The sequence below is a fragment of the Streptomyces sp. N35 genome (assembly GCF_016464295.1).
In the GTDB taxonomy this organism is placed as follows: domain Bacteria; phylum Actinomycetota; class Actinomycetes; order Streptomycetales; family Streptomycetaceae; genus Streptomyces.
This window is the reverse complement of the sequence record NZ_JAEIMH010000041.1, coordinates 1-41,548: the sequence shown is the minus strand read 5'-3', so window position 1 is coordinate 41,548 and position 41,548 is coordinate 1. Positions and strand designations below refer to the sequence as shown.

General features: G+C 65.4%; 29 protein-coding genes and 1 pseudogene. 4 read left to right on the top strand and 26 right to left on the bottom strand.

Annotation, left to right across the window (positions count from 1 at the left end; translation table 11 throughout):
* Window positions 1-110: 110 nt before the first annotated feature.
* The 3 genes from JAO81_RS22545 to JAO81_RS22535 form a co-directional block, all read right to left on the bottom strand.
* Window positions 111-860 (bottom strand): C40 family peptidase, encoded by a 750-nt coding sequence (locus JAO81_RS22545; protein WP_307813564.1) that lies wholly within the window; start codon window positions 858-860, stop codon window positions 111-113.
* 437 nt (window positions 861-1,297) lie between these two features.
* The gene (locus tag JAO81_RS22540; RefSeq protein WP_199549727.1) at window positions 1,298-2,281 is read right to left on the bottom strand and encodes a magnesium and cobalt transport protein CorA; all 984 of its coding nucleotides are present in this window, start codon (window positions 2,279-2,281) and stop codon (window positions 1,298-1,300) included.
* Between the two features lie 222 nt (window positions 2,282-2,503).
* Complete coding sequence (locus tag JAO81_RS22535) at window positions 2,504-3,247, bottom strand: hypothetical protein (RefSeq protein WP_199549726.1); 744 nt, start codon at window positions 3,245-3,247, stop codon at window positions 2,504-2,506.
* Window positions 3,248-3,607: 360 nt separating this feature from the next.
* Here JAO81_RS22535 and JAO81_RS22530 point away from each other — a divergent pair, with 360 nt between their 5' ends.
* Window positions 3,608-4,042 (top strand): GreA/GreB family elongation factor, encoded by a 435-nt coding sequence (locus JAO81_RS22530; protein ID WP_307813563.1) that lies wholly within the window; start codon window positions 3,608-3,610, stop codon window positions 4,040-4,042.
* A gap of 1,321 nt (window positions 4,043-5,363) precedes the next feature.
* Here the strand turns inward: JAO81_RS22530 and JAO81_RS22525 are convergent.
* Window positions 5,364-6,128 (bottom strand): RNA polymerase sigma factor, encoded by a 765-nt coding sequence (locus tag JAO81_RS22525; RefSeq protein ID WP_199549724.1) that lies wholly within the window; start codon window positions 6,126-6,128, stop codon window positions 5,364-5,366.
* Between the two features lie 1,000 nt (window positions 6,129-7,128).
* Between JAO81_RS22525 and JAO81_RS42665 the strand changes: the two genes are divergently transcribed.
* Window positions 7,129-7,674: a M23 family metallopeptidase gene (locus tag JAO81_RS42665; RefSeq protein WP_374194332.1), complete on the top strand. Its 546-nt coding sequence runs from the start codon at window positions 7,129-7,131 to the stop codon at window positions 7,672-7,674.
* Here the strand turns inward: JAO81_RS42665 and JAO81_RS22515 are convergent.
* The 6 genes from JAO81_RS22515 to JAO81_RS22490 form a co-directional block, all read right to left on the bottom strand.
* The gene (locus tag JAO81_RS22515; RefSeq protein ID WP_199549722.1) at window positions 7,671-8,582 is read right to left on the bottom strand and encodes a hypothetical protein; all 912 of its coding nucleotides are present in this window, start codon (window positions 8,580-8,582) and stop codon (window positions 7,671-7,673) included. The genes JAO81_RS42665 and JAO81_RS22515 overlap by 4 nt on opposite strands.
* Window positions 8,583-8,631: 49 nt before the next feature.
* Complete coding sequence (locus JAO81_RS22510) at window positions 8,632-9,336, bottom strand: TrkA family potassium uptake protein (protein WP_199549721.1); 705 nt, start codon at window positions 9,334-9,336, stop codon at window positions 8,632-8,634.
* Window positions 9,337-9,343: 7 nt separating this feature from the next.
* On the bottom strand, window positions 9,344-10,744 hold the full coding sequence (locus JAO81_RS22505) for a potassium transporter TrkG (RefSeq protein ID WP_307813562.1): 1,401 nt from the start codon (window positions 10,742-10,744) through the stop codon (window positions 9,344-9,346).
* Window positions 10,745-12,045: 1,301 nt separating this feature from the next.
* Window positions 12,046-12,957, bottom strand: coding sequence for a cation diffusion facilitator family transporter (locus tag JAO81_RS22500; protein ID WP_199549720.1), 912 nt, complete (start codon window positions 12,955-12,957; stop codon window positions 12,046-12,048).
* A 533-nt stretch (window positions 12,958-13,490) separates the two neighbouring features.
* Window positions 13,491-15,605 (bottom strand): glycosyltransferase family A protein, encoded by a 2,115-nt coding sequence (locus JAO81_RS22495; RefSeq protein WP_199549719.1) that lies wholly within the window; start codon window positions 15,603-15,605, stop codon window positions 13,491-13,493.
* Window positions 15,595-17,676, bottom strand: coding sequence for a hypothetical protein (locus JAO81_RS22490; RefSeq protein WP_199549718.1), 2,082 nt, complete (start codon window positions 17,674-17,676; stop codon window positions 15,595-15,597). Before JAO81_RS22490 ends, JAO81_RS22495 begins: the two co-directional genes overlap by 11 nt.
* A 482-nt stretch (window positions 17,677-18,158) precedes the next feature.
* Between JAO81_RS22490 and JAO81_RS22485 the strand changes: the two genes are divergently transcribed.
* The gene (locus JAO81_RS22485; protein ID WP_199549717.1) at window positions 18,159-20,576 is read left to right on the top strand and encodes a glycosyltransferase; all 2,418 of its coding nucleotides are present in this window, start codon (window positions 18,159-18,161) and stop codon (window positions 20,574-20,576) included.
* A gap of 214 nt (window positions 20,577-20,790) precedes the next feature.
* Here JAO81_RS22485 and JAO81_RS22480 read toward each other — a convergent pair whose 3' ends face one another.
* From JAO81_RS22480 to JAO81_RS22410, 16 genes and pseudogenes are all read right to left on the bottom strand, one after another.
* Window positions 20,791-22,020, bottom strand: a complete 1,230-nt coding sequence (locus tag JAO81_RS22480; RefSeq protein WP_233415761.1) for a hypothetical protein — start codon at window positions 22,018-22,020, stop codon at window positions 20,791-20,793.
* 3 nt (window positions 22,021-22,023) lie between these two features.
* Window positions 22,024-22,194 (bottom strand): annotated as a pseudogene (locus JAO81_RS44035) (Ig-like domain-containing protein); the annotation flags it as partial.
* A gap of 485 nt (window positions 22,195-22,679) precedes the next feature.
* Window positions 22,680-23,504: a rhamnogalacturonan acetylesterase gene (locus JAO81_RS22475; RefSeq protein WP_199549715.1), complete on the bottom strand. Its 825-nt coding sequence runs from the start codon at window positions 23,502-23,504 to the stop codon at window positions 22,680-22,682.
* Between the two features lie 331 nt (window positions 23,505-23,835).
* Window positions 23,836-25,575: an Ig-like domain-containing protein gene (locus tag JAO81_RS22470; protein WP_199549714.1), complete on the bottom strand. Its 1,740-nt coding sequence runs from the start codon at window positions 25,573-25,575 to the stop codon at window positions 23,836-23,838.
* 1,294 nt (window positions 25,576-26,869) lie between these two features.
* Complete coding sequence (locus tag JAO81_RS22465) at window positions 26,870-27,796, bottom strand: LCP family protein (protein ID WP_307813561.1); 927 nt, start codon at window positions 27,794-27,796, stop codon at window positions 26,870-26,872.
* Between the two features lie 163 nt (window positions 27,797-27,959).
* Window positions 27,960-28,886, bottom strand: a complete 927-nt coding sequence (gene galU, locus JAO81_RS22460; protein WP_374194331.1) for a UTP--glucose-1-phosphate uridylyltransferase GalU — start codon at window positions 28,884-28,886, stop codon at window positions 27,960-27,962.
* 56 nt (window positions 28,887-28,942) lie between these two features.
* Window positions 28,943-30,442, bottom strand: a complete 1,500-nt coding sequence (locus JAO81_RS22455) for a bifunctional cytidylyltransferase/SDR family oxidoreductase (RefSeq protein WP_199549712.1) — start codon at window positions 30,440-30,442, stop codon at window positions 28,943-28,945.
* The gene (locus tag JAO81_RS22450; RefSeq protein WP_233415760.1) at window positions 30,435-32,447 is read right to left on the bottom strand and encodes a CDP-glycerol glycerophosphotransferase family protein; all 2,013 of its coding nucleotides are present in this window, start codon (window positions 32,445-32,447) and stop codon (window positions 30,435-30,437) included. The genes JAO81_RS22455 and JAO81_RS22450 overlap by 8 nt, the downstream gene beginning before the upstream one ends.
* 473 nt (window positions 32,448-32,920) lie before the next feature.
* Entirely contained in the window at window positions 32,921-34,144 is a 1,224-nt protein-coding gene (locus JAO81_RS22445) for a sensor histidine kinase (RefSeq protein ID WP_199549710.1), read from the bottom strand.
* Between the two features lie 258 nt (window positions 34,145-34,402).
* Window positions 34,403-35,917, bottom strand: coding sequence for a flotillin family protein (locus tag JAO81_RS22440; RefSeq protein WP_233415759.1), 1,515 nt, complete (start codon window positions 35,915-35,917; stop codon window positions 34,403-34,405).
* 75 nt (window positions 35,918-35,992) lie between these two features.
* Window positions 35,993-36,517 (bottom strand): hypothetical protein, encoded by a 525-nt coding sequence (locus JAO81_RS22435; protein WP_199549708.1) that lies wholly within the window; start codon window positions 36,515-36,517, stop codon window positions 35,993-35,995.
* 136 nt (window positions 36,518-36,653) lie between these two features.
* Window positions 36,654-37,715, bottom strand: coding sequence for a CdaR family transcriptional regulator (locus JAO81_RS22430; RefSeq protein ID WP_233415765.1), 1,062 nt, complete (start codon window positions 37,713-37,715; stop codon window positions 36,654-36,656).
* A 323-nt stretch (window positions 37,716-38,038) separates the two neighbouring features.
* A complete protein-coding gene (locus tag JAO81_RS22425) occupies window positions 38,039-38,524 on the bottom strand; it encodes a winged helix-turn-helix domain-containing protein (RefSeq protein WP_307813559.1) in 486 nt (161 codons plus the stop codon).
* A gap of 43 nt (window positions 38,525-38,567) precedes the next feature.
* Entirely contained in the window at window positions 38,568-39,056 is a 489-nt protein-coding gene (locus tag JAO81_RS22420; RefSeq protein WP_199549705.1) for a hypothetical protein, read from the bottom strand.
* A 387-nt stretch (window positions 39,057-39,443) separates the two neighbouring features.
* A complete protein-coding gene (locus JAO81_RS22415) occupies window positions 39,444-39,929 on the bottom strand; it encodes a hypothetical protein (RefSeq protein WP_199549704.1) in 486 nt (161 codons plus the stop codon).
* A gap of 644 nt (window positions 39,930-40,573) precedes the next feature.
* On the bottom strand, window positions 40,574-41,140 hold the full coding sequence (locus JAO81_RS22410) for a hypothetical protein (protein ID WP_199549703.1): 567 nt from the start codon (window positions 41,138-41,140) through the stop codon (window positions 40,574-40,576).
* Window positions 41,141-41,363: 223 nt separating this feature from the next.
* Between JAO81_RS22410 and JAO81_RS42660 the strand changes: the two genes are divergently transcribed.
* Window positions 41,364-41,548 (top strand): hypothetical protein (locus JAO81_RS42660; protein WP_233415758.1); only part of this gene is annotated, 185 nt, incomplete at its 3' end.

Here is a 41,548-nt window from a genome sequence, read left to right as displayed (position 1 = left end):
CCAGCCCTTGGGGGGCTGGGCATTCGCCGTTCAGACCGAGCACAGTGCGCCGACGCCATTCGGGCCGCTACGTCGCCACCGTCAGCGGCTCCTGCGTGGCAACCCGAAGGTCACAGCACGCGGACCGCGCCGCTGGCCGGGTACCCGGCCAGTGAGTGGATGGCTACGCCCGTGCGGGGGTTGGCCGCGTCCAGGTACTGGCCGTTCCCGATGTAGACGCCGACGTGATAGGCGGAACCCGTGCTGCCCCAGTACAAGATGTCCCCTACCTGCAGGTTGGACAACGAGACCTGGGTGCCGGTCGCCGACTGCGCCTGAGACACGCGTGGCAGGTTCACGCCGACGGTTTTGAAGGCAGCCTGGACCAGACTGGAGCAGTCGTACGCCGTTGGGCCGCTGGCCCCCAGTACGTACGGCTTGCCAACCTGGGCCCTGAGGAAGGCGACCACTGTGGACACACTCCCGGAGGTGGGAGCAGTGCCCTTGGGGGAGTATCCAGTCCCCGCTCCGCGAGCAGCCGTGTTCGCGACTGGCTGTGACACACGTTCCTTCGCGGCCTGCTCGGCTGCCTGTTTGGCCCGGGCTTCTGCCACCCGTCGCGCCTCTGCTGCCTTGCGGTCTTGCTCCGCGCGCTCCGCCGTCGCCCGCGCCTTTGTGGCGTCCTTGGCCGCCTGGGCCACGGCATTCGCCTCTGCAGCCTGCAGCGAGAAGGCATCGGCGGCTTGTTGCGTCGCCGTGGCGGCTTCCGTCAGAGATTCGCTGGACTCGAGAACCAGGGTCTGCGTGTGAATCGTGTCGCTCGACGGCGGCTCTTCGGCTTGTGCGGGTCCGGCGACACCGGCCACTACGAGGGTGCCCAAGATGCTGCCGGAAACTCCGGTGCCTATGGCGAAACTGGCGGAGCTCCGGTGTGGCTTTCGATGCCGGGGAATGTATGCAGTGCGGGACATGAGAGTAAGTGCTATCAGGTTTGGGCGAGTTGATTCAAGAATTGTGCACTGCGTCACTTTGGTGATCAATTCCCGGGATCTGATGCCGATTTGCCGCTTCTTCAACGTTCGGCCTGACGAAAGTTGATTGCGTGGATGGGACAATTTCAGGAGTGCTCGGGACTGTCTTCAACTTTCGGCTGGCTACGGCATGTTGGAAGTTGAGGCAAGTCGTTCACGGGAGCCTGTTGGGCAACGTGGGGAAGGTCATGAAAAGTCCCGTTGAAATCATGGTCAAGGGCACGAGCTGGTGCGCTGCGGCAACGAGCGGAACGTGCTGCTATCGGCGACAGACGCCACACGCCGCGCTAGAGCCAGCCGCGCCGCTTGAATGCGCGATACAGGCCAACGACGGCAGTGGCCAGCACGACCAGTGTCAGGGGATAGCCCCAGACCCAGCTGAGTCCGGGCATGTGGTCGAAGTTCATCCCGAAGATCCCGGCGATGAGAGTGGGCATCGCGGCCATCGCGGCGTACGCGGAGATGCGCCGCATGTCATCGTTCTGCCGCACCCCGACCTGGGCGAGATGGGCAGCCAGGATGTCCGACACCAGTCGATCCAGGGAATCAACGGATTCGTTGACCCGGGTCAGATGGTCCCCCACATCACGGAAGAAGGGCTGGGCCCCGGAGCTGACAAAGGGTATGTGCGCGCGAGAAAGGCGGTCGACAGGCTCGGCTAGCGGGCCCGTTGCCCGGCGGAACTCGACGACCTGCCGCTTGAAGGCGTAGATCTTGGCAGCCGCCCCATCGGTCATCCCGGCTTTGTCGGAGAACACCTCGACCTCCAACGCCTCCAGGTCCTGCTGGAGTTCAGCTGCCACGGCCACGTACTCGTCGACCACTTGGTCACTCACGGCGTAGAGCACGGCGGTCGGTCCGTGCCGAAGCACTTCGGGCTGGTGCTCGAGCCTGTGGCGCACCTCGCGCAGACTGCTGCCCGTCCCGTGGCGGACGGTGACAACGAACGAATCCCCTGCGAAGAGCATGATTTCGCTGCTGAGGACCCGCTTGCCGTCGGCCTCGTACGTGATCGGCTTCAGACCGAGATGTACGGCCTGAGCACAGCCGTCGAGCTTCGGTCGCTGATGGTCCGTCAGGGCGTCCTCGATCGCGAGCGGTCCTAGTTTCAGTGCTTCGGCGACATGCGCGAATTCCGCGTCGCTCGGCTCATACAGACCCATCCACAGGAACGAATCACCGCGTTGCCTGGCCTCCCTCAAGGCGGTGGCGAAGTCGTCGGGACTGCTGTCGCGCAGACCGTCGCGGTACACGGCGCAATCTACGATCACCTCACACCACCCCGACCGCGGACAGGGGAAGAGCCCTGGCCCGCGCAGGCAGCTCGGCTTTGGCAGACGGGGTGGGGCGGCCTGCGCTGCCGCTGGCCAAATGACGGCCGACTTCTTCGAGGGCCTTCATGAGCACTGTTTCTCTACTTCCTGCGGGCTTGGTGGAACCACTGTTGCTCGGAGGCTGCGGCGCCCCCTGAGGGGCCGCGTTTCCGGGCGCTTCTAGCGGCCGGCGGCCAGCTCGTAGAGTTCGGCGGGTTTGGCGTGCGAGAGAATGACCGCGTGCGCCGTGCCGCCCGGCTCCCGGACTACCCCGGTGTGTGGGTGCGCGTGCAGCAGCAGTGGGTCGATGTCGGCCCGGTCGAGCAGGAGGCGCTGCGGCTGCGGCAGGACGACGGTGCTGGCACGCTCGCGCAGCGCGCTCACCGGCACTGCCGAGGGCGCCAACTGGCTGATGTCGGCGACCAGATGATGCCCGGTGCCTCCGCCGTGGTGCAGGACGTCGTGCAGCAGACGCAGGACGCCGGCCAGATGGGTGTCCTCCCGGGCCATCCGACTGAGCCGGTGCAGGCCGTCGATCACCATCACCTGAGGAGCGGCGGCGTACGTCCCCGCATCACGGTGGGCGACGACGTCGGTGTGGAAGTCCACGATGGCTGCAGCCATGGCGTCGACGTTGGTCACGACCTTGATCGCGCGTACACGGTTGAAGTACTCGAAGTTGGCGCCGTAGTCGGCGTCGAGCAGGGTCACCTCGCATCCGACCCGTGCCGCATGGGCGCTGATGAGCGCCATCGTCGAAGTCATGCCGGAGCCGGTGCCGCCGAACGCAAGGATGTGGGGATGGCGGCCAAGGTCGATCTTGACGGCGGCCCGCGTGTGCGGGTCGGTGCCCACCTCGATTGTCAGCCCGCGCCGAGACGGCTCAGCGTCGTGCTGCTGCGCACCGGACGCAGAACGGCTCATGACCACTCCTCAAACCTGATGAAAGATAAACGTCCCCGCCCGGATCCGGGATGGGTTCTCCCCGAAGGGAGGCAACCGGCGGCGGCACATGACGTGATCGGGGTGCCGTGAGATGCGAGTGCGCCGACTTCTGGTCTCGCCTCGGAGACAACAGGCCGTAGTGGCCGGGGAGGGATGCCGGCGCGAAGCGGCCCAGAGGGAGGGCGCGTCGAAAGGCGCACTCATGTCAACTTTCGCCCGGGATTTTGCGGAGATTCGGCGGCTAGCGTGGGCAATTCACCCGCACCGGAGCCAGCACCCGGTGCGGGTGTTTCTGCGAATCCGTCGCAGATGCACCGGACGAGACTTGGGGAAGACGTTGTGAACACCGACGCGACCGCTACGACTTGGCTCACGCGGGATGCCTACGAGCGACTTCAGGCGGAACTGGCACAGTTGAGCGGGCCTGCCGCCGAGCATGAGGACGAGCACGATGCCGCTGTGCGCGGGCTGCGCGCACAGCGGCTCTCCGACGTGCTGCGCGACGCCCGCGTCGGGGACGTTCCTCCGGACGATGGCATTGTCGAACCGGGAATGGTCGTGACCGTCGCTTTCCCGGATCGGCCACAGGAAACGCTGACCTTCCTGATGGCTACCCGAGAACTTGAGGCCCATGGCATGGATACCTACTCGCCCGGGTCGCCGTTGGGTCAGGCCGTCGCCGGACACAAGCCTGGCGACACCGTCGACTATCAGCTGCCGAACGGTACCGGCGGGGTCGCCACCATCCTGGCCGCCCGGCCGTACTCGGACTGACTCCCACGGGACCGGGGCCCGTCCTGTCGGCGGCGGGTGGGGATTCTTCGGCGAGTGTGGGCGACCCGGGGCGGCCCACCACCAAGGGGGGGAGGCCGGCGGCACCGGCGCCCCAGCCGTGACTGGCTGAGGCCCCGAGGCTTGAGGACGCAGCCAGCAAGGTCAGGCCGGACCAGGCCCGCTGCAGGGTGATCAGAGCAGTTTGGGCGTTGCGGGCCGCGGCGCCGGCCGGACCGCCCAGCTGGGAGAGTCCGCGTAGACCCGAGCACTGCCTGTCCAGGGAGGCGAGGGGCGCGCGGAAGCTGTCGGGCAGGGCGCGGCGTTGGAGGGCGCGTTTGCCTGGCTTGGTGGTGGAGATCCCGAGCATCGACTCCAGCAGAAAGAGCGTGGGAGGTACCAGTAGGCCGCCAGGGACCTGGGCGAGTATGCCGATCAGCCGACGCTGCTGGGCGGTGGCGATCGGCGCGGACGAGAGCCTGAGCTGCGCCCTCCGCACCTGTGCGAGGAGAGAGTTCTGGACGACCGTGAGGCGCTGTATCGCAGAGACCGACGTCTCTGATGCGGGTGCGTGCGTCGAGAGGGTCTGCGCGAGGTGAAACAACCAGACGCTGTTGGCCTCCAGCCGCACCGCGCTGAGCATCAGGAGGTCCAGTCGATTGAGTTCCTCATCCGGCTCCGAGAATCGAATGACAGGCACCAACGCTGCCTTACGGGCGGCTTGTTCGGCCTCGGCGCTGGTCCGGGGCTTGCGCTCCGGTGCCCAGTTGAGCAGGGCGAGGTTGGCAAGCCCGGTGAAGCGAGGCTGTGCCAGACGACTCGAGATCGTGGTCCACAGATCCAGGAAGTCCGGCGGTACGGTGGCACGCGCGGCAGGCGAGATCGGATCCATAGCGGGCCAGCCGCAGGCGGCGACGATGACCCCGATGCGCATGGACACCGCCGCCGCGTTGCGTGGTGCCAGGCGGCTGGCCCGTTGCCTCAACCCCCAGAAAATACCCTCTTGTTCGGCCTGGCCTACGGCATCGTGCACCTCGTGCTGACTACTGGTGCGGGCGCCGAGTTGCGCCAGGAGATCGAGTTGTGCCCACTGTCCGGTGAGTGCAGCCATGGGTGGACGTACGGGCAGAAAGCCACGTGCGTTCGGGTCGTAGAGCTCATGAACGGAGATCGGCATTATCTTGCATCCTGATCGGTCGCTTTCGCTCGCCAACTCGAAGCAGGCGACCGGCGTTGGGGAATCCGAGGCGGGCCGGGCACAACAGGCGGTGGAGCATAGTCGGGGTGGCTTGAGCCGGGAGACCGTCCCGCGGGGCAATCGGGTCTATGCGGCGCGCTTGGCCGGCAGCGCAGAGTTGATCTGTTCGAGATGCCGTCGCTTTTGGCGGCAAGGCGCGCATGTCTGCAGGTGCGAGGCGATGGCCAGCCGATAGCGGTTGACCGCCCTGCCACGCAGCGAGTCAGCGATACGGTCGAGGATGCGCGAGCACTCCTTGTCCTGTGCGCTCACATGGCTGCGCAGGAACTGTGTGCGCAGCGCCTCCTTCGCTCGATACACGAGCGACGAGGCAGACGCAGGGGCGATACCCAGCTGCTGGGCTATCTGGGACGCCGACTTCTCCTCTATCGCGGCACTGCGCAGCGCCGACTTCCATTGGTCGGACAAGCCGTTGTACGCCTTTAGCGCAGTGGTGGAGTCGAATTCGGCGAGCAGAACGTCCTGTTCTTCCAGCGGAGAGTCCAGGATGTCGGCGACCGGCTGTTCACGCTCGCGTCGCTGATTGCGACGGGCTGCCGCGCGACGGGCGGATACCCGAAGATAGCCCGCCACATTCCCCACTGGCCCACGCCCGCCCCGAAGGGCCTGCAGCATGGCCAGCATGGCCTCAGACACCGCGTCGGCGGCATCTGAGTCGCAGCCTCGGCAGAACTGCGCCGCGTAGGCCCGCACGGCACTCACATGACGCTCCCACAGGAGGCTGAACGCCCGCTCGTCGGCGTCGCGTACCAGCTGGCACAGCTCTTCGTCGCTGAGGCTGGAAAGGCTGCCATCGACGGGCCGGAACCGGGCCTGACTGACTGTCGTCATCGTCGCTTCGCCTCACGTTTCTGGACTCGATGTCTTCGATGCGGCGAGTCCAGACTCAGCGGCACGGGCGGGGTGTTGCCTCCTCGAAGGTCTAAGGGACTGGCCATAGGTTGATATCTGGCTGGCTATAGGAGTACTAACGGGCAAATTGCCTCGCCCCTCGGTGTGTACCGCGATCAATGTTCACGCGGGACGGCGGGATTGCGCTGTTGGTGAGGGAGTTGAGACAGCGCAGGGCACAGACATGGTGTCGAACCTTCACTCCCTGCTGCAGGGAAGAGCAAGGCGGCCGGACGGGGCGCCGAGTCGACCTATCGCCGAAGCCGAGTCCGGAGCCGCTCCGCATCGCAGGAACCTGTCAGGCGACCATGGGCGACTCCGCGTGGACCAACTCGCCGGTCGCTTTGGAGTCATTGGGAGATTGCGTTGACGCCGGTGCTCAGACGCCGGCTTACACATGGCAGTGACTGACTGCCGATGCCACGCTTCCACGATGCGTCAGCCGGACGCCTTGCTGGGAAGTCGGCCGCTTCCTGGCTATTCGGGAAGACGGCACGTGCACTGCAGGCGGGGGTTAGATCCAGGCCAGTTTGCCAACTGCGGCGGGGCCTCCGGAAGGAAGCTTCATTGCGGCCGGGGCGCGACCCGGCATATCGCACGGCTCAGCCCATGCGCCTTTCCGGCGGGGTTGCTCGAGTGCCCACGGCGGGTGCAGCTGCTGTGAATCCCTGCACGGGATGGTTGCCCTAGGGATCCATATCGATCCTCGGGACCAAAGTCCCGGCGGCGGCAATGGTGACGGTCCCCCTTCGGCCGCTCGGTTGTCGACTTTGGGGGGCATTGCGCAGAGGCGCGCGGCCTGAACCTGGATATGTCGGTAGTGAGCCGCTTGAGCCTTCAATCGCTCATTCACGATCTGGCGACTCCTTGGATTCCTGGGTGCGGTAGTCGATTGCTGCACTCGTTCGTCCTGGCGCCCCCTCTACGTAAGGAAATGCGCATGCCCTTCGCACCCACCCCCTCCGCTCGTTGTGCTCGCATCATCGCCGCCCTCTCTGTCGCCGTGATGGCCGCCTCGGCCTCCACGGCTGTGGCTGCGGAGCCGGTGCGTGGGCAAGTCGTGGCGGCAGTTTCGGCGGATGGCGCTCGAGGTTCCGCCCCTGTCGACAGCGCTCCGGGCACCAGCTACCGCACGCCGGGTGGGTGGGCCGCCGGCTACCACACTGGTGTCGACTTTCCGGTTCCGAGCGGCACCCCCATCAAGGCCGTGAATGCAGGTCACGTCGTTGCGGCCGGTTGGCAGGGCTCATACGGCAACACGGTGATCATTCAGCACGATGATGGCATCTATACGCTTTCCGCTCACATGACGTCACTCTCTGTTGCCGCGGGGCAGCGTGTGGAGACGGGGCAGCAGGTCGGACTGTCGGGCTCCACGGGCAACTCGACCGGTCCCCACCTTCACTTTGAGGCACGCACTGGCAACAGCTACGAAGCGCACATCGACCCCGTTGCCTACCTCAATCGCATAGGCGTTGCCCTTTAGTGCTGCGGTGCCTCGGAGCGGGACTGATCCGCGAGGGAGGGCGAGCCTGTCAGAGACGCCAGCATGCGCCTGGTGTTGTGGAGCTGCTCGCTGATGCTGTCACGCTGGTCGGCCAGGACTGCCAGGCATCGCTCAGATTCCCCTGAGATCCGGCTGGCGTCGGCGAGGGCCTTGGCGAGTATCCGCGCGGCTTCCGCTTCGGCAGTCTCCAGTTGATGCTGTGCGCTGCGCTCCGCGGCAGCGAAGTCGGCCTCGGCGCCTTGCCGGCTTTCCTCGCCCTTACGCTCCGTGCGCGCTCGCAATTCCTCGGCGAGCTCGAGGCGTGCCGCGAGCTCCTCATCGGCCTGATCACGGCGCTGTGCCAGGCGAACAGCTACCTCGACAGTGACTGATTCTGCCTCTTGACGCACGGTGTCTGCATAGGCATCAGCCTTCGTACGCCGGGCTTGGGTGTCCGCGGACGTGGCGTCTCGCATCTCGATCGCGGTCTGTTCCGCTTTGCGCAACAGATGTTCGGCCGCTTCCTCGGCAGCCATGCGTACAGCGCCCGAGGCCTCGGCTGCAGCCTGCGAGCTGCGGCGGGCCTGGGCATCGGCCAGGTGCATCTGCGTTGCGGCGTCCTCCGAACCGCGGGTGCGTACCGACGCCGCCTCCTGTGCCGCGAGCCGATGGATCCGTCCGGCCGAGACGCTCAATGACTCGTACGAGACCGCCGCTGCGGCTTCTTCCTGTGCCGCGGCGACCGTGTACGCCTGTCGCTCGGCATCGGCGAGCTGCTTGTTGAGCGCGGTTATCCGACGGAGCGCGGCTTGCTGGTCGGAGAGGATGCGGGCCGTGAGGCCATCGACGCTGCCGCGCGCGTAGCCGCGACGGGCGACGTCGAATCCGTACGGAGAGGTTTCACTCATCGGGTGCACCAGTTCGTGTGGGGGAGAGCGGAGCCTGCGGCCGATGGCGTCAGGGCAGGTTGGAGAAGCTGTCCACGGCATCGGTGCGGCCAGTGACGATCAAGATGTCGCCCGGGTCGACCACTGTGTCGGCGGAGGCGTGGGCGAACTCGCCGCCGGACTTCTTGACCGCGACGACGGTGACGCCGAGAAGGGTGCGCAGCTTGCTCTCGCCGAGCGGGACGCCCCGTGTGATGGCGGGTGCGCTCGTCTTGACGAGCGCGAAGTCCTGGTCGAGGCGGAAGAAGTCCAGCATGCGTCCGGTGACGAGATGGGCCACGCGCTCACCCATTTCGTGCTCGGGCAGTACGACATGGTGAGCACCGACGCGCTCGAGGATCTGGCCGTGTCGTCGGCTTGTGCCCTTGGCCCAGATCGTGCGGCAGCCGAGGTCGGCAAGGTTGGATGTGACCAGCACACTGGCCTCGATGGAATTTCCGATGGCAACGACGACTCGGGTGTACTCGTGCAGAGCGAGTTGTTCCACCGCTTCAGGCTCGGAGCAGTCTGCGACGACGGCGTGGGTGAGCTCCTCGCTCATGCGCTGGACCCGCAACACATCGGTGTCGATGCCCAGTACATCCCAGCCGTGGCGGACGAGTTCGGTCGCCAGAGAGGAACCGAAGCGGCCGAGACCGATGACGGCAACCCGCTGATCCGTCGGCGCGATGCCGTGTCGGGCCCTTGGGGTACGGCGGGACAGCAGTCGGTTCAAGGTAGTGCTAGCCGATGACAAGGCGCTCCTCGGGAAGACGGTAGTGATGGCGGCGATCGCGCAGGGCAAGAGCCGATGCCAGGGTGGCCGGGCCGATCCGGCCGATGAACATCAGGAGAATCAGGACGATTTGGCCGCTGGCGGGGAGCCCACCAGTGATGCCGGTGGATGATCCGGTCGTGCTGAATGCCGATACGGCCTCGAAGAGCACGGCCTCGGTAGGCAACCCGGTCAGTTCCACCAACAGGAGGGTGGCGATGGTGACCAGGCCGACGCCGAGCAATGCGATGGTGATGGCCTGGCGTAGCAGAGTCTCCGCCAGGCGGCGTCCCATGATCTCCACGTCGCGATCGCCGCGGACCTCGGCCCGGATGGTGGCGGCTAGGACGGCAAACGTCGTGACCTTGATGCCGCCCGCGGTTCCGGAGCTGCCGCCGCCGATGAACATCAGCACGCAGGTCGCCAGGATCGTCACGGTGTGCAGGGCGCCGGTATCGAAGGAAGCGAACCCCGCGGTCCTGCTGATCGCTGTATGAAAGAGCCCGTTGAGGAGCTTGTCGCTCCAGTTCATCGAGCCGAGTGTATGAGCGTTCGACCATTCCAGGAGACAGGTCAGGAGGGTGCCGCTGAACAACAGGGCGCCGGTGACAACCACCGTGAGCCGGGTCTGGGCCCGAAGCCGGTGGGGGACCGCGCCCCGTGCTCTGCGCCGCGTACCGCGCAGCAGCTCGAACAGAACGGGGAAGCCGATCCCGCCGAGGACCACCGCGCCTGTGATCGGCAGCAGGACCCAGGGGTCGCCGGAGTAGCTGACGACGTTGTCGCTGCGCAGCCCGAAGCCGGCGTTGTTGAAGGCCGACACGGCGTGGAAGCCGCCGCTGAACATGGCGTGTCCGACGGACTCGCCGTACGCGAAGTGGAACCGGCAGGCCAGCATTAGCCCTGCGGCCGCCTCGATCACAACAGTGGTCTTGGCGATATTGAGCAGCACGCGGCGTACGTCTCCCTGCCCGCCGCTCTTGGTCTCCGCCTGAGCGTTGAGTTCCATCCGTAGCTTGAGCCGGCCAGAGACGAGTAGGCCGAGAAGGGAGGCGAACGCCATGATGCCGAAGCCGCCGAGCTGGATCAGGACGATGATGACCACCTGTCCCGCATCGCTCCACTGGGCTGCGTCGACCACGTTGAGGCCGGTGACGCAGACAGCTGACGTGGCGGTGAAAAGTGCGGACAGAAAGGTCGGACCGTCAGCTCCGCTCGAGGACTGCGGCAGCCACAGCAGGATTGCGCCCACAAGGATCACTGCCGCGAACCCCGCCGACCCCACACTGGCGGGGCGGGCGGCCAGGCGCCACAGCCGATGGCCGCCGGGCAGTGCGTGTCGGGGGGTGGGGCCTTCGAGGGCGGGCACCGGACGCTTCCTTCCTGTCTGACGTGAACTCGCCGGGCCCGCGAGCGGGTGGCCCGGTCACGCCCTGCACTGTTCAGGCGCGCGATGCCGGTAGCGGGCAGTCGCACGCAGGGATGGAGTGCGCCGGTGCTGGTCCATGACGGCATTGATCGGCCAAGTGGGAGGTTGCGCACCAGAGTTGATCAACCTTTGGCAGCAAGCATCAACTATCGGTGCCTGCACTGGCGTACGCCGATCTGCGAGATTGCAGGTGTCGGCAACGTTGGGGATATCCACTGGCGAATCCCCACCACTACCCCCCCAGTGGTTCGTGCCGATCAAGCGGTCCGGTGCGGCATCTACCCCCCTTGCCATACCGGGCCGCTTTCGCTGCAGCCTGAACCCATCCAGAACCCCTGCCACCGTTGGCCGCAGGTGATCGGTATAGGCGGAAGTGGACGCCAAGCGGCGGGACTTGACGACCTCCAGGCGATCCGCGAGCTGCACGACACGGGCAGCGTCTGGTCGGCCTGCCGACGCAACCGCTGCCCACAATCCGAGCGGCGGTGATCCTGGCTGTTCGGCCAGCTGCTCGATGGCCGTCACGCCCAGCCTGAGGGGATCGCTCATCGTCCGCTCGGCGTGCCGTTGAACGATTGGGAAGCGGCAACCCTATGCGGCATCGCGACAAATCATTACGGTGTACGGCGAGTTCGCGCTCTTCGGCTGCGGGAATCCTGGCCTGTCGGGTTCCGGGCGACGCTGCTGATCCTGGACGGAGCGTAGGTAGAGCAAGTGCCTCTAGAGGGTGGGGTGTTGTGCACTACGCCCCTATAACCCGGCGACCGATTTCCTGCCCACGCTACGGCCCCCTATGGGTGAGGCGTCACGGCGGATGCGGATGTTGTCTCGCGGACAGTTCTCTCGCCGCATGCGTAGTCGCCGCCCGGGGCCGGGTGCCGTCGCCGCTTCGCCGATCCAGTCCACAGCGATGGTGGCGAGCGAGCTTGATCTGCGCGGCGGTCAGCGAAGCCGGAGGTCTCCACCCAACCCCCGTTCGCACTGCCGTCACACTGGGTCCAGGCCCGGTCGTGGGCGAACACGTACTGTTCGATGTCGCCGGCCTGCGGGATCCAGAAGGATCTGTATCCCGGCGCAACGTGCGGCTGCGGCAGGCTGGCGAGTGCCGATCGCCGCTCGGACGGAGCACCGCGGTCATTTCGGCCGGCGGTGGAGCCGGATCAGGGAATTATGAGTCCAGGCCGCCTTGCCAGCGGGAATGGCGGGTAGCTGCCAACGTCCACTGCAGCAGGACGAGGACCTTAGCCGCGGGCGATGTCCGGTTCCAGGTACATGACGCAGTTCATGGCAAGCGCCGCCCGAACACGTGCCTCGGCCTCGTCAATGGCGCGTGCCACCTCCGTCACCGTGTTGTCGTGGTCGACGCTGATGCGGGCCGCGATCAGCAGGTCTTCGGGGCCCACGTACATGGTTTGGAGTCCCAGTACGCCTGTGACGGTCTTGCCGTCGATCAGGGCGGCGCGGATGGTTGCGGTGTCCTCGTCGCTGGTGCCTTCGCCGAGCAGCAGGCTCTTCGTCTCAACGGCCAGGACCAGGGCGATGAGGACGAGCAAGATGCCGATGCACAGGGTGCCGATGCCGTCCCAGACGCCGTTTCCGGTCAGGATCGCGATGCCCACGCCGATCAACGCAAGGATCAGCCCGCAGATCGCGCCCATGTCCTCCAGGAGGATGACGGGCAGTTCGGGTGCCTTGGCGCGGCGGATGAACTGCCACCAGCTCTGCTTGCCGCGCACTGCGTTGGACTCCTTGACCGCTGTGCGTAGTGCGAACGCCTCGGCCACGATGGCGAAGATCAGCACGCCGACGGGCCAGTACCAGTGGTCGATCGCGTGCGGGTCGGAGATCTTGTGCCAGCCTTCGTACAGGGCGAACAGGCCACCGAGCGTGAACAGCACGATGGCGACGATGAAGCTGTAGACGTAGCGTTCCCGGCCGTAGCCGAACGGATGCTGCGCCGTCGCCGCACGCTGGGCACGCTTGCCGCCGATGAGCAGCAGAGCCTGATTGCTGGAGTCGGCAATCGAGTGAACACCCTCCGCCAGCATCGAGGACGAGCCGCTGAAGACCCAGGCCACGAGCTTCGCCGCCGCGATGGCGAGATTGGCGCACAATGCCGTAACGACCGCCTTCGTACCGCCGCCTGCCGCCATCTTCTCGCCACTCCTCGGATACGGGCGGCGCATGGAGGCGACGCCCCGTTGCCACGATCGTCACCGCTGCCCCAGTGGCTTGCACCTTGGCGCACCAAACTCAGACGCGGAGGCGAGCTCCGTCATGGTGAAGTTCCCGCTGCCTGGTGCAGGGTGTGCGGCTTGTGGCGCGCGGTGCCGCGCCAGGCCGTGTGCGGTGCGGAACCGAACTGCATAGCGTAGTTGGCGAGGGCAATCGCCTGATGTGGCCGCACACTCGACGGGAGATCACCCCCAGCTCGGCGTACCGGTACAGATCGAGGGTGCGCCTGGCGTTCCACAGAGTTCGCGGTCTTGTAGCGAGGACGGGACTGCTTGGACTGGGTCCGCGAGGAAACCGGGATCATCCATCCAGATTGCGCAACGCAAGGACGGAGGATTCCGGCACACCTGGGCCGCGGCGGACGCGCCATTGGTGATGGCGCCCTATGAATAGCTGGCGAGCGGCCAGGAGAGCGCAATCTACCTGGCTACTCCACCGCGCAGCACACCCACTAGCCGCGGCGGATCCGACCGAACAGCCTTGCAGGCCACGATCGATCCAGGTGCCCAAAGTCGCCACTCCGGATGCTCAGATTGTGCGCCTTGGTCAGGTACGGAAAGAGGAGGGATTTGCGCGCAGACCTGCGCGACGGATGCACGTCCTCCTGTTCCAGGAACGTCGCCGCTGAGACCCGCACGTCTGTCGTCTCCTGGCCGCGCCGGAATCGAAGATAGGCATCCCAGACGCCCGGGCGCAGTTGATGCGGGAGCGCGATGGTGGCCACATGCCCGATTGCGTGCGGCGGGACCGCAGGAGCCGGGAGAGTCTCCTCGATGGGCCGGGGAGATCCGCCGGCCGGGCTCTGTCCCCGGCGCGCTGCGGGCATGTCCAACACGTCAGGGAAGGCGATGGATTCCCCAGGAAGGACGAGCTCCTCGTGCTCGGCGCGGTGGCGCAACACCAGCTCGACCTGCGTGGGCATGCTGCTGTCCTTGGCCAGCCAACCGCCACAGGTCAACTGCAGCGCACCCTTGGACCACGCTGCGTCGGCCACGTATGCGTGGGAGCCGGGTGAGCGGCTATGCCCTACGTCGAGGCTGAGGCTGCGGTTCCGCCGTGTGACGTACATTTCTCCGTCGAAGTAGGATCCGCCCGGCACCACATGCTCCCAGCGAGGTGGAAGACCCTTGCCTTGCGTGAGGTGTCCGGCGCTGAGCCGGGACGAGACGGCGACATCGGAGCTGAGCGACGCTTCGACGTGAAGGTCCCAGATACCACGGGACAGGGGCACTCCCGCGTCGGCGGTGAGGAGACCGAATTCGCCACGCCACCCGATGATGTCGGCTCGCGGGGAAGTGAGAGGCGTCACCGAGTACTCAATACGACGTTCATCGTGCCTTGAGGTCAGGACGAGGCGCATCGCGGCGTTGTCCACGGCGATTCCGGGCGCGGAGAACCAACCGGTCAGCATGGCCGATTCACCAGAGCGCATCACGGATACTGTGGTGGCCGTGGCCGACAAACGGTCGGTGACGTCGTAGGTCCACTCCGGGACTGCGACGGACGGGTCCCGAAAGTAGGGGAGCACCGCGTAAATGCGGTCCCCGTACTGCATTTTCGTAACATCATCACTGGTCGGAAGGCCCTGCGTGAATACCTCGCGGACGAGGTCGCGCCGGTTCATCAGCAGCAACTGGATGGCGAGTCGCTGCTCCGGGTCAAGGATATGCAGAGCCCCCACGGAAGCGAAGTGGGCGACTGCCTGGCGCATGGTGTCGAAATCCTCGTCCCGGGCTTCCGTCCCTTCCGCACCCCATCGCTTGAGGAAACCGACGACGTCCGAGAGGTGGCGCACAAGCAGGGTGTCACGGGCCGGCCCCTCGGGGACGGACCGAACCAGGTTGATCATCGCCAGGATCGGTGATTGAACACGCGATCTCGAGTTGAACTTACGGGACAGGTTCTCGCCGGGGACCAGGGACCAGTAGTAGCAGTCATAGTCGGCGACAATTGAGATTTTGGACGTGTTGAGGAGAGCCAGAGACGTGAACACAATGTCCTCTCCGTACTCGACCTCTTCGTTGAAGCTGAGGCCCAGCTGATCGAGGAACCCCCTGCGGAACAGCTTGAAGACCACAAGATTTCGATAGACGTTGGAAGAGAACACATCCGTAACGGCCATGTTTTCTCGGAACATTGAAGTGGCGGGCTTGCGTCCACCCACGCCCACCAATTTTCCAAGCACGATGTCTGTACCGTTTGATTCGGCCATGTGGAGCATGCGTTCCAGAGCTTCCGGCCCCAGCCAGTCGTCCGCGTCCGCGAAGAAGACATAGCGACCTCTGGCATGGCGAAGGCCGATGTTACGTGGGCCCGCGGGCCGGCCCATGCGGGGGATGGTCAGCATGCGGAGGGAACTGAACTGGCGTGCGAGACGCTCGAGTTCCTTCGCCGTACCGTCGTCCGATGCGTCGTCCACGACGATGATCTCGATGCGGTGCTCGCCGAGTGACTGTTGCGCGATGGAGGTGACGCATCGTTCGATCGTCAGCACCCCGTTGTGGACGGGAACGATGACAGTGATGTCGGGGACGTTGTACGGAGTCGACTCCGGGCTAGAGAACATGGGTAGGTGAGCCGTCTTCTGTCAGTGCCACAGCGCCGTCCGACGCGTCGCTGGTGAAGGGGGAAGCTGTGATGGGTTCGGCGAGCGTTCCCACGGGGAAGTCCGCGAAGCCGCGCGCGAGCAGCCGATCCGTGGCGTCCGTGAATGACATCGTAGAGTTCTGGTATTCCTCACCCAGGAGGAAAGACCTCAGTGTGTCTCGGCGACTGCCCATGTAATCGGCGTCCACGTTTCGGACGGCCTCCAGGATGTTGGGCAGCGCGCTCAGATCGGGGGTGAGAAGGTATGCGGCCCCAGCCACCGAGTTCTGTGCCAGATATTCATCAGTCGGAGTGCTGCGCGGGTTGGTCAGTGCGTAGGGTTTCCCGCTCGCGACGAAGTCAGACACGACGCTTGAAATATCGCTGATCATCACGTCCGCGTGGTTGAAACATTCGAAGACGCTGGGGAGCCGGCCAGTGGAGACGTAGTGTGCGTTCCCGCTGTAGGCCTGGCGGAAGAGCTGGTGCCACTTCTCGTAGGCTGCTCGCAGCCGCACCACGCGCTCCTCTTCGGTGAGCCGGTAGGCAGGGGAGTCGCGCCCGCGGTCCAGCAGGATGTCGATGCGCCCCTGGAGCCGTCCCATCTGGTGGAGGAGCTCCGGGTCAGGTTTGAGGTCAGGCGAATCCGCATGGCGGAGTGCGTTGTCCTGGTCGAGCAGGTTCAGGATGGCCCGGTGTGCAGCAGCGGCGTCCGGTGATCTGAAGCCCAGCAGGGGATGCGGCCGATAGATGATGCGGCCCTGGGGATTGGCTTCAAGCAGCGTGCGGACGAGACGCTCACCCATCACTACAGCCGAGCTGTAGTCGGCGTCGCTGGTCCAGCCCTCCCAGGTGGGTGCGTAGAGAACAGTGGGGTGGGCGATGCCCTCGCCGAGCCACGACTGGACGGGGGCGAGCTGAGGTCGCCCCACTTCAACAATGTCCTTGTCGCGGATCGCGGTGCGCACACGCGCGTAGCGGGCGCGTCCCGCGGCGCCGGCGACCCACACTTCATCGTAGATCTTGCTCGCTCGGTTGCTGCTGGCCAGCTTGTCGCTGTCGCCGTGGCCGATGAACACATGCTTCACCTCGGCGCGCTGGAGCATGTGCACGTTCTTTCCGGCATTGCCGGGGTACAGGGCAACCCGAAGGTGCGGGAACTTGATCTCCGCTAGATCGTCCGCCTTGGGTACGCAAACCACAGGTATCGAGGTCGGGGCCAAGAGGTCCATTGACGCCCGCTCGCGAAGAATGATCACTGCCGATTGCGGAAGAACCTCCATCGTTTCCAGCCACATGTTCACCTGGTACATGAAGTCTTTGCTCACAGCTGCGAAACTGAAATAGATGGCAACTTGTGGACGATGCAAGTCGACCGCGCGGTTGACGGCGAAGAGAATGTCTTCCCTGGAGGGAATTGAGTGCGCGCGCAGTATTTGGGGCAGGATGGCGAGTAGAGCACCGATCGCGGCACCGGCGGTAAGTACTGCTCCGAGAGTCGCGTATATCGTCGACGAAGTGGGCACGCTCACCAGCAGGCCGAGGACGGCTGGGATGTCCATATACAGGAGCTTGCGCACATATTTGCGATAGAGGATGTTCGGCGGGAGCGGAGGAGGAATGAACTCCGAGAGGTCAAGGGCTCTCACCGTCACCGGGAGTGCGCGGTGCTGGCCTGCGATGTATCGCATCCCCATGGCGTACAGCAGTTGTGCCGCGAAAAGGATAAGCAGGGCGGCGATGGTAAATCCTGCGACTTCGCGCAGTTCACTACTCACCCCGTACGCGAGGAATCCGAGCAGCATCATTTCGCGTAGGGTGAATCGAATGGTCAGCCCGAAACGCGACTGGCGGAGTCGTGCAAGAATGGAATCTTGAGCGTGCGGCAGTAGGAAATCGACGGAATAGCTTACAAGTACAGCCAGCGTGAAAACCCAGTAGGACGGGAGTAGCGCTCCAGCCGCCATTGCCAGGTAGCTGCCGATGAGTAGCGTCAGGAACAGATGGTCGCCTGATACCCGCCTGCTCACAGGGTGCTGAGTACTGGTCATCGTTCCTTGCCTAATCATTAGCGCTAGGGTCGCTTGGGCATGTAAGGGATGCGCGATACCGCGACGGCAGCCGTCTGCTGCAACCTAACAACCGTAGCGCCCCACGGCTTCTTGCCAATGAGTCAAAAGTTGACTTCTGTAAACCATGGATGATGACTTTATTCGATCCGTGAAAATTGCAAATTGTGAACGTTTGGCGATATGAGACTTCGCGCTATTAGTATTGACAGAAAGGGGATTGTGGCGTCCCTCTCCGGTTCCCCTGCGCAATTGAGTGGGTGAGGTCGAGGACCATCGCGGAGTGCAGGGGGTTCGTCCATTCGACAGGTCCGCGCTGCGCAGCAGCAGTGTGCTGCGTCCCGTGTGGCAACAACCGACTTTGGCGGCAAGAGTGTCAACCTTCGATGCTGTTGCGGCGCTCCCGCTATCCATATCCTTGAAGCCTGCCCGAGTTCGCCATGCCTGCCCGAAGGACTCCGTTCATGCTGTCTGCTACCCGAAACGCCAATCCCGGCACCGGCCCTATGGTCTCTGTCATTGTCGCGGTATATAACGCGATGCCGTACATTGTCGAATGCATTGATTCTCTGCAACGTCAAACTATAGGCATCGAAAATATCGAGATAATCGCCGTGAACGATGGTTCGACGGACGGCAGCGGAGCAGAGCTGGATCGAATCGCGGAACGTGTGCCGCAACTGCGGGTCCTGCATCAGGAAAACTCCGGCGGTCCGAGCCAGCCGCGCAATAAGGGGTTTGACGTCGCTCGCGGGCGCTACGTCTACATACTCGATGCCGACGACTATATCGGCCCTGAGGCTCTAGAACGGCTCGTGGCCATGGCCGAGGAGCAGCAAAGCGATGTGGTGCTCGGAAAGATGGTCGGACTCGGCCGTGGCGTGTCTGAACTGGCCTTCAAGCATGCCAAGCGAGCAGATCTCTACAAGTCTGAGATATATCGCTCTCTCGGTCCGCAGAAATTGGTTCGGCGTAGCCTGATCGAGGCCAACAAGATTCGATTCGCCGAGGACCTTTGGCTGGGCGAGGACCAGATCTTCTGCACAGAGATTTTCCTTGCGGCCACGGCGATTTCCGTGGTGGGTGATTATGACTGTTATTACGCCCGTCGCAGGGAGGACGGCCAGCAGCTGACCCGCCGTGAGAAGACGCCGTACGAGCGCGTCGCACACATCGAGCGGGTCATGGCGCTCATTTCGGAGCGCGTCACGGATCCGGACAAGCGCCGCATACTACTCGCGCGCCACTTCCGCGCGATCATCGACAAGACCGTACTGATCGTCGTCAAGTCGAATACTGTCGACGAGGCATTCCGCCAGGAGACCTACCGTCTTGCCAAGGCGCTGTGCGACACATACTGGGAAGATGCCATGGCCGCGCATCTGCCGGCGCTGAGCTGGCTGAGGCTGTACTGCTTCTTGAACGGCAAGCTCCCCGAGCTGGAGATCCTCGCACGCTACAAGCAGCCAGACGATCTGAAGGACCTCGTCGAGGTCGGCCGGGTGTTGCGGCCCTACCCGTTCTTCCGGGACCCGGAAGCTCGTATACCGGATGCCATCTTCGATGTGACGGATCGGCTGAAGATGCGCCATGAGGTCACCGACGTCCGGTGGGCCCCCGACGGCACGCTGGCCGTATCCGGCTTCGGATACATCGACAGAGTCGACACCCGCGGCGTCTCGACCGTACTTGTCCTGCGTGAGCGTCACGGAAATGGTTCCTGGACGGTGCCACTGCTGCACACGGCGAGCCCGCAGCTCACAGAAGAGCGCGGGCGCGGTGTGTACGAGTTCGGAAACGCAGGCTGGCAAGCGGCCCTTGACTTCGACTCCATCGCAGATGGCGAACCACTCCGCGCCGGAATCTGGGACCTGTGGCTCAGCGTGCAGACCCAAGGCGTCATCAAGGAGACTCGTTTGGTTCCGCCGCGCCGCGCGGGCTGGGAGATGCCGGCCAGTAGGGCGCAGGGTGTCACTGGTGCCACCGTGTCTCCGTACCGTACGAAGGGCAACAAGTTCGCGGTCGATGTAGGCGGTACGTTTCGCGGCCCCACCGCGCGCGGTCTTCTCACCGAGCAGCGTTGGGCAGGTGATGCGCTGCACTTTCAGGGCGCGGGCTGGATTGAGAACTTTCACGGCCGCGATGTCCAGCCACAGGTCGTCCTGCGTTGCCGGCAGTCCGGGGACGAGGTGTTGGTGCCTACTCGTGAGGAGCCTGTACCGATGCCGGCTCTCAGCGAGGTTGCGGCGCCTGGTGTCGCAGCGAAGGTCGGCTTCGCGGCGTCACTCGATCCGATGACTGCGTTCAAGGGACATCCCCTTCCCTACGGGGTGTGGGACGCATTCGTACGCCTGACCGCGCCCGGCGTCCAGCTTGATGCGCGACTGCGGGGTGCGAAGGCTCTGTCCTTGCAAGAGCTGTGGCGGGTACGGGCGATGACCGGGGGGCGTGAGGACTTCCACCTCGTCACGCCGTATCTCACCAAGCACGGGTACGCGGCCATCGATGCCGAAGGCAATTTCTTCACGCCGCACAACCAGCTGTTGATCTCTGATGTGAGGCGACACCCTCGTAACCGGGAGGACATCGTCGTCCGCGGACGTGTGGGCGTCGTCGGCGTTGGATCGGACGACGTGGTCCTGCGCGTGACGGATGGCAACGGTGACGACCACACGTCCCACGTGCGGCTGACACTGCCTTGGTCCGACGATCCGGTCCCCGAGGCCGCCGGGCCGGAGAAGAATGTGGCCGGTTGGCCGGCGTTCACGGCCGTGGTCAGGGTCGGTGATGTCAGTCGTTTTCGGCGACCGCAGATCGCGGCACGGCTCGAGCTGTCCACTTCCGGCCGCGTCTTCGAATCCGATACCTACACAGGAAGATGACTGACGCAAACTCGTCACACAGCAGGGCCCGACCGGCGACTGACCGGCCGGGCCCTGTGCTTTCCGCACGTGCGACCCGACAGGTACATGCGAGGCCAGGGGTTCTGGTTGAACAGTGCGGGTGAGGCGCCGGAATCGTTTGGGATCGGCTGTCGCATACGACGAAGGCTGCAACCGTTCATCGGCTGCAGCCTTCGTGCGCGGACTGTTGTCGTCAGTGGTGGGCGACCTGGAACTCCACCCGGAAGGGCTCGGACGAACCGCCGGGCCCGATGACGGTCAGGGTCACTTCGTGCCGGCCCGGCGGCCAGTTCTCCTGCGCCTCGCAGTTCCATGAGCCGTCCGGCGCGATGGCGACCTCGTCATACGGCACACCATTGCGGAGGATCCGGATGCGGTTGGACGCATCGGGTCCCCGACCGTGCAGACGCGGCCACGATCCGACGACGGACCCTGATGCCGGACTCTCCAGGCTTGCCGTTCCAGGGGTGGCGCGCACCGTGAAATCAATGGGGACGGATTCGGCGGTACCGCCGTCGCCGTACTGCGCGACCGCGGTGACACGGTGCGTTCCCGGCTGCCAGTCGGCGAGTTCGCGCTTGAGACGCAGCCACCAGCTGCCGCTCTTCCCGACACGGACTTGCGCGTAGTCGGTGCCGTTGACCAGCAGCCGCACTGATGCGGCTCCCGGAGCAGTGCCGTAGACGACGGGACGCGGTCCTACGATCGCGCCGGGGGCCGGCACGCGTATCCGGGGCGCGGTGTCGGTGTCCGCGACATTGAACGCCACTTCGGAGAGTGGTGTCTTGATGGATCCGGTAACGGTCGTGGCCGTCAGCAGGTGACGGCCTGCCGTCATCGGCGGCATGTCGTCGGGTCGACGCAGCCACCAGCGGCCGTTGGAGCCGACCTTGACCTGGGCATACGGTTCTCCGTCCAGGTGCAGAACGACCTGCGTGCTGCCGACCGGGGCGGTGCCGGAGATACGTACGTCCCCGTTGACCGTCTCTCCGGGCGCCGGGACCGCAACACCCGGCAGGACCTCGAACTCGACGCTGGCAGGGTGTGATTTCCCGGCCATGCTCCGCGCCTCCACCGTGATCCGATGGGTGCCCGGCGACCATTCTTCGGAGGCGGTGTACTTCCAGTGGCCCTCGCTGTCGGTCCACGCCTCCTTGAGGCGGCGCCCGTTCTCCTCGATGAGGACGCGTTCGACGCCTGGCTCGCAGCGACCGATAAACCTGACCTTGGCGCCGGTGCGGCTCCGATCGGTCGGGGTGTCGATCACAGGCGGTGCATGGACGACGGGGACGTCCGGCCACGGCAGGTCACCGGTGACGTTGGCCGCCCGCCAAGCCGAGGGCGTTGTGGTGCCGGTGCCGTCGGCGGTGGGCGGAGTGAGCAGTCCCGGTGTGGTGGTGAGATCACCAACGTACACGGTCACCGGAGCCGTTGATTCCTGCCCGAACCGGTCCCGGAGCGAGTAGGAGAAGAGGTCGTAGCCGGTGAACCCATGCGCCGGCGTGTATTCGACCGATCCGTCGACGTGAGGTCTGACAGTGCCGAAGCGAGCTGCTGAGATCGCTGTGAGCTGCGCCCCGCCCGACGCACCGTCCATAAGGCCGACGAATGCAGAGTGGTCCGGCCGACACAGCACCCGCCGTCCCGGAGCTCGGAATCCGTGGACTCGAATACCCGTGTCCGCCAGGAACGACGACCGTGTCTCCTTGCCGGATGCATCCACAGCGGCGGCCGCTACACGGGGGAGCAGTACGGGAGCAGCGCCCTGGCCGCGGACCTGGAGTCGGACCGAAGGTGTGGATCCATGAAGTACGGGAGGGCGCACGCGCAACAGACGCCCGCCATCGACGTACTCCGCACCATCCGTCGAGATGACGGCGGCCACAGCATCGAAACTGCTGACCGAAAGGTAGCCGTACGCCTCGCGCGCCTCGTCGCCCGTGGTTGCGAGGATCCGCAGTGTGACGGTGTCACCGGGGAGCAGTGGGGCGTGCGGCGGGTGATCGGTGGACAGGCGGACTTCGGCCCCACCGGGATGCTTGGGGGAGGGGCGTACGGCGGCTCGGGATAGCAGGTGCATGATCAGGCGGTACTTTGCTGGTAGGAGGACGGGAAGGCATAGCCGAGAGGGCGCGCGGCCGCCTTGGAGACGCGGCTCCTGACCCGGGTGTCGAAGGCTTCTTCGGGGAGCCAGGCCAGCTCCCGTACGTCAAAGTCATCGCGCTCGAGATCACCGAAGCGGTGGGCGGGCACAACGCCCTGCTCGAGCAGCGAGCGCGCCACATAGCGGGCGCACTCGATGGCGCCGGGCGCACGCACATGGGTGTTGTCGGTCTGCGGGACACTGCCGAGCGGATCTTCGCCGGCCTGCAGGTGGACGAAGAGCTCCTCGGTTCCCCGGGGGCCGAGTTCTTCCCACCAGAGCGTGGACTGCCGGTGCAGATCGATCAACGGTGTGAAGCTCTCCTGAGCCACTTCGCGCATGGCCATCGGGTACGGGACCAGAGTGCGGCGGAGATTGCCCTGGGCGTCCACGGTCCGGTTCTCGTACGAGGTCACCAGGACGGGATGGGCCTGCTTCGACCGTGTCGCGTCGATGTACGTCCGGAGGTAGTCCTGGTACAGCGAGAAGGCGGGCGCCGCGAGGCCGGGATGCTTCGACGGATCACGCCGGTCGATGTGACCGAAGCAGATCAGGAAGTAGTCACCGGGCATCAGCGAGTCGACGATCCACTGCAGCCTTCCGCGGTCGAGAAAGCTCTTGGAACTGGCCTTGGAACGCCCGCAGTTCACGATCTCTACGTCAGGCGAGAAGAACAGGGGCAGAGCCTGTCCCCAGCCCGCCATCGGGAGATAGCTGACCGACCACGACACGGTGGTGGAGTCACCGGCGATGAAGATCCGCATAGAGACGCTCCTCCAGGGGGCAGTGGCCGGTGGCAGGAGTGCACCGGGAGGGGAGAGCGAGACTCGGTGATTAGCCGGTCTCAGTCGTGGTGGCTGACAGGGTCCGAGCTACCAGCATCAGCGGACGGGCGGCCGTGTCTCCACTGCCGATGGAGGACAGTCCGGCGCGATGGTTGACTTGTGGATGGCCAACCATTGTTCGATGCCCACGAACTGATCTCCGTTGGCCAGCCGCCGACTTCATGCCTGCATCCCCCACACGAATGGGCATAGCCCGACTGGCTGGTTGCCAGTCAGGCTATGCCTGGTTGAGGCAGATGCCTCGGGGGTGTTAGTTGACCTCGAAGTTGAGCTTGGTCTTTTCGGTGACCTGCTTGCCGTCTGCGTTCACGCCGACTGCGGTGACGGAGTGGTTGCCGGAGGTCCAGCCGGTGTTGGAGCCGGCGACGAGCCACCAGTTGCCGGTGGTGGCGTTGGTGCGGACGTTGGCGTAGGGCTCCGTCTCGTTGTCGCGGTAGAGCTCGATGTTGGTGACGCCATCAGCGCGCTTCGAGGTGCCCTCGATGCGGAACGACGAACCGACCTGGCCATTCTCGGACGGGGAGGTGATCACCGGGCCGGCGGCCGCGACGGTGAAGTTGCGCTTGGTCTTGCCGGTGATTTCATCGCCGTCCGAGTTGACGCCTACGGCGGTGACGGAGTGTGCACCGGAGGTCCAGCCGGTGTTGGAGCCGGCGACGAGCCACCAGTTGCCGGTGGTGGCGTTGGTGCGGACGGTGGCGTAGGGCTCCGTCTCGTTGTCACGGTAGAGGTTGATCTTGGCGACGCCGTCGCCGCGTTCCGAGGTGCCCTCAACACGGAACGACATACCCACCGTGGCACCGTTGCCGGGCGTGGTGATCACAGGGCTGGCCGCAACACTGAACGTACGAGTGGTCTCCTGGGAGATGGCCTTGCCGTCTGCGTCAAGACCCACGGCGCGCACCGAGTGGTTACCCGAAGTCCAGCCCGTGTTGGAGCCAGCCACCAGCCACCACGCACCAGTCGTGGCGTTGGTACGCACCGTGGCGTACGGCTCGTCCTCATCATCACGGTACAACGCCACGTGAGTCACGCCGTCAGCACGCTTCGAGGTGCCCTCAATCCGGAACGACGAACCGACCTTGGCGCCATCCTTAGCCGGCGACGTAATCGCCGGACCATCCACCAAGCCAGCCTCGACGGTGACGGTAACGATGGCGGACGACGCCTGGCCAGCGGCGTTGGTGATGGTGTACCTGAAGGTGTCGGTGCCAGTGAAACCGTCCTTCGGGGTGTAGGTGACCTTCCCGCCCGAGCGGGTGATGGTTCCGTTACCGGGGTTGGTGGTGGTGATGTCCACACCGGTCGCGGACCCGGAATCATCGTTGTTCAGAATATCCAGCGTGACCGCCTTGCCGGCGGTGGTGGTAGCAGTGTCGGCTACCGCCTTGGGGGCCGTCGCTCCAGTAGCCCACAGCTGATTGGGCGTGCCAGCGGCGAATTCAACCGTGGCGGCCTTGCCTTCACCGTTGGAGGTCAGGCTGCGGCCGTTATCCGCGGTGGCCTTGGAGTACAGGAGGCCAGACCTGTCGAGAACCCACAGCTGATTGGGTGCGCTATTGGCGATTGCAACCGTGGCGTCCTTGCCTTCACCGTTGGAGGTCAGGCTGCGGCCGCTATCTGCGGTGGCCTTGGAGTACAGGAGGCCAGACTTTTCGAGAACCCACAGCTGATTGGGCGCGCCATTGGAGATTGCAACCGTGACGCCCTTGCCTTCACCGTTGGAGGTCAGGCTGCGGCCACTATCCGCAGTGGCCTTGGAGTAGACGATGCCCAAGTCCACCCGCACGGCGGGAGTGGTGGGCTTCCCGGCACGCGTTTGCGTAGCCTTCGTCTCCTTTTCTGCTACCTGAGCGCCGGTGGTACCAGACTTGGCCTGAGCCTCGCCGGCGGTTGCGATCGGCGCAAGAGTAGCCGCACCGCCGGCTGTCAGGGCAACGAGAATGGCACTGGTGACCAATCGACGCCGAACAATTTGAGTGACTGCCATGTGAATCTCCTAATGACGCCAGGCCGCATTCATCGAGCCTGAAGTGTGGGGCGGGCGGCGAGGCAGAGGGCCGCGCGCAGCGGATTTATCCTGGATCTGAATTGCTGAGAGGGTGACCTGGGTGGCGGTCCGTGAGGGCACCTCCGCATCAGATTGCTTTGCAACAGTCTCACGTGGCGGTGGCCTGCTACCCGTGAGATGTATGACTTGCAGAAACGAAGGTCGATTCGCTGCCAGTGATGGTTGATTGGGGCCGCAGCGCCCTCATCGAGCCAGCGAATGCTCAGGGCCGATGCCGTCAGATCCATCGTGAGTAGGGCTCGGTTGAACGCCTTCAATATGCCTGCCAGATCAATGCCGAGAGGATTGAGATGCCTTCTGTTGGATCTGAACGCACGCTGACTCCATGCCACTCGACGCACTTTGGTTGAGGAGATCATTGGACCAAAGTTGACAGTTCCAACAACCTTCTGTGAAGGCTCTTATAGACTTCCGTCAAGAGTGTATGAATGTGAGAGAAGTCGTCGCTCACGGTGTTTAGAGAGCACCCTCCTCGGCGGGCTCGCCGGCCGCGCACCCCGTATCTGTCTCAGCTGGTGCAGGATGCGCCGACGGGCCAATTACTTCGAGGGGAAGGGGCAGTAGGTCCGGTTCCCGATTGGCGCATTGGGCGACGGAGTCCAAGGCCGAGTGGATCGGAACGGGTTTGCTTCGTAGAGGACCTTCAGAGAGGTCATGAAGTCGGAGCCACGGTCCAAGGCCTGGCTGACTACACGGCTTGCTCGTTCGTGAGTACTCGCAGCCTCCTGAACGAAGCCGGCCGGCCTTCGGCGGGTGTGGTGGAAGGCATGGGCATACTGTGAGGGGCCGTGCGCGCCGGGCCCAGCGAACGTCCTCAACGTTCTGGCATTCAATTGCGTGACAGCGCTGGTTTGTTGGTGGGAAGGAGTCCATACGGCTGTGTCCCGCCCACCTCCGATGCTGCGTCAGGTAATCGCCGAGGAGTGCGGAACGCAAGCCGGATTCTCGTGGCTCCTCTAGCTCATGCTCGTCGCAACGACGCTCACCGTCTTTGTCGCGATCCGGCTGCTGAACACGGGCCACTCTCGTTTGTCCTCGGCCTCGTCGTCGTGTCGGCCACATCCGCTGCCGATCAGACTGATCGGCAGCGTCGCAGAACCCCTGCAAGGGCGTTGGCGGCTACGGCGACGGCTCAAGGGATCACTGAGGGCTCCGCCGTGGGAGTCGGCCACTTCGCGGGTTTGATCCAACCCCAACGTTCTGGCGAGGGGGATCAGCGGGGATTGGCGCCCAGCCGGTCGACATCGTTGTTGGCGACGTAGTCGTCCACGGTGTCGGCGTTGATCGCCTTCCAGAGCATGGTGGACTTGCTCTTGTCCAGGTGCACCACGGACTGTCCTTCGACCATGCCGGTACCCGAGACAGGGGCGTTCATGAACACCATGTCGCTGGTCCGCAGGCTGCGCATGTTCCAGGCCAGATCGCGGAGTTCGCCGTCGGAGAACCGGTCGTCGACGCTCACCGTTTCCGTCACCCGGTCGAGGAGCTCCTTGGTCTTGAGCGGGTTGGTGAGCGAGCCCGAGGAGAGCGTCTTGGACAGCACGGCCCGCAGGTAGTTCTGCTGGCGCAGCGTGCGGTCGAGGTCGCCGCGCGGCAGGTTCTTCCGTTCGCGCACGTACTTCAGCGCTTCGTCCCCACTCATGTGCTCCTTGACGCCGTTCACGGAGAGGTCGACTCCACCGACGGAATCGGTGAGCTTCTTGAAGCCGTTCCAGTCGATGACCGCGAGGTGGTCGATCTCCACCTTGGTCAGTCGCTGCACGGTGTCGATCAGCAGGGGCGGACCGCCCCAGGAGAACGCGGCGTTGAGCTTCGCCTTGCCGTGTCCGGGTACGGGGACCCAGGAGTCACGGGGCAGTGAGATGACGTAGGCACTGGAGTTGTCGGCGGGCAGATGCACCAGCATCATCGTGTCGCTGCGCTGGGCACCGGGCTTCCACTGAGCGGCCTTGGCGTCCTTGCCCGTCGTCGGGAGGTCGGAACGCGCGTCGAGGCCGACCAGGAGGAAGGTCTGTCCGCCCTTGCCGGGATCGGGCTTGGCGTCGGCCGGCACGTTGCTGGGGAAGACGTTGGGGATACGGTCCACCCGGCCGGTGTAGTGGTTCACGGCCCACCAGAGGGTGCCTGCGATAGCCGCCACACCCACCACCAACAGGGTCAGTGCGCCTATGAGTACGCGTCGGCTTCTGCGTCGACGCCGCGCTGTCGCGGCGTCCTTCTTACGGGAGATGCGGGACATGGCAGGGGCTTTCGGAGTCGCGCCGATGGGCTGGGTGGGAGGGGTGAGGTGCGGGACGAGGGCGTCAGGCTGCGGGCTCGGTTGCGGCGAGTCCGTCGACGTGACTGCGCAGCCATGTCCTGAAGTCCGGCCCGAGGTCCTCCCGTTGGCACGCGAGGGTGACGATGGCGCGCAGGTAGTCGCTGCGGTTGCCGGTGTTGTAGCGGCGGCCGTTGAAGACCACGCCGTGCACCGGGCTGCCGTCGCCGACCGCGAGTCGCTTGAGTGCGTCGGTGAGCTGGATCTCGCCGTCCTTGCCGGGTTCGGTCGTGCGCAGGACGTCGAAGACCGCAGGGGTCAGGATGTAGCGGCCGATGATGGCGTAGTTGCTGGGTGCCTCGGCGGCGGTTGGCTTCTCCACCAGGTTGCTGACCCTGACCACGTCGTCCTCGGCGGTGGTCTCAACGGCAGCGCAGCCGTAGAGATGGATCCGCGACGGATCGACTTCCATCAGGGCGATGACGCTACCGCCGTGCTGCTCCTGGACCTCGATCATGCGGGCTAGCAGGGGGTCCCGCGGATGGATGAGGTCGTCTCCGAGCAGTACGGCGAACGGCTCCCGGCCTACGTGTGGGGCAGCGCACAGGACGGCGTGGCCCAGGCCGTGTGGGTCACCCTGGCGGACGTAGTGGATGGCGGCCAGGGCGCTGGATTCCTGGACCCGGGCGAGCTTCTCGTCGTCATCGTTGTGGCTGAGGGTCGTCTCGAGCTCGTGGTTACGGTCGAAGTGGTCTTCAACGGCGTACTTGTTGCGTCCGGTGACCATGAGTACGTCGTCGAGTCCTGCGGCGACGGCTTCCTCGACCACGTACTGGATCGCCGGCTTGTCGACAACCGGCAGCATTTCCTTGGGAGTTGCCTTGGTCGCAGGCAGGAAGCGGATACCGAGGCCGGCAGCGGGGATGACGGCCTTGGTGAGGCGGTGGGGGCGGTTCATGGGTTGCTTGGGCATGCGGATTTCTCGCTGGTCCGTGGATGCAGCGCTCGCTGCAGGTGGCGGGGCGGGTCTCAGACGTCGTTGCGGTCCGAGGCGAGGCCCGCGACCAGAGATGCGTAGAAGTCCGTGGCCGCGGTGGCGCTTCGGGTCGGGTCCTGGCGGCGTACGTCGATGACGTGGCCGGTGAGGGGCGAGAGCAGCACGTCGAGTGAGGTCTGCGCGACGGCCTCGGAGGTGAGCAGGGAGTCGGCCGGCTCGTCTCCAAAGGCCTGGGTGCGCATCGGGGTGCGGGTGCGCTCCGGGTTGATGCAATTGACGCGGATGCTGTCCTGGGCCCACTCGTCGGCCAGTGCCTGGGTGAGGTTGACGGTGGCTGCCTTGGCAGAGGAGTACAGGCTGTACTGGGCGCGGCCCCGGGTGTAGCTGCTGGAGGTGTACAGCAGCAACTGGCCCTTGGATTCGGCCAGATACTGGTGGGCGTAACGGGCGATGTGTACCGGGGCGAGGTAGTTGACCAGGGTCGCCTCGCGGATCTTCTCTCGGTCGGTCTCGGCCAGCTTGCCGATACGGAGTACGCCTGCGGTGTTGACGACGTAGTCGATGCGCCCGGACTGGACGTGGGCGTCGGCGAGGGCCTTCTCCACATGCTCCGGTATCTCCACGTGGGTTCCGGTGCCGGAACGGCTGTACGCGTGCACCGTGGCGCCGTACTTCGTCGCGATGTCGGCGATGTCCGCTCCGATGCCGTAGCTGGCACCGAAGATGACGATCACCTTGTTGCGGAGCAGGTCTCGGTAGGTGTCGTCGTCGGCGTGCTCCGGCGGCGTGTGCGAGGCGAGCTGAAAGAGCTTGTCCGCGATGAAGACGTCGACAGGCTGGGTGATCTTCATGTTGTACTCGTCGCCCTCGACGATGTGGATCGGCACGTCGGGCAAGTGGTGCAGCACGACCGCGCAGTCGTCCGTGGCCTGGAAGTTCGGATCCTGATCGGCCATCTGATAGGCCCGCCGGATGGTGTCGTAGCGGAACGCCTGCGGCGTCTGGCCGCGCCGCAGCCGGGACCGGTCCGGGATCTCGGTGATGAACTCGCCGGCGTCGCCATGGGTACGGGTGACGACGATCGTGTCTGCGGACGGGATGGCGACATCCACAGCCTCGTACTTGTCCAGCGCCGCCACGCAGTCGGCGATCACACGCTGAGAGAGCAGCGGGCGCACGGCGTCGTGGAAGAGGATCTTCGGGTCCTCACCCTCGGCCAGATTGGCCCCCACGGCATCGATGGCGATCTTGGTCGTGGCGTTGCGGTCGCAGCCTCCTGCCAGAACCGCGCGGACCTTGGAGAGCCCCGAGTTGGCTACGATCTCCTCGACGTCCTTGACGAAGCCGGGGGTCATCAGCACGATCACGTCGTCCACGCCCGGTGCCTCCTCGAAGATCTGGAGGGTGTGCTCGATCACGGACTTGCCGGCGATCTTCAGGAGCTGCTTGGGGATGGCGAGGCCCACTCGGGTCCCGGTTCCGCCGGCGAGGATGACGGCGGTGGTGCGGCTGGGGCGCGTGGTGTCAGACATGGCTTTCCTTCGAGAGCGGGGCGGTCGTCGGGGCATCGTCGAGACCACGGAGATACAGGGAGTTCACGGCGGCGTTGAACCGGTCCACGGCGGACGGCAGGTCGGGGCCGAGCAGGTGTTGCCTCAGATCGGTCCGTGCCTTGAGCAGGGGGTCGTCGTCCGGGTGGCGGATGGACTCGAGTGCCTCGCCGAGCGAGTCGTCAGCGGGACTGATCACGAATGCGGCGGCTGCAACAGGGAAGAGCGAGCGGAACTCCGTATCGCTCAAGTCCGTGGAGTTCGCGACCACATAGGGCTTCTCGCTCCCGACGAAGTCGGAGACGACGCTTGACACGTCGCTGATCAGCAGGTCGGACTCGTTGAAGCAGTCGTAGAGATGGGGCAGTTGCCCCTCGATGACGACATGCCGGGAAGGGCCCTGCTGGAGCCAGTAGTGGCGGTGCCATGCCTGGTTCAGCTCGTTCCAGCCGGCCTGCTCGGGATTCGCGCGTTGGTGCCGCTCCGTGGGCCAGTCACCGTAGAGACCGAGCTTCATCGACTGGAGCACTCGGTCCATACGCTGCTCAATGTCCTGGAGCGGGCGTGAGCCACCCCTGCTACGGAGGGCTGCCAGCCCCTGGCGCTCATTGGCCTCGGCGAGCATCTTGACGATGCGTCGGTGCACTGCCGCGACTTCGGGAGACCGGCTGCCAATGAGCGGATGCGGCTTATAGAGCACGCGCAGGGGAGTGGGACTGGCCAGTAGCTGCCGCACGATCGTCTCGCCCAGCTGGGTCAGTGACGTGTGGCTCTGTTCATCAGTCCAGCCCTCCCAGGTGGGTGCGTACAGCACGGTCGGCACACCGACCGATCGCGGAATGTCCCGCGGTGCCACTGCAGCCAGCTGCGGACGTCCGACTTCGACGATGGTGCGGTGGTCGACCGCGTGGCTGATCCGCTCGTACCGGTCACGTCCTGCTTGACCGGCCACCCAGATCTCGTCGTACACCTTGCTGACGCGGTTGCTGCTGGCAGCCTTGTCGCTGTCGCCATGGCCGATGAATACATGCTTCGCCTCGGCGCGCTGCAGCATGTGCACGTTCTTGCCCGCGTTGCCCGGATAAAGCACGACGCGGACCTCGGGGAGCTCCAGGCGTGCCAGATCGTCTGCCTTGGGCACGCAGACCACCGGTAGCCGCGTGTAGCCGAGCTGGGCGAGTGTTCCGCGCTCGCGCAGCACGATGAGGGGCCGCTTGTCGAGTTGCTCGAGCGTCTCGATCCAGCTGTTGACCTGATACATGAAGTTTCGGCTGATCGCCGCGAAGCTGAAGTACAGAACCACCTGCGGCTGGTAGTCGGCCAGCTGCCGGTTGACTTCGGCGATGACGGCAGCGGGGTCCTGGCGAGCCCGGCAGCGCACGACGGTGGGCGCCAGTTCGCACAAGGCGGTGATCGCGGCCGTGAGCGCGAGTATCGAACCGATCACGGTCCAGATCAGGTTTCCGGTGAGCAGTACACCGGCGACGCCTGCGGCGACGAGGATGTCCAGCTGCAGCAGTTTCTGATTGTGATTGCGTGTCAGGAAACGGGCGGCGGGAGCGGGTACGTCGAGCGCCCGGAGGTTCAGATTGCGCACGGTCAGCGGCAGCCGTCTGCCCCTCCCGATGACCAGACATCCGAAGTGGTGCAGAAGGCGCAGGAGGTGGAGTGCCACGAGAGTGACCCCCACGGATTCCAGCAGTCCTACCCTGTCTGCAGTGGCCACGAAGACTACGAGGAGCGCCTGGCGGATCGCGATGCGCATAGAGGTGTCCAAGTGGAACCTGCCGAGCAGCCGGACCGTCTTTCGCTCACTGAGCTGCAGCACGAGTTCCGCAGCGATGTTGATGGCAAGAGCGGCGATGAACACACCGGAACCGGCCGCGAATCCGACGATCATCGCCGGAAAGCTGAGCAGCAGAAGGGTCAACGTCGCCAGATTCCAGTCCCGCTCCAGTTTGAGATGGCAGCTCAGTCGCTTAATCACGGCTGCTCCTTTCGGGAACTGTTGGGAAAGAAGGAAATCTGGCACGCGAGGCGCAAATCTGCCTGGAATCGAGTTCAGTGCCGGCTAGCTGGGGTTGGTTGAGACTGCCGGACGTCGCCTGGCGCACAACGCGGATCTGCGCGAGGAACCGGGCGGAGCGGTCCACGCGTACCGTCCGGATATCTACAGCAGGGCGGCGCCGTGCAAGGGGGAACATGGGGAACCTTCGAGGGTGAGTGCGGGCAGTGCACTGAGGCGAATCCTCTACGTCCCGACAAACGCTACGGAGCCCATGGCTGAACTGGGGACGTCGAAGGTTGACAGTCCCTATCAATGGTTGCTGCTTTTTAATACCTAAGTATTGAAATGCGCAATGGGGTGGATGTGAGATCGCGAGAAATGCACTCCATATTGCCCGCTTGGTGAAATCTTGAGATATCTCTAAGTATTTCCAATAATGCGCACTGCGGTCTCTATTTCAGCGTTTCTATCGGAATCTGGGCCTGCAGTAGAAATCCGCCATTCCGAGTGGGCGAGGCCTGCAGCTGGCCGCCCTGATCCTGTACGCGTGCAGTCAGTCCTTCGAGTCCCACGCCGCCGCCGCCCAAGGAGGGGTTCTTGTCCGTTGGGCGACCGTTCTCGATGGCTATGTCGACTCGGTGGGGGTGAAAAGCGAGCCGGACGCGGATGGCGGCTCCCGGTGCATACTTGACCGCGTTGGTCAGGCCCTCTTGGCCGATGCGGTAGAGAATCGCCTGAGTCTCCCGGGGGAGCGGGATCGGCTGGCCGACGACAGCGCACTCGGCGTCGACGCCTACCGCGTTCATGTTGCGCACGAGGGAGTTGAGGAAGGCGTGGTAGTCCGTCTTGCTCAACCGTGCGGGGAGCGCGCCATCTTCAGGGTTGCTGCGGAGCATATCGAGGATTTCACGCAGTTCGGCCATGACCGCACGCGAGGCATCCTCGATGACCTGGGCGCCCTCCCGTACTTTGACGGGGTCGTTGGCGTTGACACGGACTGCCTGTGCTTGGAGCGTGACGACCGCGACCTGGTGGCCCACACCGTCGTGCATGTCGAACGCCAGGCGGGTGCGCTCCTCCAGGACGGCGTAGCGGGCGGCCTGGTCGACTGAGCCCTGGACTCGGTGGACTTGTTGGCGTACCAGCGTGTTGAACATTTCCTGGCGGCGCAGGCTGTCACCGACCGCCGCGGGAAGGATGATGTCGACGCCTAGGTGGTACAGGACCTGGTACGAGACAAGGGAGTCGCCCACCAAGGGACGGGTGGCGAAGTAGCCCAGTCCGATCACGACCAGCAGCGTGATCCGCCTGCGCTTGGCGTGGCGGGCGACTGCCCAGGCGCTGAAGATCAGGGGCGTGCTGTCGTCGGTGGCAAGAGTGGCGGCAACACTCGCCACTGCGACCAGCTCCGGCATGCGGCGCCGGACCAGCAGAGGCAAGGAACAGAGGACTGCGATGGCAACCGACCAGCCGTAGGTCATCACCAAGCCGGTGCGGTACTGGTCGAACACCGCGAGCGAGGTGAGCGCAATAGCCAGCAGTGCCGTTAGGGCGTCGACGAGCCGACGGTCGGCACCACGTACCCAGTCCAGCGGCGACAGCCGTACGACTGACTGCCAGGAGCGGGACGCAGGCGTCCCTGGGGGAGCCTGGTGTGTGGCGGCCTGAGTGGACATCGAAGCCTTCCGGGAGAGGAGGGTAATTCCTCAACTCTCCCGGCGTGAACAACTGTTTGGGTCGGGTGAAGGTTGTCAGCTGCAGCGAAGGTTGATTGAGGGGGCGGCAAAGGTCAACCGCGCAGGTCAGGCGGGATCCTGGCCAGTCCCGAGCGGCACCGCCGAGTACGACCCCAGCCGTGCCAGCCGCTATGGAGGCGGCGTTTCCAGGCCCCGGACGGCGGGAGTGCTGTCCGGGGCCTGCGGAGCCGATGCTGATCAGTTGATCTCGATCTTCCCGTTTGCCGGTGTCGGCACGGACTGCGGGACCGGAGTGGCGGTCTTACTGGTTGTGATGTTGTTCAGGAGTTCGGCAAGATCGACTCCTGTGGTCGAGGCGAGCAGTTCGATCCCCTGAGCCACGTTGTTCGCGACCGTGCGTGGCAACTGGCCCGCGCCATCCGTCGAAATCACTGTCAACTTGTCCACCGCAGACAGTGGTTCGGCTGCCTTGGCCACGATTTGCGGGAGGACTTCGATGAGCATCTGCAGTTGCGCGGCCTCGCCGTACCGCTCGTAGGCGTCCGCCTTCTTGTGCATAGCCTCGGCCTCGGCTGTTCCCTGTGCCAGGACCGCGGAGGCCTGTGCGTCACCTTCGATGCGTATCGCGTCGGCGATCGCCGCGCGGCGGGACCGCTCGGCCTCACCACGCTTGAGGCCCTCGATCGCCTCAGCCTCGGCCAGCGCGGAGCGGCGTTGCTTCTCGCCCTCACCGGTCAGGCGGGCGCGCTCGGCCTCGGCCTGCGCGGCCGCGATGCCGGCCTCCCGCTCGGCTTCGGCCTGCTTGATGCGGGCGACGCGCTTGGCCTCGGCCTCCTGCTCGGACTGGTAGCGGGCGGCGTCGGCCGGCTTGCGCACCTCGGTGTCCAACTGCCGGTCCTTCAGGGCCGCCTGGCGCTCGGCGACCTTCTCCTGCTCGGTGAGGATCTGCTGCTGGCGGTCCGCCTCTGCCAGCGGACCGGCCGCGTTGGCCTGGGCTGCCGCCGCATCGGTCTCGGCCTTGATCTCGGCCTGGCGCAGATAGAGCGTGCGTTGGGCGACCGCTATCTCTTCCTCGGCGCGCAGCCGGGCCTGTTCGGAGATCCGGCGGGCCTCCGCCTCGGCGGTGTCGGCCTCCTGCTTGGCCTTCGCGGCCTCAGGGCGGCCGAGGTCCTCGAGATAGGAGCCTTCGGCGGTGATGTCCTGGATCTGGAAGGTGTCCAGGACAAGGCCTTGTCCGGAAAGGCTGGCCTCTGCCTCTTCGGCGACCTGGGAAGCGAATGCCGCCCGGTCACGGATAACGTCCTCCACCGACATCCGGCCCACGATCGAGCGCAGTGCGCCGGACAGGACCTCCTGGGTGAAGGAGACGATGCCGTCCTGCTGGGTGAGGAAACGCTGGGCGGCGGCCCGGATCGCGTCCTCGCTGCCGCCAACCTTCACGATGGCGACGCCGTCGAGATTGACCTTCACCCCGCGCAACGTGACCGCACCCCGCACGGTGACTGGGATGTGTCGGCTGGAGAGATCCATCACGAACCTCTGCTGGACGAACGGCACCACGAAGACTCCGCCGCCGACGATGACCTTCTGCCCGCTGGTGTCATGGCTGATCGAGCCCGTTATCGGGTCGACGGATTTCTGACCGCGCCGGCCGGTGATCAGGAACGCCTCGTTGGGCCCTGCGACTTTGTAGCGCGTGACGACTACGAGGGCCAACAGGACCAGGAGGACAATGATTCCGGCGACTGCCATGAGTACAGGACTCACAATGAATTCCTCTCTGCCTCTCTAAGGGGCGGTGGTTGGTGTGGATGCGCTGATATGCGGCTAGAAGCCGGGCTGGTCAGAGACGCACGGGCGGACCGCGACCGAGCTGGTCGACAGCGCCTGCGTCACCCAGATCTCCGTTCCCTGCGCTACCGGTGCCGTGCTGCGGGCGGCGAACTTCGTACGTTGCCCCGCCAGTTGGAGCAGGACCTCGCCGTATCCGTCGGCGGGAATGGCGGTGACCACACAGCCCGCGCTGCCGACGAGGTCGTCGCTGCATGGGGCGCCGGTGCCGTCGTCACGCATCAGGGCACGGCTCGCTTTCCAAGCCAGCCAGCCCGTGCAGGCTCCGGCACCCGCGCCCACAGCGGAGGCCGGCCCGGCACCGAGGCCAGTCGTGCCCAACGTGAGCGCACCTCCGAAGCCGAGCATCGAGAGAAAGCCGGCTACGACCGGCAGCGAGAGCCAGCCGTCGAAGGGTGCGCCCAGTACGCCGTCCAAGAGCCCTTCAAGCAGTCCGTCAAGGACAAGTGAGAGAGCGAGAAGGATGATCCCCGCAATGCCGAGACCAAGAAACAATGCCATCCCATCCGCCTTCCTGCTTCTGCCAGACAACTCGTGGACAAGTGAACGTTTTCATCCCGAAGCGGCAGCAGTCATTGCCGATGTCCGGCAATCTTTACGCACCTTTGATGCTGCTCTGAAACGCGGACCGCGCCGGTCAGAGCTCCTGTGAGGGCCAGTCGAGCAGTCGCGCCCCGATGACCGCGGTCTGCAGGGTGTAGCGGTGCAGCGGGTCGACGGCGTTGGAGCCGGTGAGCTGGTGGATCCGCTCCAGGCGATAGGTGAGCGCTCGAGCACTCAGCGAAAGACGCCGGGCTGCTTCCGCTGCCACGCACCCGGCATCGAAGTACGCGGAAAGCGTGTCGACCAGTGGTTCGGCCCCACCGCGCGCCTGGCGCAGCGGACCGAGGACGCTACGCACCAGATCGGCCATGGCCTGCCGGTCACGGGTCAGGACGGGATAGACCAGAAGGTCGGCGGCGTACAGGAGGCGTTCGTCGAGCTGCAGACGAGCAGCCAGATCAAGGGCGTTGAGGGCTTCCTCATAGGAGTGGACGACACCGCCTGCACCGGCGTGCGGCCGGCCGATGGCGATACGGCCGCAGCCGGCAGCTGCCTCGGCCTGCTGTGCGAAGTACGTGATGACGTCATGCTGATTACCCGGTGCGATGCAGACGAGACGTCCGTCCTTGGTGGTGAGCAGGATGCTGCGCACGCCGAAACGGCTGTGCAGTGCCGCTTCCACCCGGCGGGCGACCGGGTGGGCCTCGCTGTAGGACTGTGCACCTTCCGCAACTGCGACCGTGTGCTCAAGAGACAAGAGCAGGCCAAACCGACCAGCGCGCTCCGCCAGGCGCCCCAGGTCGCTGCGTCCGTACAGCAGGTCGTCGATGAACTCCCGGCGGTCTGCCTCTTCTTGGCGTACGGCAAGCCGCTGAGCTCTCTCATAGCCCTCGGCCAGGGCGTCCACAGCCTGTTCCACGGCGGCGAGCACCGCGTTGACCGACGTGTGATTGGCGTGAGGCCACGCGGCGCGGATGGCCGCGAGATGCGAAGTGATCAGCGTGCGCAGACTGTCGCCCGCGTCGGCGGACCGCTCGCCTACCTTCCGCCGCGCCTGGATTTCGTCACGGCTGAGCCGCCTGCCGGTACGTGCGACGTTGGCGAGCAGCAGGGCGTATTGCTCGAGCAGCTCTACGGAAATCTCTCGCCCAGCCAACGCATTCCTCACCCTTCGTGGTGTCCTGGCGGCGCCCGCAACGAGTTCCACCTGCGTACTTGCAGAGTGCTGCCGATTGGCCGCGTGACGGAATTGATCTTTCATACGCGGAGGGTGAGCGGAGCAGCACGGCGATGCGTCGGGCGGTGCGAACAACCTCTGCGTGCCGACACCGTCGGCCCACACAGATGCCTCCGATGGGGGATTCGGTCCGCAGGGGCTGCGACGGACACTGGCGCGCTCAGGGCCCGTGTGGATCCGGGGTGGTCTGCCGCGCCCGTGGCGGCGTCGACTGGAGCAAGCGCCTGACTGGTAACGGCGTCCTACGAATCCTGGGGGAGTTGGGTAGTTGAGGCCGCGGGCTGAGGTGTCGGGATCCAGGTGCCATGGCGGCGTTGCACCTGCAGCAGGCCTTCCCCAGCCAGTTGCCGCGTGGCTGCGCGCACGGTCCCGATCGACACTTGATACTCAACCGCCAATTCCACTTGGGTCGGCAGGCGGCCGCGCAACTGGCCGGTGAGGATCCTGTGCCGCAGGTTTCGCGCCACGTGCGGCCACTTGGCGTTCGCGCCGTATGCGGGCGCCGCTGCCTCGTCCTGCTGTACCTGCGTGTTCGCGTCGTCGGTGGACTCCACCGCGGCACCGGCGTTCACTTCTGCGTCGATGTGACGTGCTTGGCGGAGCAGAGTGCTCAATGTGCGACGTACGAACTGCGCGGTCGGCAGCGGAATCTGGTACCGCCGGGCGATCTCCTGGGGCGTGGGAAGGTCTTGGAGGGGGGTGACCTGGGAGAGCAGATCAGCGGCCACGTCCTGAGAGCGAGGCGTGCCGCCCCGGCGGGGCACGAATGGGCTATCGGTCATTGTCGTGGGATCCGTTGCGACGCGGCCGGAGCAGGGTCCAGGCGGCGGCTGCGGTGGGGAAGAGGGACATGGCCACCAACTGGGGCCAGTTGATCAGGGCCTGCATCAGGGGCGAACCGTCGCTCGTGCGGAGCGCCAGCGCGGTCCACCACACCGCATAGGCGAAGACCAGTGAGACAGCCAGGGCGGCCACGAGGGTTCCGGCCGACACGAGCGCGAACGGATGCAGCCAGGACAGGACGGGCCGGGCAGCAAGCACGGCAGTACATGCGAGGGCTGTGACCACGGCGGTTACTGCGGCACGGGTCGCGTAGAGCAGGAGGATGTCGCGGATGTATCCGCCTCCAAGCTCTTCGATGACTGTGCTGTTCCAGGCGGATGCCAAGGTCGACACCGCGTACAGGCCCTGGACGAGCACCGATGTCCCGACCGCGACGGCCACCATCGCGAGCCACCGATGCGCAGGTACCCCAGGCACGCTCACGGGCCTGTGAGCACCGTTTTGCAGGACAGCGACCGTGTCGTGGCCCGCCTCTATGTCTCCGATGGCACTCAAAGCGGCCACCCTTCTTCGGCTTCGACTACCTGCCCTCAGGTCCGGAAGGTCAGCATGCGGCCCATGCCGCGGACACGGAATCATCGAAAGTGGACTACCGAAGAGTAAAGGCGCCCGGTGGCAGCATCTTCTTCTGAAAGATGGGCGCCACCTGGCTATTCGAGCATCGCACCGTGCACCGACAGCGCTGGGAACGGACGAAGTAGCGCTGCACGTGCGACCTCGCCAACGTCACGCAGCGTGCACGCCGTCTGGCCAGTGCGGGCTGTGGAGCATTGCGAATGACGACGCACCAGGAGCGGGCGGGAGTCAAACGAGGAGCTGCCAGGGTGTGGTGGCGTGTCGAAGGCCGGCGTGCAGGAGCTCGCTCTCGACGATCAGCGTGAGTGAACAGGCCAGGAATGCCCGATGGGGCGAGAGCAGCTGGGTGTACTGGACGTAGCGGGTGAGCAGAAGGGCCAGGACCAGCAGGCTGCCGATGTGGGCGACTTGCCCGACGGTGCTGGTCGGCGCAGTGAAGCAGGCTGCGACCAGGGTGGGTATCGAGCACAGCGGAGCGAGCAGGGCGAGTACGGTTGGCGTTTGCTCGAGTGTGCCCTGCCCGCCGAGAACACGGGCCAGTCTGACGGTGGTCACCCCCAACAGCAGGTGGCCGGCGACCAGCGCCACGGTAGTGATCAGCAGCCACAGAGCAGGCATCCCCGGACTGATGATCACGGTGCCATTGGCCGCTCCGGCGAGCAGTGCCATCGCTGCCATCTGCAGCAGGGCGGCGAGGAGCACTGCGGCGGCCATCGGCCAGGGGTGCACTCGGCGCAGACGAAGACCCGTGTCGAGGCCGGTAAGTATCAGACGGCGCACGGCGTGAAAGCGCCCCGCCACGCCGGCAGTTGGGGGTGTGCCTGCCGGAGCGACCAAGGTCTGGGGATCGGCTCCCGGTCTGCGCTCTCGTTGCTGGTGGGAGGGCATGCGGTTCTACGCCTTCCGTTCGCGGTGCACGGTGCTGTAGCAGGGCACGCAGCCTCAGCCGTCGCGGCCATCTCGCCCGGACGAGAGTGGCCCTCTCTGCCCTGGGGGAGGACGCCGCCGCTGCCTGGTGACGGAATCGATCGCTGAATGGGCGGCAGCGATTCGGCCGACATGGGATGAAGTGCCCGGCGGCGTCATCGGCTCGGGGGTGATGGGCGCCGCTGGGCACTTCGAGCATCGCGCCGAGCACGGACAACGCTGGGACGGCGGCAGTAGCACTGCACCTGCTACTGCCTGCCAATGTCACGCAGCGCGCACGTCTACAGGCCCGTGCTCACTCTGCTTGGCCGCGCTGTGAGTAGCGTCGGCAGCATCCCCGTGTGCCCCTCGGCACGTTCGACCTGGGCGAGCAGGTCAGCGGTGGAGTGCTGACAGCGCGGCGCGCCGGCGGGGCAGGGACGGGCTACCAGTCATTGCTGTGGCGCTCCGGCGAGGTGCGGGCGCATGCGGAGCAGGGTCCAGGCGGCGGCTGCGGTCGGGAAGGCGGAAATGGCCACCAGCTCGGGCCAGTTGAACAGCGCCCGCATCAGCGTCGCATCGTCGCTGGCCTGGAACACCATGGAGGACCAGGAGACATAGGGCATCACCAGCGAGACGGCGAGAGCTGCCACGAGTGCGCCCAGCGTCAGCAGGGGGAGCGGGCGTAGCCAGAGCGAGGCGGGCCGGGCAGCCAGTGTGGTCGTGCAGGCGAGGAACGCGACCGCGGCCGATGCCGTCGCATGGACGGTGAAGTACGCGAGTACTTCGCGCAGGTACTCGGAGCCGAAGTCGGTCGAGGCCTCGACCTGCCAGGTCCTGCCCAGCGTCGCCACCGCATACAGCCCTTGGACGAAGACGGCCGCGCCGACCGCGACGGCCGCCGCCACGACCCACCGGCCCGCAGGCGTCAGAGGCTGGCGTACTGGCTCGCGGACACCGCCGTTCTGCTGCACGGCAACCGTGTCCTGGCCCGGTTCCACGTCTCCGATAGCGCTCACAGCGGCCACCTCCCCCTTCGAGCGACCTGCGGTTCAGGTCCGGAAGATCATCATGCGGCGCGGCCGGCGGGCACGGACTCGTCGAAGGTGGACTGCCTGCGTCGGTCGGCTCGAACTAGAGGTGCCGGCGGCGGCATCGGCATCGGCATGGGTGACGGGCATCGCCGGGCCCTGACACCGAGCTGGTCGCCCGGCCGGTCATGTAGCGGCCGACCCGGGGCAGATGGTCGGCGAGTTGTGGCCGGTCCTCACGTTCACGGTGGTCTGTGCCCTGGTCGACGTGCCCGTGGCCCTTTCTGCGGCCATGACGGTTCTCTTCCTGTTGCAGGCCCTGGCACGCTGCCGCCCCGGCCGGCTGTCCGGCGAGCGTACTGTTCCCAGATCCGAGCTCGCCTTGATGGGTTGTGA

What these genes read in the sequence shown, in the direction of transcription:
- JAO81_RS22535 (WP_199549726.1), bottom strand. Translation starts at nt 3,247, where the DNA reads ATGAGCCGTTCTGCGTCCGGTGCGCAGCAGCACGACGCTGAGCCGTCT.
- JAO81_RS22525 (WP_199549724.1), bottom strand. Translation starts at nt 6,128, where the DNA reads ATGACGACAGTCAGTCAGGCCCGGTTCCGGCCCGTCGATGGCAGCCTT.
- JAO81_RS42665 (WP_374194332.1), top strand. Translation starts at nt 7,129, where the DNA reads ATGCCCTTCGCACCCACCCCCTCCGCTCGTTGTGCTCGCATCATCGCC.
- JAO81_RS22515 (WP_199549722.1), bottom strand. Translation starts at nt 8,582, where the DNA reads ATGAGTGAAACCTCTCCGTACGGATTCGACGTCGCCCGTCGCGGCTAC.
- JAO81_RS22500 (WP_199549720.1), bottom strand. Translation starts at nt 12,957, where the DNA reads ATGGCGGCAGGCGGCGGTACGAAGGCGGTCGTTACGGCATTGTGCGCC.
- JAO81_RS22495 (WP_199549719.1), bottom strand. Translation starts at nt 15,605, where the DNA reads ATGTTCTCTAGCCCGGAGTCGACTCCGTACAACGTCCCCGACATCACT.
- JAO81_RS22490 (WP_199549718.1), bottom strand. Translation starts at nt 17,676, where the DNA reads ATGACCAGTACTCAGCACCCTGTGAGCAGGCGGGTATCAGGCGACCAT.
- JAO81_RS22485 (WP_199549717.1), top strand. Translation starts at nt 18,159, where the DNA reads ATGCTGTCTGCTACCCGAAACGCCAATCCCGGCACCGGCCCTATGGTC.
- JAO81_RS22475 (WP_199549715.1), bottom strand. Translation starts at nt 23,504, where the DNA reads ATGCGGATCTTCATCGCCGGTGACTCCACCACCGTGTCGTGGTCGGTC.
- JAO81_RS22470 (WP_199549714.1), bottom strand. Translation starts at nt 25,575, where the DNA reads ATGGCAGTCACTCAAATTGTTCGGCGTCGATTGGTCACCAGTGCCATT.
- galU (WP_374194331.1), bottom strand. Translation starts at nt 28,886, where the DNA reads ATGCCCAAGCAACCCATGAACCGCCCCCACCGCCTCACCAAGGCCGTC.
- JAO81_RS22455 (WP_199549712.1), bottom strand. Translation starts at nt 30,442, where the DNA reads ATGTCTGACACCACGCGCCCCAGCCGCACCACCGCCGTCATCCTCGCC.
- JAO81_RS22445 (WP_199549710.1), bottom strand. Translation starts at nt 34,144, where the DNA reads ATGTCCACTCAGGCCGCCACACACCAGGCTCCCCCAGGGACGCCTGCG.
- JAO81_RS22440 (WP_233415759.1), bottom strand. Translation starts at nt 35,917, where the DNA reads ATGGCAGTCGCCGGAATCATTGTCCTCCTGGTCCTGTTGGCCCTCGTA.
- JAO81_RS22435 (WP_199549708.1), bottom strand. Translation starts at nt 36,517, where the DNA reads ATGGCATTGTTTCTTGGTCTCGGCATTGCGGGGATCATCCTTCTCGCT.
- JAO81_RS22415 (WP_199549704.1), bottom strand. Translation starts at nt 39,929, where the DNA reads ATGGCCGCCGCAGTGCTCCTCGCCGCCCTGCTGCAGATGGCAGCGATG.